This is a genomic window from Pseudarthrobacter cellobiosi (genome assembly GCF_023913755.1).
Taxonomy (GTDB): Bacteria; Actinomycetota; Actinomycetes; order Actinomycetales; family Micrococcaceae; genus Arthrobacter; species Arthrobacter cellobiosi.
In genome coordinates this window covers 1-55,710 of the sequence record NZ_JAMXBJ010000026.1, presented here as the reverse complement: position 1 = coordinate 55,710, position 55,710 = coordinate 1, and the positions used below count along the sequence as shown (strand labels likewise).

The window sequence follows — 55,710 nt, the reverse complement described above, 5'->3', positions numbered from 1 at the left end:
CAAAAGGCCGGCACCTTTCCAAGACAAGGAAACCGGCCTCGGGCCATTACGGCTCAAACCTGAGGAACCCTCAAACAATTACCGACCCACGCACCTAGCAGAGGGCCTCACGCTGTAGCCGATGTGCCCGCCCTCGTTGAGCAGGAAATCGTTCAGCTCGTGCCTGATGGCCAGCGAGCCAAGGAACGTGTCACCCTCCACAATCCATAAGTACGTGCAGGGCACGTACCCCGGCTTGCGCGGGCTCTCCGGCAGCGCATCGTTTACGAGGGCATCGACAAAGCGGCGGAACGACTGGGCATCTTTGAGTTCTTCCAAGGACCAGTCCTCCGGGCCCCCACCGTCCCGGTTGGCGCCGCCAAATTCCGTGGATCCTTCCAGCCAGGAGGAGTGATAACTGACGTCCGGAGCGATGAGAACAGGCATCCTACGAGCGTAGTCGAAGGGTCCGCCAGGGTGGACGGCAAATCCTTAGCCGTTCTTGTTTTTGCCTTTGCCCTCGCCTTTTCCCTGTTCCGGTGCAGGGGCTGGTGCCGGTACAGGTACCGGCACGACGGGCGCAGTGTTTTCCTGGGCGGCCTGCGCGGCGGCTTCCGCGTCGGTCTTGGTCTTCTCCGCTTCTGCCGCTGCGGCGGCCACTGCTCCCGCTGCTTTCGCTGCCGCTGCGGCGGCGTCTGCGGCGGCATTGAGGTCGGCCCTGACGGCGGTGATGCTGGTCATGATTTTCCGGCGCCGTTCCTCGGAAACCTGGCCGCTGCCGGCTGCAGTCGCCACGTCCGCTTCCAGGCTGTCCAGGGTCTTGAGCGCGGCCGCGTGATCGTTTGCGGCCGCTGCCTGGCTCACGCCGAGCACGAGTTCCTGGAGCTGGTGGGCAGTGTCGCGCTGCATGCCGGTATCGGCCGGGCCGCAGCCAGCGAGCGAGACTGCCACCGCCAGGGCGGCGGCAAGGCCTGCTCCCCGTGCTCCGGTGCGTTGGTTCTTGGACTGAAACGGGGTCATGGTTCCACACTCTTCTGAAGTTCCTGAAGGTGGTCACCCAGCGTGCCGCTCACCGCAGGGTAAGGCACGACGCCGGATGTGGACTCTGGCGCCTGGCCCGCTGTCAGTGCCGCGGCCCCGCCCACCAGCGCGAGAACGACCGGGATGGCCACTACCCAGAGCCGCACCTTCTGTCCCGCGCGGAATGACTTCCGTCGGCGCGCTCCCCTGGGGCGGCTGGGCTGATCGGCATCAGGCGCCAGCCGCGGCTGGGCGGCGTTGGCGGAATCCTCGCCGTTGGGGCCTTCGTTGGTTGGCCTGGCCGGCAGATTAGGGGAGGGCGACTCTGCTGTGACGGACGGCGTCCTGAACGGCTTGGCCGGCAGCACACGCGTGGTTTCCGGTGCAAGTTTGCCGGGAGTGGATGTCGGCGAGACAAGGGCCTGCCGCAGCGCCGTCTCGATGTCCGCAGCTGTCGGGCGTTCCAGCGGCTCGATTGCCGTCATCGACCGGATCAGGTCGGCCCACTCGGCAGGGAGATCCGCGGCAATTGCGGGCGCGCGGTGCAGCCTGGCCACGGCAGATTCCACAGCGCTGCCGGGGTACTCCATCGTCTGCTTGATGCATTCGAGCAGGACCAGTCCCAGCGAATAGATGTCTGTGGCAGGGGTGAGCGGGGAGCCCATAGCCTGTTCGGGGCTCAGGTACGCCGCGGTGCCCACCATTGCTCCAGTAGCGGTCAGACGTGTTGCGTCGCCGATTCGTGCTATGCCGAAGTCTGCGACCTTGGCCCGCAGTGGCTCCCCGGGCCGGGTCTGCACCAAGAGGATGTTGCCCGGCTTGATATCGCGGTGGAGGATGCCGAGGCCATGGACATAGGCCAGTGCGTCAGCGATGCCGGCTCCTATGACGGCGAGCTCGTCCAAGGGGACCTCACTGTGCCTGATCCGGCTGCGCAGATCCTGTCCCTCGACCAGTTCCATCGTCAGGAACGGCCGGGGCTCATCCGGGATGCGTAGGTCGACGCCGACATCGAACAGCGTCACGAGGCTGGGATGGTTCAGGGTCGCCAGCAGCGTGATCTCAGCTTCCTGGCGTTTCAACTGGTCTGCGTCGGGGGCCTGGGGTGCGAAGAGCTTCAAGGCCACGTCCCGACCCAGATTCTCATCGCTTGCACGGTAGACGGACGACATGCCGCCTCGGCCGATCACCTCGCCCAGCCGGTAACGTCCGCCAACCACGTCAATTCTGATGGAGCTCGGCGATTCCGCCACCATACCCGTTCCTTCCGGCGCTGCGGCAATGTATATACCAAAATCATAAGGCAACTTACTATATTGGCCGCTCCGAGTGAAGCCAGCCATCACCGGATGGCCGTGGAAATCCGGAACCGGCGATGTGGTGCACCCTCAAGGAACCGGTGAGTGGTGCCCGCATCGTTCCCATGACTCACCGGCATATACTGAGTTTCCAGAACTGCGACTCCGGTGGGAGGGAGCCCGGCGTGGCACCTGCTGCAGGAGGCTCCTCATGTCTATCCAGGCTAAGTATTCGCTTCGCGCAGGCGTCGTGGCGATCGCGCCAGTGATCCTGCTCGCCGCTCTCGGTTACCACCCGTACCTTCCGGGTCCACAGCCGAACATTGATGCGTTGGTTGCGGAGGTCACCGCCGACTCGACGCGCTGGGGGGTTGTGCATTTGGCGACGGGAGTCGCTTCAGCAGTCCTGGCCGTGGCATTCCTCGCGATCAGAAGCCACCTGCACGAGCTAGGCGAAGACCGCTGGAGCGCCGCCGCGCTGCCCTTCGTCGTCATCGGCAGCACGCTGTACGCGATGCTGCCAGGAATGGAATTCGCACCGCTCGCCGCGAGTGAAACGGGCGGAGACGTCGGGGCGGCTCAAGTTGCCCTGCTCCGATGGTTCATCCCGCTGCTGATCGCCGCGGCGGTCGCGCCGTCCACAGGGAATCCCAGCAATCGATCACCGCCGCGGACAGCGCCTCGGCCCCGCGGACATTCAGGTAGGTTTCCTGTTGCCCGGCGAAGCTGGCCTCGGCCAGGTCCTCAGCCGTCGCGGAGGAACGCACCGCAACGGCCGCATCCCCGCCGTCGCCAAGACGCTCGTAGGCGGCGCCGAGTTCTGCTGCGATGTCGGCCGGCATCGTGCCGGCCGTGAACAGGGTTTGGATCCGCTCCGAGGCGTCCGCGTAGTCCTGGGGCGCCGCCGTCGGTGACAGGGTTGCCAGTTCCTGGATGCGGGCCTCAAGGTGGTTGGCTTCCACAAAATGCGAATAGGCTGCGGTGTCCAGCACAAAGCCTGGGGGGACCGGCAGCCCGGCCTGAAGGAGGCCGCCCAGTCCCACGGCCTTGCCGCCGGCCATGGCGATGTCGCCTGCCCCCACATCGCCCAAACTGTTGACGTAGGCCATGACCGCGCATCCTTACTGCCCGGTTTTGGGCGCCTGCAGCGAACCTGATTCTCCACATACTGGCACTGCCGCAGACAAGAGGCCATAGCTCATCCGTGTCTTGGGATTCACTCCCGCCGTGGCGCACATAAGCTCGATACATGGGCAAAAACCAGCACAGCGAGTTGGAAGGGCAGACCTCCATCAACGAGCTGCTCGACAAGCCCATCGGCGACACCCATATCCAGCTGGTGCTGCCCATCCACGTCCAGCTCCGGCCAGGAGAATTCCGCCGCGTGTCCTGAAGCGGCGGAGTACGCCGGAGAAGTACGACGGCGGCGCTTGGGCGGGTGCCGACGGTCGCCTCCGCACATGAGCCAGACCCACACAAGTGCCAGTGGCGGTTATCGGGGGAGGCCTTTACCGGCGGACCTTCCTGACTTTCAGGCTGCGTCGTCTCGCCGGAGTTCCCGTGTTCTGGTCCGCGATCCTGCGGAGGCGGCGCCAGCGCATGCCGGTCCGGGGGTGAGCCTGGTCCGTCGGATGCGTTGGATGTACCGGCCTCGATGCACTCCTTCGGCGCCGAGAGCGGAGAATGACGACTAGCGTCACGCCCAGCCAGGCGAACGCTGCCCCGATGACGAGGAAAACCGCCGGGATCGTGTCCATGATTAAGTTTAGATCCCAATCCGTAAGCGCACTTACTAATTCCGCCGCTTGCGGCTACCGTCAGCTCCCGGCTGACCCTAAGCCAGCCGGACGGAAGGGCGGGGCGTTCGTGCGGGTCCTTGGGCGCGCCGGTAGATGAAGTATTCGGCCACCGCCAGGTTGAAGACCCATGACGCACCGTACTGGTAGAGCCCGGCAGCGCGTGGAATGGGGGCCGGCCCGCGTCCCGGAAAGAAGCCAGACCGTCCGCGGAATTGGCCAGAGGATGGCAAGTGCGAGCACCGGCACCAGCGAGATCCCGACGTCGGGAAATTGACGGATGATCACAAACAGGTGGGTGTCGAACCGGGCCGGGGCGTAGCTGAGGCACAGCCACAAGGCGAAACCGTCGAGCGCGAGAGCAGCAACTCCCCACGCCAGAGGCACCCAGCGCTTCGGAGGCGCGGCACGCCGCCGGAGCAGTAACCGCAGCACCAGCCAGAGAAACAGCAGTTCCGCCAGCAGCAGTGCCAGCGACACCGCCCAGCTGTAGCGCTGCAGCCAGTCCTCCTGAATCACGGCGGGCACGGGAGACTGCCCGTGGAGGATCCGCAGGACGTTGGTGTCGATGGACTTGAGCCGCGACGGGGCAGCGGTGTCGTTGCCGTTGATGACCAGGGCGACGCCGAGGCCGGAATTCGGAACCAGGGCCAGGTAGGTGTGGCTGTTGCCCCATTCGCCCTGATGCTCCCGGAGCGTCGGCAACGCCTCCTCAGGGACGGGCTGGGCTGCGGGATCGGCGGATTCCACGAGCGGCCGGGTGAACCAGCCCATGGCGTACCCCTTGGAGCCGTCCACCTGCACCCCCGGTTCGAACATCGCCGCCACGCTCCCGGGCCGAAGGATCCGGGCATCACCGTACCTCCCGCCGTCGAGCAGTGCGATCAGCTGATGGCCCAGGTCTTCAGCCGACGCGTACAGGGTGGACGACGGCATACCGGTGGTGGGTGCAGGCACGTTGGTCTGGCGCCAGAACGCGCCGAACCACAGCGCGTAGCCGGCGGCCGCATTGTCCGCGCGGGCGGCAGCCTGCGTCGGATGGCTGTGGGCCATCTCCAGCGGCCCGAAGACGTGCTGCTCCAGGTAGTCACCGAACGGCTGGCCGGAGACTGTCTGCACCAGGAGGCCCAGGATGTTGAAGTTGGCGCTCGCGTAGCGGAAGGCCTCGCCCGGTTTACCGGCCAGCGCGGAGCCCGACAGGGCGCGGACCCCTTCTTCGAGAGCCTCCGGGCCCTGCGCGTCGGAGGCTTCAAAGGCCGTGTCCTTGGATGACATGCCGCTGGCCTGGTGGAGCAAGTGGCGGACCGTGATGGCTTGCGAGCGGCTGTCGTTCAGCCTGAACCAGGGCAGGTACGTCTGCACCGGCTCATCCAGCTGCAGCCGACCGGCCTCCACCTGCTGCATCACGGCGATGGCGGTGAGGGACTTGCTGGTGGAGGCCAGCAGCACCGGCGTCTGGACGGTCATCGGCCGCCCGGATTCGTCGGCGCGGCCGAATGCGGCGGAGTGCACCTGGACGCCGTCCCAGACGACGGCGATGGCGGCGCCCGGAATCCCGAGGGTGTCTAGTTGCTCCCGGAGGAAGGTGTCCAGCGCGTCGTAGGTCTGCTCGGGGCTCTCGGATCCTGTGGCCGGCGGGCCGGAAGGGGCCGGTGCCGGTGTGGTGGCGCCGCCAAGGATCCCCACGGTCAGCAAGCACAACAGGAGACAGCGCGCTGACCAGGAAATAGCTCGCATGCCCGCACCTGCACTTCGGCTGACCGTCCCTTCACGGTATGGCCTGGCCGGGTGGAAAACAATGCATCCAGGCCCCGGCGTGGGGGAGTACGACGGCGTCGCCCGAGTTGGGTGCCGACGAAGAAGGGTGATGATCGTGAACGGCCTTGCCGAGCTCATCAACGCGAGCCGTCACACCATCGTCCGCCTGGAACAGGGCGAGAACGTTTCTTTGGAGACGGCTATCGCGGCGGTGCGGGCCTCGAGCGGAACATTGCCCTTATTCCGCGGTTCTCACGTTTGGACGTCAAGAGGTGACGCGGAACGAGCGGCTGGCGGTCTGGCTGCATGGCCGGCGGATTGCATGGCTCACGGGAACATCGTTGCGTCCGCGGCTTGAATACCTCCCGGACCTTGTGGCCGAGTACGGTGCCGGCGCGGCCCTGCTCTCGCTGTCCTTGCCGTTGCAGTCCAAAGCCATCAACGGTCCGGCAGGGAGGCTGGCAGCTGGGGGATGGACGTCGAGGAAGCCCGCTCCGGCGTGACGGGCCTGCTCGTTGCGGCGGCGGAGGCCCCGACATCGGTTCCCGAGCACCTCGCGCACCTGCCCGCCCTGTTGGCTGCTCGCGCCGAAGACCTCATTGCTGGCGGCACGGCACGCAGGCAGCTGTGACAGCACCAGGCCCGCCGCTTGGGTGCCGCAGCCGCGTGGGGAAGCGGAGCCTCTACGAACTGTCCGCTCAACGCTGGTTCGGTACCACTCGGCGCATGAACCGTACGTTTGCTTAGTATCTGCACGATGATTGCCGGAGGCATTGACCTGAGGGGAGGTCTGGCCTCCAGATCGCTGGACACAGGCGTCTTCGACAAACAATGGAGCAAATATGGGCTGGCTGGACCGTGAACACACTATTGCCCCGCCGGGGTTTAACCGCTGGTTGGTACCGCCAGCGGCGCTCGCAGTGCACCTCTGCATCGGCCAGGCCTACGCCACCAGCGTCTACAAGACGGCACTCGTCAAGCATTTTGATGCCAGCCTGACCGAAATCGGCCTGATCTTCTCCATCGCCATCGTGATGCTGGGCCTCTCCGCCGCGATCATGGGCACGTGGGTGGACACGAACGGCCCGCGCAAGGCGATGTTCACCTCGGCCATGTTCTGGGCGGGCGGCTTCCTGATCGGCTCGCTCGGCATCTTCACGAACCAGCTGTGGCTCGTCTACCTCGGTTACGGCGTCGTGGGCGGCATCGGTCTGGGCATCGGGTACATCTCGCCTGTGTCCACCCTGATTAAGTGGTTCCCGGACCGGCCCGGCCTCGCCACCGGCATGGCCATCATGGGCTTCGGCGGCGGCGCGCTGATCGCAAGCCCGGTCTCCACTGCCCTGCTCAAGGCGTACGACCCCAACTCCGGCGCCAAGGACTGGGTGGCCAGCGGCGATGCCGTGGGCAAGCTCTTCCTGACCCTCGCCGTCGTCTACCTCGCCTACATGCTTTTCGGCGCCCTCACCATCAAGGTCCCGGCCGCAGGCTGGCAGCCGGCAGGGTTCGACCCCGCCAAGGTCAAAGCCGCCAAGCTGGTCACCACGGAAAACGTCTCGGCCAGGAACGCCGTCAAGACGCGCCAGTTCTGGCTGCTGTGGATCGTGCTGTTCTGCAACGTCACCGCGGGCATCGGCATCCTGGAACAGGCCGCGCCAATGATCCAGGACTTCTTCCGCCAGTCCGACGGCGTGTCCCTGGTGAGTGCCGCCGTCGCCGCAGGCTTCGTGGGGCTGCTCTCCATCGGCAACATGGCGGGGCGCTTCGTATGGTCCTCCACCTCCGACGTCACCGGCCGCAAGCGCATCTACATGGTGTACCTCGGCGTCGGCGCCGTCCTGTACACGGTGCTGGCGCTGGCCGGATCCAGCACCACGTTCCTCTATGTGGCGCTCGCGTTCGTCATCATTTCCTTCTACGGCGGCGGCTTCGCCACTGTCCCGGCTTACCTGCGCGATCTCTTCGGGACCTACCAGGTGGGGGCCATCCACGGCCGGCTGCTGACCGCCTGGTCCGCCGCCGGGGTGGCCGGGCCGTTGATCGTCAACGCGTTCCTGGATGCCCAGGGCAAGCCCGGCCAGCTGGATGCCGCGTCCTACCAGCCGGCACTGCTGACCATGGTGGCGCTGCTGGTGGTCGGCTTCCTGGCCAACCTGCTGGTCAAGCCGGTGGACGCACGATTCCACGAACCCCGCCCCGACCGCGGACGGGCACACGAACCTGCCATGGAGGCCTGAGATGAGCACTGCATACACCCCTGGCGCGGAGGCGCCCGCCAAAGTATCCATCGGTAAACTCGCCATCGCCTGGGCGCTGGTGGGCGTGCCGCTGGCATACGGCATCTATCAGACCCTGACCCGCGTGGCGGCGCTCTTCGGCTGAAGCCGGAGAACCCAGCCACATGCAGAAGGCGGCCGCCCGGTACACCCGGTCGGCCGCCTTCCACGTTTTAATCGGACCAGGTCTACTCCGTCACAGCCACGGGAGCCGGCTCGCCAGCGCTTACAGCAGGTGTGCTGCGGCGGCGCCAGTAGGCGCCCAGGACCGCGCCGGATACGTTGTGCCAGACCGAGAAGGTAGCGGCGGGCAGGGCGGACTCGGGAGTCAAATACTCCGGGACAGCGCTGCTGCGAGGCCCGAGTTCTGCATGCCGACCTCGATTGCGGTGGTGCGCCGCGCGGGGATGGGCAGCCGGAACAGGCGGGCCGCACCGTAGCCGAGGGCGTATCCCAGGCCGTTGTGCAGGATAACGGCCGCGAGAACCAGCAGTCCGGCTGCGAAAATGGCTTTTGCGCTTCCGGCAACGACCGCGACCACCACAAGGGTGATGGCGAGGACGGAAATCCAGGGAAGGGCGGGCAGCGCCTTGGTGACGAGCCGCGGCAGGAAGGTCCGGAGCACGAGTCCCAGCAGTACAGGGATCAGCACAACCTGGACGATGGACCACGCCATCGAGCCGGCGTCCACCGGGATGACGCCCGCGGCCAGCGCCGGCGGCAGGCCGAGCGCCGCGGCGATCAGCCAGCCCAGGAGCGGCATGATGGCATATTGCGCCACAACCCCGATCACCACGGGGACCGGGCGTGTGGCGATGACGGCGAAGTCCGGGGGCGTCAGCGTCAGGCCCATGCCGAACATGATGACTCCGAGCAGGGGAGTGATCCTGGGGGCTAGCCCAGTGAAGGCTGTTGGCGCGGCAAGCGCTATTGCTCCTCCGGCAAAAGGATAAGTAGGGGAAAGAGAGTGACGGCGACGCGGGCGCTGCGTTCTTCGGCGTCGGACGCCGTCGTGGATGATTCGGATTTGGAAGACAATGCGTACCGGATTATCACAGTGAGCGGTCCGTTTCAGAATCGGGCCGGCGAACGCGTCGGTTGGAACCTCCTGACTCTCGGATTTTTAGTGCCTCTTGACAGTCATGTGATCTAGGACGCACCATTGTTGAATAGTAATTACGAGGCTGAATAAAAATGTTCAGAATAAAGCTGACGCCGATGAGGCATGGAGACGATGATGACTTCCCACAAAATAATCCGATTGGGCTGTGCCGTTCTGACCGCAGCCGTCACGGCGTTCTCGCTTGCTGCATGCGGGGGCGGCAGCGCCCCCGTCGCCGCGGGCCAGAAGAAGGTGATTGGCGTCTCGGTGGCCGACCAGAAGTCGCTTTTCTACGTGGCCGAGGTCGCGGGCATCAAGGACGAGGCTAAGAAGCTCGGCTACGAAGTCAACATCACGTCGGCCAACAACGATTCGTCGGCGCAGGTCAAGCAGGTCAACGACCTCCTGACGAAGGAGATCGGCGCGTTGATTTTCACGTCTCAGGATTCGACGGCCGCGGCGGCGGGCGTGCGGGCGGCCAATAAGGCCAACGTCCCTGTCGTCGCCGTCGACCAGCGCCCGGAGTCCGGTCAGGGCGATCTCGCGACCTACATCGCTACTGACAGCGTCAAAGCCGCGTACGAGCTCTGCACGTGGATGTTCGAGCAGATCGGCGGGAAGGGTGACATCGCCATCCTGCACGGCGTGCTCGGATCCACCGCCGAGATCCAGCGCACGGAGGGATGCCAGAAGGCACTTAAGGAGACGCCCGACATCAAGGTCGTCGCCGAGGAGACTGCGAACTGGGACGAAACCGAGGCATATAAGGCCACCCAGAACATCCTCACGGCGAACCCCAACCTCAAGGCGGTGTTCGGCGAGAGCGACGCTATGTCCCTCGGCGCCTCGAAGGCGGCCAAGGCCTCCGGTAAGACGATCTTCTCGGTCGGCATCGACGGATTTCCGACAATGTTTGACGGGGTGGCAAGCGGTCTGACCCAGGCGACGATGGCTCAGCAGCCGTACATGATGGGCCAGCTGGCGGTGCGCAACGCGGTTGCCCTCATGGAGGGCAAGGGCCAGGACATTCCGAAGGAGCAGTACCAGGACACGGTGTTGATCAACAAGGACACGGTAACCAAGCACAAGGTCGAAGACTTCTACGGCCCGGACGCCCAGTCCTTCAAGTGAACACGACGATGACGACACATCCAGCTTCTGTCGGCCTGGAGGGTACGGGTCTGATGAAGGCCTACTCCGGGGTGACGGTTCTGAAGTCGGTCGACTTCCGGGTCGCGCCGGGCAACGTCGTCGGGCTCGTGGGGGAGAACGGCGCGGGAAAGTCGACCCTCAGCTCGATCATCACCGGCGTGGTGAAGCCGGATGGTGGCAGCATGCGGCTGGACGGCGCGGACTACGCCCCGTCCAGCCCCGCCGAGGCCCTCCGGCAGGGCGTGGCGCTCATCCACCAGGAGACGCGCCTCATCCAGGACCTCTCGGTCGCCGAGAACATCTTCCTCGGCCGGCTGCCGCGCCGGCTCGGGCGCGTGGACTGGGATCACGTCCGTAGCGAGTCGCGGGCCGTCCTCGACTCGCTCGGCGTTGACCTCGACGTCCGCCGACCGGTCCGCGGCCTCTCGATGGCCATGCAGCAGGAGATCGAGATCGCCAAGGCCCTCAGCCGGCAGCCCCGGTACGTCGTCTTCGACGAGCCGTCGGCGTCGCTCGGGGAGTCGGAGACCGAGCACGTCCTCGAGCGGATCCGCGCGCTGCGGGCGGCCGGTGCCGGCGTCGTCTACATCTCCCACCGCCTCGACGAGGTCCAGGAGGTAGCAGACGAGATCGTGTGCCTGCGCGACGGCTCGCGCGTCCAGTCCTGGAACTCGGGCGACGTGGACAAGGAGAAGATCATCAATGCGATGGTCGGGCGCGAGTTCACGTACGAGCACGTCCCGCCCCAGCCGAGCCGGGACACGACCGTGCTTGAGGTCCGGGGCCTCGGCCGGCGCGGCGCTTTCGCGGACATCAACTTCGAGCTGGCGGCGGGGGAGGTCCTCGGGATCGCCGGCCTCGTCGGGGCCGGGCGGACCGAGGTGGTCAGAGCCATTGCCGGTGTGGACCGCCCCGACTCGGGCGAGGTGATCCTCGAAGGCCGCAGGCTCCCGTGCACCGATCCCCACTCGGCCATCCGGGCCGGGATCGTCATGGTTCCGGAGGACCGCAAGGGCCAGGGCCTCAACCTGGACCGCACCGCCGAGGAGAACGTGACGCTCCCCTGGGAGCGTGAGCTCGCCCGCAAGGGCCTGCTCACCCGCAAGGCGATCCGGGAGGTCGCGGCAGTCCAGGCCCGCCGGCTCGACGTCCGCGGCAACATGGCGCTCCCGGTCAAGTCGATGTCCGGCGGAAACCAGCAGAAGGTTCTCATCGGCAAATGGCTCGTCAAGGACCCGAAGGTCCTGATCATCGACGAGCCGACCCGCGGCGTAGACGTGGGCGCCAAGATGGCCATCTACGAGATCATCCGCTCCCTCGCAGCCGAGGGGGTGGCGGTCGTCGTCGTTTCATCCGAGCTCGATGAGGTCCTCGGCCTCTCGCACAGGGTCCTCGTGATGTCACGGGGCCGGCAGCGCGGGATCCTCAGCCGCGGAGAAGCCAACCCGAAGAGCGTCATGTCGCTGGCCGTGCACTCGGCCTCCCAGGCGCCGTCCACCCTCATTCCCAGCAGTAGAAAGAGCAGTAGCCATGCGAACAACGGATCGTGACTTAAGCCAGAGGTCCTCGGGGCACGGGGACCGGACCTCGGACAAAGGTGGCGCGGACAAGGGTGGCGCGGGCAAGGGTGGCGGCGGCAGGGCGCTGCGCGAGGCCGCCGCCAAGATGTTCCGGGCGGTGCCGGGACCGCTGCTCGGCCTTCTCGCCGTCATGATCGTGCTGTCCCTGATGTCTCCGTACTTCCTGACGTGGCGCAACCTGTCAAACGTCGTCACCCAGAACTCCGACATCGGCATCATGGCCGTGGGCGCGGCCCTGGTGATCCTCATCGGCGGGATCGACCTGTCCGTGGGATCCACGCTGGCACTCTCGATCATGACCAGTGCCTGGCTGTACCGCTCGGCTGGGCAGCCGTTCGAGCTGTGCGTCGTCGCCGGGCTCGCAGTCGGCGCGGCGGTCGGCTTAGTCAATGGGGTGCTCTCGACGTACGGGCGCATCCAGCCGTTCGTCGCGACCCTCGCCACGATGTCGGCCGGCGCCGGCCTGGCCCTGTATCTGACCAACGGCAACCCGATCGGCGGGTTCCCCGACTGGTACCTGGCCATTACGAGCAACGACATCCTCGGGATCCCGCTCGAGGGGCTCATCATGGTGGCCACGTTCCTCATCGCGGCCTATTGGCTCCGGTTCCGCCCCTCCGGCCGTGCTCTCTACGCGATCGGCGGCAACGCCGAGGTGGCCCGGCTCTCGGGCTTGAACGTCACGCGGATCAAGATCGGCGTCTACGTGATCGCTGGGCTCCTCTCCGCACTCGCCGGCATCATCGTGGCATCCCGGCTCGACTCTGCACAGCCCACGGCGGGCGCAGCCGACCTCCTGAACGTCATCGCTGTCGTCGTGATTGGCGGCGCGAGCCTGTCCGGCGGTTCCGGCGGCATGCTCAACACGTTCATCGGACTGCTCATCATCGGTGTGCTGAACAACGGAATGTCACTCCTGAACGTCTCGCCCAACCTCCAACCGGTCGTGATCGGCATCGCGATCATCGTCGCCGTGCTGACCGACCGGGTCAGCCGCTCCCGCCAAGGCGCCTGACGGCGCACCCCCGTTCCGAGAGGACACCATGACCACCGACACCTACGTCGTAGAGCCCATCGAGGAGCTGCTCGCCGAGGCCGATCCCGACCAAACGCTCGCTCCCTGCGGGCTCCGGCAGCTCATCATCGGCCCCGGCGCCGTTGGGGCAGTGGCCGACGCCGTCACCCGGCTCCTGCCGGCCGCGCAGACTGGCAGCGCGGCCACGCCGCCGCGGGTCTCGCTTCTGGTGGACCGTACCCGGATCGCGCGTTCCGGGGAGGACGTCAAAGACCTCATTCAGGCCCAGCTCGCCGCCAGGTTCACTGTGGTCCGCACAGTGCTCGACGACGGGCACGCTGAACTCCACGTCGTCGACAGCGTCCTCGATGCGGCCGCTGGAGTCGTCCTTGGCGCCGATGCCGTCGTAGCTGTCGGCGGCGGCACCATCAGCGACATCGCAAAGGTCGCAGTCCAGCGCGCAGGTGCCGCAGGCAGAACCCTGGTCCTGGTTTCGGTTCAGACAGCCGCCTCCGTCGACGGGTACACCGACGACGTTTCCGTGGTTCTGCGGGACGGGGTGAAACGCACCATACCCTCCTGCTGGCCGGACGCAGTCATCTCCGACACGGACGTTATCGCCGAGGCGCCGGAAGCCATGAACCGTGCCGGCTTCGGCGAGATGACGTCCATGCTGGTTGCTCCGGCGGACTGGCGGCTGGCTTCGCTGGTCGGCACCGACCCGACGTACAAGCCCAGCGCCGTGCGCCTGCTCGGCATGGTCGGCAAGGACCTGGAGAGCTGGAGCGCAGGGGTACGGGAGGCCCAGCCAGAATCGGTGGGGGCCCTGGCACGCGCCCTTGCACTGCGCGGGATCGTCACCGGTGTCGCCGGGACGACGGCCGTCCTGTCCGGCGTCGAGCACCTGATCAGCCACATGCTGGACCAGTACCACGGCGCCCATGACGAACCCATCGGCTTCCACGGTGCTCAGGTGGGAGCTGGTTCCGTGATTGCCGCCAGCGCCTGGGACATGCTGTTTGAGCGGCTGGCAGCAGCACCCGGCACCCGGCCGCGCTTGGCAGCCCTTGACCACGGACCGGCCAGGAAAAGAGTCCTTGCCGCCTTCGAACGGGTCGATCCGAGCCTGCGCGTGGCCGAGGAATGCTGGCGTGACTATTCCACGAAGCTCGATACCGTGGGGCGCGAGCTGGCCCGGGTCGGTGCGTTGCTGGAGGGCTGGACAGGCGTCCGCGGGGAACTTAGGGACCTCGTCCGGCCCGCGGAGTCGATCGCGTCGGCGCTCGCGGGCGCCGGCGCCGCTGTCACTCTGGCCGAGCTTGAGCCTTCGGTGGATGCCGAACTGGGGCGGTGGGCGGTCGAGAACTGCGCCCTCATGCGCAACCGTTTCACCGTCGTGGACCTGCTCACGCTCCTCGGCTGGTGGGAGGCCGCGGACGTGGCCGAGGTGCTGGAGCGCGCGGCCCAGGCGGCGGCAGCTGCGGGCGCGGAAAGGAAGTGAACCCATGCTGCGCGACTATGTGATCGGCGTCGACTGCTCCACCACGGCCGCCAAGGCCGTCGTCTGGAACGCCCGCGGCGAGGCACTCTCGCAGGCGCGCTGCGCCTTCGGCCTCAGCCAGCCCCGTCCGGGGTGGGGGGAACAGAACGCCGAGGACTGGTGGACCGCCTCCGCTGAAGCGATCCGGCGGGCAGCCCAGACCGTGGACACCTCCCGGATCGGCGCCATCTGTATTACCCATCAGCGGGAGAGCTTCGTTTGCCTCGACGACGAGGGCATCCCGCTCCGGCCGGCCATGCTGTGGCTCGACACCCGTGCCACCGGGGAGGTATCCACCTTCGGCACGGAAGACGTCCACCGCCTCACCGGCAAGCCCGCCAACCCGACCCCGGCCTGGTACAAGCTCCACTGGCTCCAGGCCCATGAACCGGACACGGTCTCACGCATCGGCAAGGTGGTGGACGTTCACGGGTTCCTGGTCCACCGCCTCACCGGTGCCTGGCTCACTTCCTGGGCCTCGGCGGATCCGCTCGGGCTGGTGGACATGTCCACCTTCGAGTACGACGACGGTCTGGTCGCCGCGGTGGGCCTTGACCGCGGGCAGCTCAGCGAACTCCGGCCACCCGGCAGCGTCCTGGGCAATCTCACGGACGACGCCGCCGCGCGCCTGGGCCTTCCGTCGGGAGTCGCCGTCGTGGCTGGCGCGGGGGACGGGCAATGCGCGCAGCTGGGTGCCGGGGCAACCTCGGGCGGCCGGGCCTACCTTAACCTTGGCAGCGGAATCGTGTCGGGGACGTTCGCGGAGCAATATTCCTATGCACGGGAGTACAGGACGCTGTCGGCCGCCGTTCCCGGGGCCTATACCTTGGAGACCTTCATCGGCGGCGGCACCATCAACCTGGTCTGGTTCATCGAGAAATTCTCTGGAATCGACGCCCAGGGCCTCGGCCTGGGGCTGAGCCCCGAGCAGGTCCTTGAGACCGCTGCGGCTGCTCTTCCCCCCGGTTCAGAGGGCCTGCTGGCCCTGCCGTATTGGACCGGGGCGCTTACGCCCTACTGGGACCACAATGCGCGCGGTGCCCTGCTCGGCCTCACCGGCGTTCATGGCAAGGCGCACGTGTATCGGGCCCTCCTTGAGGGCCTCGCTTTCGAACAGCGGCTCCTGACCACCGGGGCGGAGAAGGCCCTGGCAGAGCCCGTGGCCGAAGTGGTCGCCCTGGGCGGCGGCTCCCGCAGCCCGGTCTGGTGCCAGATTATCGCCGACGTCATGCAGCGCAGCGTCTCCGTGGTGCGCGATCCGGAGAGCACCTGCCTTGGTGCGGGGATGCTGGCCGCGGCCGCTGTGGGCATCCACGATTCCGTGGCCTCCGCCGCCAAGGCCATGAGCGGAACAGGGCTGTCCTACGAGCCCCGACCCGCCGCGGCCGCAGCGTACGAGCGGCTATACGACGTCTACCGCGATATTTATCCGGCCAACCGGGCTGTTTTCGCCAAGCTCGCGGAGGCAACGCGATGAATGCTTCAACGACCCTGACGTCCAGGCCGGTGAGAGCTTATGCCGGCTATCTCTTCGACCTCGACGGCACGATCTATCTGGGCGATGAGTTGCTCCCGGGGGCTGCGGAGCTGGTGCACGGGCTCCGGGAGGCGGGACGCGAGACACTGTTCCTCTCCAATAACCCCACCAAGAATCCGCAGATGTACGCGGACAAGCTGACCCGGCTGGGCCTGCCGACCCCCGTCAACCGGATCGTGAACCCGCTGGTCACCATCGTCGCGTGGCTGCGCAAGGAAGCTCCGGGGGCGGGAGTCTTCGTCATCGGTGAAGAGCCGCTCCAACAGGCCATCCGCTCGGCCGGTTTCCGGCTGACCGAGGATCCCCGGGACATTGACGTCGTGGTCGCGAGCTATGACCGCGGCTTCGACTACCGCAAGCTCCAGATCGCCTTTGACGCACTCTGGCAGCACCGGCGGGCGCGCCTGGTGGCCACAAACCCCGATGCCTACTGTCCCATGCCGATGGGCCGCGGGGAGCCTGACGCCGCGGCAGTGATCGCCGCGATCGAGGCGTGCACCGGAGTGCGGTGCGAGGCCAACGTGGGAAAGCCGGCCGGAGTCATGCTGCAAACGGCGCTGGACGTCCTGGGGCTCTCCGGATCGGACTGCGTCATGGTGGGGGACCGGCTGCAGACAGACATCGCCATGGCGGTGGACGCCTGCATGGATTCTGCCCTCGTCCTCACGGGCGAGGCCACTATGGAGATGGCGGGGCTGCTGCCCCCTGAGCGGCAGCCGACTATGGTGCTGCCGCGCATCGATGCACTCCTGGAGCCGTTCCGGGCGTCTTGAACGGGCGCAGTCAAGGCTGTACCGCGCGATCGGCCGAAGCTATTGCCAAGTTCGGCTACCCGCGAATAGAATTAGAATTCACACAATGAATATTTACTCAGAAAGGAGCCGTGATGGATCTTTCATCGCAGAATTTGCTGGAGATGCAGCGGCGCATGCTGCGGATCCGCCGTTTTGACGAGCGGGCATCCCGGATGGTCAAGCGGGGCCAAATCCCGGGCACCGTGCACACCAGCATCGGGCAGGAGGCCCAGGTTGTCGGGGCCTGTATGGCGCTCGGGGACCTCGACTACATGTCGGGCAATCACCGCAGCCACGGCCACCCGATCGGGAAAGGCTCGCCGCTGGGTCCGCTCATGGCTGAGCTCGTGGGCAAGGCCACGGGGGTGTGCGGTGGCAAGGGAGGGTCTCTGCACCTGGCCGACTTCGCGGTGGGCAGCCTCGGCGAGTCCGGCATCGTGGGCTCCTCGATCCCCATCGCCACCGGGGCCGCGCTTTCGAGCAAGGTTCTCGGCAATGGCAAAGTGTCCCTGGCGTTTTTCGGCGACGGCGCGGCGAACCAAGGGTGCTTGTACGAGGCAATGAACCTCTCCGGGGTGTGGAACCTGCCGGTGGTTTTCCTGTGCGAGAACAACCAGTACGCGCTCTCGACCCCGGCGCACACAGTGACCTCGGGCGTAATCGCGGACCGGGCCGCCGGCTTCGGGATGCCGGGCGTGCGGGTCGAGGACGGCCAGGATGTGCTGGCGGTCTTCGAAGCAGTCACGGCTGCGGTGGAGCGAGCCCGCCGGGGCGAGGGCCCCTCGCTCGTTGAGGTGATCACGTATCGGTTCAACGAGCACTCTGAGGGGCTTCGCCTGGGCACGGACTACCGTGACGCAGCGGAGAAGGCCGCCTGGGTCGAGCGCGACCCAATCGTCCTGTTCCGCCAGCATCTCGAACGCGAGGGGATCGCCACGGCCGGAGAGCTCGATGCGCTTGAAGCCGAAGTCCTGGCCGAGGTCGATGAGGCCGTGCGCTTCACCGACGCGAGCCCCTACCCTGACCCCAGTGTCGCCTTCAAAGACCTGTACACCGAGCCGATCGGAGCGATCGCATGACTGTCATGAGCTACCTTGGCGCCATCGGCGCCGCCCAGCGTGAGGCGATGGACGCCGACGAGCGGGTGGTCATCATCGGCGAGGACGTCGAGGCCAACGTATACGGCACCACCGGTGCCGGCAAGTCGCGCAAGGACAAGGGCGACTTCCTGGAGATGTATGGGGCCAACCGTATCCGCAACACCCCCATCTCCGAGGAAGTCATCGTCGGAGCCGCGATCGGTGCCGCGATGACCGGCCTGCGGCCCATCGTCGACCTCTCGTATTCGAGCTTCCTGTACATGGCAATGGACCAGTTCGTGAACCAGGCCGCCAAGAACCGGTATATGTTCGGCGGGCAGGCGTCCATCCCGGTCGTGTTCCGCTCGGCCATGTTCTACGGGCTCAACACCGGCGCTCACCACTCCGACCGCCCGTACCCGATGTTCATGAACGTCCCGGGGTTGAAGATCATTGTCCCGTCCACCCCGTACGACGCCAAGGGTCTGCTCAGGACCGCGGTGGACACCGACGACCCGGTCCTGACCTTCGAGGCGTGCACGCTCTGGGGCAGCAAGGGTGAGGTCCCGGAGGAGGAGTATCGTATCCCGTTCGGCCAGGCCAATGTCGCCAGGACCGGCGACGACGTAACCGTCGTCGCGATCGCCAGCGCCGTTCCGGAGGCCCTCGCGGCCGCGGAGTCGCTCGCCTTGGAGGGCGTCTCGGTAGAGGTCATCGACCCGCGCACCCTCGTCCCGTTCGACACCGAGGCCGTGATCCGCTCGGTACAGCGCACCGGGCGGCTGGTCATCGCTGATCCGGCCCACCGCACCTGCTCGGCCGCGGCCGAGATTTCGGCCATCGTCGCCGAGGAGGCGTTCGAGTCCCTCAGGGCCCCGATCGTCCGCGTCACCACCCCGGATACCCAGATCCCGTTCAGCCCCGCCCTCGAGAAGCAGCTCTATCCGAACCGGACAAAGATCGAGGACGCGATCCGCCGGATCACGGGCTTGATGGCGAACACCCTGAACACCGAACTCACATCGCCCGCACCGCGCATGTGACACCCCGTACAGAACACCAAAGCAAGGAGAAAGAAAATGGCAAGAGTTGAGGTCCTGCTGCCCCAGTGGGGAATGGGCATGAGCGAAGGCACCATCGCCACATGGCTCAAGAACGTCGGCGACACCGTCACCGAGGACGAGCCGCTGGCCGAGGTCGAGGCCGAGAAGGTTGAGGAGACCCTGGAATCCCCCGCATCCGGCGTCCTCGCCGAGATTGTCGTCCCCGAAGGCGAGACCGTGGATGTCCGATCGATCCTCGCTTACATCGAGACGGCCTGACGGGCCAGAGCTAGGAAGGGGAACAGATATGCCACAGGTCGATCCACGTCAGATCGTCAAAGACGCAGCCGACGGCAGATACGCCGTCGGAGCATTCAACATGCACAACGAGGAGACCACGGAGGCGCTGGTCAGGGCCGCAGAGCGTGCCAAGTCTCCGGTTTTCCTCCAGGTGGGCCGGGCGATCGTGCCCCACATGGGGCTCAAGAAGGCCTATGAGATGACGCGCCGCATCGCCGAGGAGTCCGAGGCCGAGTATGTGATCCATTTGGACCACGGACCGTGGGAGGAAGTGTTCGAGGCCATTAAGCTCGGGTTCACCTCCATCATGTACGACGGCGCGCACCTTCCGTTCGAGGAGAACATCCGCACCACGCGGAAGGTCGTGGAGGTGGCGCACTCCTTCGGCATCCCCGTGGAGGCCGAGCTGGGGAAGATCCCCGACGCCGACCAGCAGGTCGACTGGCAGTCCTACTACACCAATGTTGCCGAAGCGGAGCGTTTCGTTGCGGAAACGGGAGTTGACTTCCTCGCTATTTCCGTGGGAATCGTGCACGGTGTTCCGCTGGCGACAGCGCAGCCTCTGGACATCCAGAGGGTCAAGGAGATCGAGTCCGCCGTGGGCATTCCGCTGGTCCTCCATGGCGCGTCCGGCGTCCCGGATGACGAGATCCGCGCTGCAATGGCCGCCGGGGTGCACAAGTTCAACGCCGACACGGACCTGCGGCTCGCGTTCCGTTCAGGCATCGAGGCCGTGTGGTCAAACGGCGACCGCCAGCTCGAGGATGCGATGGCGGAAGGCCGGGAGCGGATGATCAACGCAACCATCGAGAAGATGGAGCTCTACGGGTGCGCGGGCAAGACACGGGGCCTGGCGCAGGTGCAGCGGTGACCGCTGTCGAGGAGGAGGGCAGGACTGTCGTCCCGCTCAAGGGAATCCGGCGCACTGCTGCGCGGCGCATGGTCGCCGCGTGGGAGGCGCCGGCTTTCCATCTCGCCGTCGAGGCGGACATGGGGGCTGCGCTCCGCGTGAAGGAGCGCAGCCCTAGCGCCACCGTCACGGATGCGATCCTGGCCGCCTGTGCGGCCGCGCTGCGGGACCACCCGGCCCTCAATGCTCACTACGCAGAGGAAACGGTCACCCGGTTCGACCGTGTCAACGTCGGCATGGCCGTCGATACGCCGGCCGGGCTGGTGGTTCCTGTCATCAAGGACGTGACGTCCCTGGGTCTGGCGGGTATCGCGGCTGCGCGCAGGGACGTCGTCCAGCGCGCCCGCGAGGGCAAGCTCACCATGGAGGACGTGACGGACGGTACCTTCACCGTCTCCAACCTCGGCATGATGGGCATCGACGCCTTCGATGCGATCCTCAACGTCCCGCAGGTGGCCATCCTCGCGGTCGGAGCAACACGCCAGCAGTTCGTGCCGACCGACGACGGGAACGGCACCTGGAGGCCCCGCGCGAGACTTACCCTCACATGCGACCACCGGGCCATTGACGGCGCCACCGGCGCCCGGTTCCTGGCCGCAGTAAGGGACAACCTCGAATCAAGCTGACGGGGGAGCGCCCGCAGCCAAAGGAGGCCCGGACAACCGCAAGGTTGTCCGGGCCTCCTTATTTCTGTGTCCGCGGCAGTGCCATGCCGCGTCCCGTTGGTACTGAAGAAATCACCGGATGGCCCAGCAGGCTGACGCGACGAACAGAGGACGAAGCCGGGCGGGGGCTGCGTTGGTGCCGACCCCGGGGGCGGGGTCCCGCGGCGCCGGGACGGGGGTGCCGCCTCCGGGGACGGGCCGGCCCCGGACGGACATGCCAGAGCCCTGCACGCACAGGAACCCCCCGGCCTTCACGGCCGGGGGGTTCCTTGGCTTCAGGGAGCGTGTGCCCGCTCACTTCAGGCGGGAGACGACTTCCTTCACCAGGGGCCAGACACGGGTCACCGACGTGTGGTTGACGGTTTCCTTGGGGGAGTGGAGATCATGCAGTTCGGTGCCGATGGAGATGATGTCCAGCCCGGGGATCTTCTGGCTAAACATGCCCAGTTCAAGGCTGCACTGGGAGACGTGGACATCGGCGTCGTAACCCATCACGTCGCGGAACGCCTTACGTGCCGTGTCCAGTAGCGGCGAGTCCGGCCGGTACGGGAACTCGGGCGCATCGAGCCCGTACTCCTCGACCCTGGCGCCTCCTCCTGCGAGTGCGGCAAGCGCGCGTACACGGTCGAGGATCTCGTGCTTACGGGAGGTCACAGCGGCGGTGATCGTGGACATGAGCCGGGCGCCGTCGGGCGTGGTGCGCACGGTGCCCAGGTTGTTCGAGCTCTCGACGATCCCCTGAACGGTGAGGCTCCAACTAAGGACGCCGTTCGGGACGAGTGCCGTCAGACGGGCGAAGCGCGCCGCGGCCGCCGCGGAGAAGACCCGGTCCGGGGCCTCGGCCGGCGCCAGTTCGAGGCGTAGGCCGGGGTCAGCCTGGCGGTACTCGTTCTGCAGTGCACCCTCGAGTTCCGAGATGACCCCGCGCACACCGTCCGCGTCTTCGGGCCGCAGGAGCAGCACGCTCTGGGCGTCGGCGGGGATGGCGTTGTTCTGGGCACCGCCATGGGGGTCCGAGATCTTCACGTCATACCGCGAAAGTACGGCGTTGAGTGCCCGTGCGAGGACCAGCACAGCGTTGGCGCGCTCAAGGTGGATGTCGAACTCGCAATGCCCGCCGGACAGGCCGCGGACCTTGAGCAGCAGCGCTTCAGAATGAGTTAGGGGAGCCGACTCCCACTCGGCGGGGATGTCCACGGTGAAGGTCACGTCGCCGCTGCAGCCGGCGAGGATCTCGGTGTCGGTGATCCAGTTGAAGTCGATCATGCGCTTGCCCGACAGCTTTGAAGTGTCGAACCCGGCGGCCCCCACCTTGCCCTTCTCCTCCATCGCGGTCAGGACCGCTTCAAGGGGAGGATGCGGGATGTCCGTCGAGTCCAGGAGGGCGAGGATGTAGGAGACGCCGATGCCGTTGTCTGCGCCCAGGGAGGTTCCGTTCGCCGTGACGAAGTCGCCCTCGACGAGGAGCTCGATCGGGTCGCGTTCGAAGTCGTGGACCACTCCGTCCTCCTTCTCACACACCATGTCGAGGTGGCCGTGGAGGATGAGGGGCGGTGCGTCCTCGAGGCCGAGCTGGCCCGGCTTGCGGACCAGGACGCAGTGCCGGTCGTCTTGGATGGCCTCCAGCCCGCGGTCCCGGGCGAAGCTGACCACCCAGTCGGCGACTTCCTTCTCGTTGCCGGAGCCGCGGGGGATGCCGGCAAGGGTCTCGAAGAAGGAGAACACCTCTTGCGGCTGGAGTGATTTGAGCGTTGACATGGGTGCCTTTCAAAGGGAAGGGAGTCCTCGCAGCGGTGCGGAGGACCGGTGGGCGTGAGGTGTTCGGCGGTTTGCCGGCTACTTGACCACTTCAGTGTGGCCCCGCCCCATGGTGAGCGCCACGGCGGCAATGATGACCAGACCGTAGACCAGGCTTTGCGCCTGCGGCGGGATTCCCACGGCAGCCGCGCCGATCGGGATGAGCGCGACCGTAAGGGCGCCGAAGATGATGTTGGCCGGGTTGGTGGCACCCCCGGTAATTGCCGTCCCGCCAACGATGGCAGCGGCGATGCCCGGCAGCAGCAGGTCGCTTCCCAGGCCGAAGGACGAAGCCGCCCCGGCCTGCGCGATGACGAGCATTCCGGCGAAACCGGCGAGCAGGCCGGAGAGGGCGAATGCAACGACCTTGAGCCATCGCGTCTGCAGGCCTGAGAACAGCGCGCCGGTCTCGTTGAGTCCCACCGCGGTCATGCCCTCGCCGGCGCTGGTGAACCTGAGGAAGGCCCACAGGCCTACCGCCAGGACCACGCCGACCCAGAAGGCCAGCGGCAGTCCGCCAATCGCGGTACCGAACAGGGGAGCAAGGAGCTGGGTGTTGGCCGTGGCATACACGGTGGTCGCGTCGCTGACCAGCAGCGACGCCGCCTGCATGATGCCGAGCGTGCCGAGCGTGAGCGCGAAGGACGGGATCTGGCCGAACGCGACCAGGAAGCCGTTGGCCGCGCCGATGAGAGTTACGATTCCGATGGCCACGATGGGCGCCGCGGGGCCGAGCGGCCCCAGGTTCTGGGCGAGGATGATGGCCGCGAAGATCACGATCGCCGCGTTGGACAGGTCGATCGAACCCACATGGAGCACCATGGCCTGGCCCAGGGCGACCAGGAGGATCGTCGAGGCCTGCACGGCGAGGATCGCGAGGCCGCCACCGGTCAGGAATGCCGGCCGCAGGACGGCCACGAGGGCGAACAGGATAAGGAATACCGTGAAGGGGCCGGCGGTGAACCATAGGTTCCGTGGCGGCCGACGAGCGGACTGGGTCTTCGAGTCCGCGGCAGCAGCCGGCGAGGTGGCCGACGGCTCGAGGAGGGCCTTCTTTGACATGGGATTCACACCATCTTTTCGAGCAGGTCGAGGGAGGTCGGGGTATCGGCAGAGAGGTCGAAGCGGGCTGTGATTTCGCCGTCGCGCATGACGAGGATCTCGTCTGCCATCTCGAGGGCCTCCTCGAGTGTGTCCGGCAGCAGGATCACGGCCGCGCCGTTCTCCTGGGCCGCCCGGATCTGGTCGTTCACCGTCTGGGATGCTCCCGGGTCGAGGCCGCGGAGGGGGTGGTCGAGGATCAGGACGTTGAGCTCCTTGGCCCGCAGCCATTTGGCCATGACGACCTTCTGCTGGTTGCCGCCGGAGAACCGCCCGAGGGGCAGGCGCGGGTCCCGGGGGCGCACGTCGAGGCGCTCGAACCATTCCTCGGCAGCCTTCAGCCGTGCCTTGCGCCGGAGGAACGGGCCCCTGGCCGCCTCACGGGGGTGTACAAGGGTGAGGTTCTCGGCAGCGCTCAGTCCGCCGACCATGCCCTCCACTTTCCGTTCGGAGGGGATGTATGCGATGCCCTTCCGGACGGCACGGCGCATCGACCAGGCCTGGACGGGACGCCCGGCGACTTCAACGGTGCCGGAGGTGAAAGGCTCGGCTCCGAAGAGGGCGCGGCACACGGATTCGCGTCCGGAGCCCATAGCGCCCACGATCGCGAGGGAACGGCCGGACGAGACCGCGAACGAGACGTCCTTGAAGTGCCCCTTGCGCCCCAGGCCCCGGGCCTCCACAGCGGGAGTGGCACCCGCCGCGTTGCCCCCGCGGCGGATCCGCGCCCGTGACTCCTGGCCGATCATGAGCCGGAAGAGCTCTTCTTCGTTGACCTCCTCGCGCCGCACGTCGGCGACGACTTCGCCGTGCCGCATGACGATCACGCGGTCGCAGATCCGGAGTACTTCATCAAGCCGGTGGGAGACGAAAAGCACCGAGCCGATTTCCCGGAGCGCGCGGATCTCGCGCTCAAGGATCTCCGTCTCGTTGCGCTCCAGCACTGAGGTCGGCTCGTCGAGGATCACGAGCGGAGCTGCGTGGATGGCCTCGTCGACGCGGAGCGCGCGGGCGATTTCGACCATCTGGCGGTCGACGAACGAGAGGTCGCTCACCTTGGTGCGCGGATCGATCGTGGATCCGACCCGGGCGAGGATCGAGGCTGCCTCGGCATTGAGGCGCTTCCAGCGGTAGAACCCAAACCGGGTGGCGGCGTCCTTGGAGGAGAGAGCGTTCATTGCGATGTTCTCGGCGACCGAGAGGTTGGACAGCAGGGACTGCTCCTGGTGTACGACGCCGATGCCCGCCGCCACCGCGTCCTGCGGCTTCCGGAACTTTACGGGACGGCCGTCTGTTTCGATGACCCCCGAGTCGGGCTGGTAGAGACCCGTCAGGATCTTCAGCAGGGTCGACTTACCGGCGCCGTTCTCGCCGATGAGGCCGACCACTTCGTGCCGCGGGACCTCGAGGGAGACGTTTTTGACGGCGTGCGTGAAGCCGAAGGACTTCGAGACGTTGGTCAGCTTCAGTGCTGGGGTTTCGACGCCGGTGCGCGGCGCGAGCGAAGCGTTGTTCATTTCACGATCCTCAGTCTGCTGCGGTGTGGCCAGGTAGCCACGAGGACAGCCGCGATCAGGACGGTTCCGGAGACCGCGGACTGGATGTTCGGGCTGACCCCGCTAAGGATGAGCCCGTTGTTCAGGACGGTCAGCATGAGTACGCCGATAGCGGTGCGGAGGATGCCGCCCAATCCGCCGCCCAGGGAGGTGCCGCCGATCACTACGGCAGCAATCGTCACGAAGAGCGTGCCGACTCCGATGGTGGCCGACCCCGCGCCGAGCTTGAGGCTTGCCAGCACGCCTGCGGCCGCACTGCAGGCGCCGGCGACGACGAATACGTAGAGCTTGTACCGGAGCACCGGGATGCCGTTGCCCTTGGAGATTTCCTCGCTGTCACCGATCGCGTAGGCGAAGCGTCCGAGCCTTGTGAAGCGCGCAACGAACATTCCAGCCAGGACGAACAGGGCGGCGAGGAGGAAGGAGTTGGGCAGCCCGAAGGTGAGGGTCGAGGGCCAGGCCTTGATGCCGCCGTCGGGCAGGAAGGGGATGGCCTGGTCGCCGAAGAGTACGGTGGCGATCCCGAGGCCCACGAACCAGACGCCGAGCGTGACGATGAAGGAGGGCACCTTGAGGCGCGTGTGGACGAGGCCGCTCATCAGCCCCAGGCCCACGCCGACCGCGAGCGCCGCCACGACGGCCCACGGGCCCAGGTCAGCACTCCCGCGGCTGTTGGCCGTCATGAGGACGAAGGTCATGCCTGCCGCGCCCATCACGCCCTCGATGGAGAGGTCAATTGAACCGGTCAGGATGACCAGGGTGGCGCCGACGCCGAGGATCAGCGGAAGGGACGCGTGGTCCAGGATGGTCCGCAGGTTGTCCGGCGTCAGGAACGTCGCGGGGTTCAGTGCCGTGAAGACGGCGATCAGTCCGAGCAGGGCAAGCACTTCGCCGAGGTTCTTGACCTGGAACCGGCGGCCTGTCCGGAGGGGTGGCTGTGATGGGGCGGGCGCCGCCTCGAGGAGGCCGGTCCCGGTGTCCTTGTCTATCATTACTCTCACCTGTCGTGGTTACTGTGGATGGGGCGGCTCCGAGCCCGCCTGCGCGGTGCCCGGAGCCGCCCTGCGGTTGCGATCCGTCAGGGCAGTTTCTCCGGGCCGCCCGAGACCAGCGGGACGGGCTCGGTGTCCCAGGGGCCCTTCTCGATGAGCGTGTCCATCCACCCGTCGATGTCGCCGTCGAACTTCGTAAATTCGGAGAGCTTGTCCGGGGTGACGCAGCTCAGCTTGAACAGGCTGTTGCGCTTCTCCTTGGGCAGCTCAGAGGGTTTGATCTCGCCAGTGGCGGCGAGGTACGAGGTGTAGAGGCCGATCGCGGCGGCCATGAATCCACGGTGGAATGTCTCGCCGGCGATCGCGCCGCCGCCCATGTTCTGCTTCATCATGTCGATAACCGGCGGGTAGAGGCCGTCCGAGGCGAACTTGACGTCGTTGATCCGGCCCGCATCCTTCACCGCCTGGACGGCGCCGATGATCATGCCGTCGTCGGCGGCCCAGATGCCGTCGATCTTGTCTCCGTGTTTGGCGAGGAGGTTCTGGGTCTCCTTGAGGCCGAGCTGCGGGTCCCAGTTGGCCGGGCGCGTGTCGAGCAGGTTCACGTCCGGGTAGGCCTTGAGCGCGTCCTTCAGGCCGGCCACGCGGGTCTGGCTCGTGGTGCTGTCGAGCACGCCTGCGAGGGCCACGATGTTGCCCTTGCCGCCGATGCTGTCGGCGAGCGCCTTGGCCGTGCACTGGCCGCTCTCGACCCCGGAGTGCTTCTGGAAGGCGACGAAGTTGTCGCCCTGGTCCCACGGCTCGAAGTTGTCCGGCTTGTTCCACCAGACCGTCGCGTAGCCGCCCGCGGCCTTTACGGCGTTGATGATGGGCGGGGCATCGGAGCTCGCGACCGTGTTGACCATGAGCGCGACCTTCTTGCCCTGGGCCAGGATGGCCTGGATCTTCGAGAGCTCGGTCTGCGAGCTTCCCTCGGAGTCGACGATCTCGAGTGGCACGTCGAGCTTCTTGGACAGCGCCTTCGCACCCTCGATCATCGAGGCCATGTAGGGGTTTGTGGTGTTGATTACGGATGCGACGAGGACGATGTCCTTCTTGTCGATCGGCTGCTGGGACCCGGGAGTGGTCGACGAGCAGGCGGTCGTGGCCATGAGGCCGGCCACGAGCCCGATCGCCGCTACGCGGCGCCGGAAGGGTTTCCTGGGGTGCATCAAAGACTCCTTTGTGAGAGACGACCATAGGCAAGTACAGTGTCCGAAATATATTTATTCAGCCACTGCATTAGCATTCTTAGAGTGTGCTTCATCTCACAGCAGCCTGTCAAGAGGCTCGCGGAATGAGGCTTAAAACGGAATGAGGCTTAAAAGACTGTGGGGAGCCTGCTCGGCAGGCTCCCCACAGCCGGGTCAGGGCGGAGGTCAGCGGAAGGTGCGGAAGAACGTCCTCACATCGTCCACATACGTGTCCGGCACCTCGAGCGGGGCGAAGTGGCCGCCCTCGTCATGCACGCGGTACTGCTGGAGGTTGAAGTATTTTTCCGTCCAGGTCCGCGGCGGCTTGTAGATTTCACCGGGATAGATGCCCACCGCAGTGGGCGCGCCGACGACGGGGAACCTGTCGTGCGAGGGCTTCCAAGGATTCCCCCGGCATTCCCAGTAGTAGCGCGAGGACGTGCCCCCGGTGTTGGTGAGGAAGTACACGGCAGCAGTCGTGACGAGGTCTTCCCTCGGCCACACCCGTTCAAAGGCCTCGGTCCCCGTGCCCCGTTCCTCGAGGCCCCAGAAGTACCGCTTCTCGGTGATCCAGGCCAGCTGTGCTGCGGGGGAGTCCGCGACGAGTGCGGCCAGGGTCTGGGGCTTTGTCAGCTGGATCTCGCCGTAGCCGCTCTCCTTCTGGACGAAGAGCTTGCCGCGTTCGAACCAGCCCTTCTCTTCGGCCTCGTTGTACTCGCTCTCGTCGGGGAGCCCGAGGAAGGGGTCGTACTTCACGCCCGGAGGGGCGTCGGGGTGCTCGGCGAGGTAGTGGCTCATCTGGGCCGGGAAGTGCGTGTAGACGCCGTAAACGTCCTGCTCGTACTTGTGGCCGTGCTGCTGCGCGATGAGGGCACCCCAGTCACCTCCGGCAGTCGCGTACTTCTCATAGCCGAGGACGTCCTTCATGAGGGCGTTCTCCAGATCCGCCGTCCGCCACCAGTTCCAGCCCGGCTCGGTCAGCGGCGAGGAGAAGCCGTACCCCGGGAGGGAGATGAGGACGACGTCGAAGGAGTCTGCCGGATCTCCTCCGTAGCTCGCCGGGTCGGACAGCGGGCCGATCACCTTGCGCAGGTCCCAGAAGGTCCAGGGCCAGCCGTGATGGATGAGCAGGGGTATGGGGTTCGGCCCCTTGCCCTTAACGTGGATGAAGTGGAGCGGGACCCCCATGAGCTCCGTCTTGAAGTGCGGCAGCTCGTTCATGCGCCGCTCGACGTCCCGCCAGTCGTACTCGTCGATCCAGTACTCGATGAGCTGCTTGTGGTACGTGGTGTTGTACCCGTAGCGCCAGTCGTCGTTGGCGAAGTCCACCGGATACCTCGTGCGGCGGAGCCGCTCGTTCATATCCTTCAGGTCCTCGTCGGGGATCGAGATGGTGAAGGGTGTGATTTCGCCTTCGTTGTGCGCAGCCATTGCGCCTCCTCGTGAAAAATAGATGGTTGGTTTTGACGTGCTCAGGTGATGTTGTACAGAGCCCGCGCTTCTTCATGGGTTGCGATGGGCCGGCCTACCTCCCGCGCGATCTCCTGGGCCTGCTGCAGGAGTTCGAGGTTGGTGGGATTGCGGGCGGGATCATAGAAGAGCTCAAGGCCGGTCTTGATGTGGCCGCCGAGCTCGATGGCCCGGCGGAGGATGGCGGTGTCGTCGAGGGCGCCCTGCCCCCAGATCGAGATGTACCAGGGGTGCTTGACCTTTGCTTCCTCGATCATGGAGAGGTAGTAGTAGAGGCTTTCAAGGCTGGGTTTCATGCCGTTTGTGCCGATCGGGTCCATGGCAGTGAGCCCGTAGTCGCCGATGAGGTAAAAGTCCCACATGGAGCCCTGCGTCGAGAGGCCCCGGTTGACGTAGTGCATGGCGTGGCGCAGGTGGCCTGGCTCGTATATGCCGAACACCATGGCCAGGTCCCTTTCGCGGAACATTTTGACCTGGCTTGCCACGCGCTGGTAGTTGAACCCGAACTCCGGTCCGGAGAGGTAGCCTTCCGCGTCCTCCTCGACGGCGAAAAGCGTCAGGCCGGTATCGACGCAGCCGATGCGCACATTGCCGCCCTCGTACAGGTGCGGCACGTGCTCGAGCCCGTTTTCATGAGGCAGCAGCCGGAGGTTGTTGCAGGTGGTGGGGTACCACGTGATGTCCGGGTGCTTCTCGAGGACCCGGTCCCACGTGCGCATGTAGTCCTTGTAGGCGTTCTCCCCGAGGAGGTCGAAGCTTGTGTTGTGCGCGTGGATTGCACCTGCGCCCGCTTCCCAGCACCTGATCGCGTCCTCCGCGATCTCCTCGTAGGTGATGGGCGTGTTCGGGTTCATCTCCTTCGTTCGGATCCCGTTGATGTGGGACTCGATCACCACCGGATAGTCCCATGTGGTCTTCATGTCGGCGTATTTGTCAAGGGCGGTGGGCACGGTACCTCCTGGCAGATGGAGTGGCGCCGATCCACTGGCAGTCATCCGCCGGGGGTGTGAATCGTTATGCGCACTTCTAATGAATATGCCATCGATCATGGGACGTACATCACACCATTGTCAATAGGTGCCTGACGCTGACCCCGGGTCAGCCCTTCGCTGCGGGCGTACGACGGCGGCTGGGACGCCTTACCGGGGCGGGGTCCCCTTGTGGCCGGGGTGAGGACGGGGCGGAATCGACCAGGAACTGGGCCGTCCTGACGTCGGTGACCAGCGTGTCCACCCACCCGCCGGCTGCCGCTGCCCTGACGGCCCGGTGCTTGCGGGCGCCGCCGGCAACGGCCCACCGGTGCCGGGCATTGAGCAGCTGCTCCCGGGTGATGCCTACCACCAGGTCCTCGAGCTCCGAGTCGATTGGGTTCCCGTCAGCGTCCAGGAAGTGCAGGCACACTTCACCTACTGCCCCAAGTTCACGCACGCGGGCGAACTGCTCGTCCGTGAAAAAGTTATCGCCCGGTCGCAGTTCCGGATCGATCTCGTCGGCGCCGATACCCACCAGTGCCAGGTCCACCGAGTCGAGCATCTGCAGCGCCTCCCGCGCATGCGGATCGCCGCTCAGCAGGAGTTCCTTCATCTCCGGGCTTGCTGCAACGCCGGGCGTCCGGAGGAAAACGGGCTGGGCTCCGGTGAGGGCGGCGAATTGCTGGGTGGACCGGGCCGTGGCGTGCTGGAGCGAGGGCGGGCCGAGGTCGCCCAGTGTTTCGATGACGTGCTTGCACCGGGTGCGCATGGGCAGCATGGTGTCGATCATCATCCGCATCGTCTTGCTCCAGGAGGTCAACGCGATCGTGCGCACCTCGAAGGCCACGTCCTGCAGGAGCGAGGCCATCGTGTGCGCCAGGTCCTTGCCCAGCTCTTCCTCGTTATCGCTGACGGCGTCGATGATGTGGACCTCACTGAGTCCGTACAGTGCCTCCACGCGTTCTTCAAGCTCCGCGTGGACGTGCGGCGGCACCGCCACTACGGTCCGTACAATTGAGGCCTCCTCGGCCTGGGCCAGCAGCCTCGAGACGCGGGACTGTGAAATCTGCAGCCGCTTGGCGATGTCGGTCTGGCGCATCTCGTGGGTATGGTAAAGGCGCGCTACCTTGATCATCAGTCGCTGCGCGTCGACGTCGTTCATTGGACTCCTTCTTTTTCTTCGCCCATCTTAGGGCCCCCTTGACACGTGACTCGGGGGACATAACACTTGTAAATGGAAATGCAGTCCATAAATATATATTCTATTGCTTGTGGGTCCGGAAGGGAAGCGCTATGGAGGAGTTCAGCACTCCGTTCGACATTGTTGTCGTTGGGGCAGGCATCAACGGCTTGGGGATCGCACGTGACGCCGCTGTCAGGGGCCTGCGGGTGGTCCTGCTGGAGCAGGACGACATCTGCAGCGGAGTCTCTGCGTGGTCCGGACGGCTTGTCCACGGCGGGCTCCGCTACCTCGAGCACCGCGACTTCGCGCTTGTGCGCGAATCGCTGCGGGAGCGGGAGCTCCTCTTCCGCCTCGCGCCCCACCTCGTCAAGCCGCTGCGGCTCATCATGCCGCTGAGCTCGCACAGCCGCCGGCCTGCCTGGCTTATCAGGATCGGCATGTTCCTCTATGACGTGCTGTCCTTCGACAAGAAGACCCAGGGCCACGAAGTCCTGAACCGCACCGCGATCCTCCGCCGATTCCCGGGCATATCCCCTGAAGGTCTTCGCGGGGCGGTGGTCTTCACGGACGGCCAGGTCGAATACGCGGAGCGCCTCTGCACCGAAGTCGCCGTCGCGGCTGCGGGCGCCGGGGCAGTGATCCGGACGAAGTCGCGGGTCGAAGAGCCCATCCTCGAGGGAGGTCGGGTCGTCGGGGTGCGCTACCGGGACACCCTGACCGATGAGATGCATGAGGTCCGTGCGCCGATCGTCCTTAATGTCGCAGGCCCGTGGATCGACCGGATCTTCCGGCGGGGTGCGCCGGACCAGCCCCGCCTCAACGGGGGCACGAAGGGCAGCCATCTGGTCGTGGATTCCTTCCCCGGCGCCCCGGACGACGTCGTCTACTACGAGTCCAAGACCGATGGCCGCCTTGTCCTGGTGATTCCGTGGATGGGCCGGTACCTCATCGGAACCACGGACCTCCGTTTCGACGCCGATCCCGGCGAGGCGCGCTGCGACGCCGACGAGATGGACTACCTGCTCGGCGAGGTGAACGAACTCATTCCCAGCGCGAACCTCACGTCAAACGACGTCCTCTTCACCTACTCGGGCGTCCGCCCGCTGCCGTACGCGCCGGATGTCGAAGAGTGGGAGATCCCCCGGAGCCATGTCCTCCACGACCATGCCCCGGACCTCCCCGGCCTCATCACCGTGGTGGGCGGGAAGCTCACCACCTACCGGCAGCTTGCTGAGGACGCGGTGGACGATGCCTTCAAGCGGCTCGGGCGCAGAAGCCCGAAGTGTGTCACGGCGAGCCTTCCCCTCCCCGGCGCCGCCGGGGACTTCGAGGGGGCGCGCATCGCGCTCCGCGCCGAAGGCCTCGCCGACGTGACGGTCGAGCGGCTTCTGGCCCTCTATGGGACCCGGGCACTCGACGTCGTAGCCGAGTCGGGCCGGGCTGGCGGCGGCCTTTCCGTCCTCGATCCCGCGACGGGTGCACTCGAAGCCGAGATCCTCCTCGCGGTACGGCATGAGTTCGCAAAGACGCTCACGGACGTCCTCGCCCGCCGCATGCTCCTGGCGTTCGAGCCCGGGCATGGCCTCGACGTGGCCGAGCGGGCTGCGGCCGTCATGGGCGCCGAAGTGGGCTGGGACGCGGCCCGCCAGGCAGCGGAAGTCCGTGGCTACCGCGAGTGGCTCGAACGGCTCGCGGTTCCCTCCCGTGCCGCGCAGGAACGGCCCGCAGTCGAGGGCTCCACGCCGTGAGCCCGCGGTACGTCCTGGCACTCGACGAAGGATCGACCAGTGCCCGTGCGGTCCTCGTCTCCCTCGAGGGAAAGATTGAGGCGGAGGCCCGCCATCCCGTGACCCCGCTCTTCCCGAAGCCGCGGTGGGTGGAGCTCGATCCCATGGCGCTGTGGGAGGCTCAGCGGCAGAGCATGCAGGCCGTCATGGCCAAGGTTGGCGCGACCACCGACGACCTCGCCGCGGTTGGCATCACAACGCACCGGGAGTCCTGCCTGCTCTGGGACCGGCGGACCGGCGAGCCCGTCCACAACGCGATCATGTGGATGTCCAAGCAGACGGATACGATCGTGCAGCGCTGGAGCACGGACGGTCGCGACGACGAGTTCCGGCAGCGGACCGGACTGTTCAACGACTCCTTCTTCAGCGCCTCCAAGCTCGCGTGGGTACTTGAGAACGTCCCCGGCGTCCGGGAACGCGCCGAGCGGGGGGAACTCGCTGCCGGCACGGTGGACACCTGGCTGCTGTGGCAGCTGACCGGCGGCCGCTCGCACTTCACGGACCACAGCGAGGCGTCCCGGACAGCGCTCTTCTCCCTCGAGACCCGAGACTGGGACGAGAAGCTCATCGAGGCCTGCGGAATCCCCGCACGCCTGCTGCCCCCGGCGCTGCCGTCCGATTCGCACTTCGGCGATATGCGCCCCGCCGACGTCGGACTGCCAGGGGCGTCCAGCGTGCCCGTCATGGCGATCATGGGCGACCAACAGGCCGGCATGTTCGGCCAGGCGTGTTTCGCCACCGGATCGGTGAAGAACACCTACGGTACCGCGGGTGTGCTCACCGCCAACAGCGGCCCGACGCCCGCCATCCTGGACGGGCTCACCGCCAGCGTGGGCTGGACGGCGGGAGGGACGACCGCCTATGAGATAGAGGGTGTCGTGTTCCACTGCGGCCAGACGCTGCAGTGGATGCGGGAGCGCCTGGGCATCATCACCGCCGAGACCGACCTCGAGGAACTCGGGCGCCGGGTGCCGGACACCAGGGGTGTCTATATCGTGCCCGCCTTCGCCGGCCTGTGCGCGCCGCACTGGTCGCGGGACAGCACGGCCAGCATTGTCGGACTCACGCTGGAGACCGGCGCCGAGCACATCGTGCGCGCCGGGATCGAGGCCATGGCTTACCAGACGCGGGACAACATTGACGTGCTCGTCGCCGGCGGGAACCCGGTTCCCGAGCTCAAGGTGGACGGCGGCGCGGCGCGCAGCGACCTCCTGTGCCAGTTCCAAGCGGACATCCTGGGCATCCCGGTGCTCCGCCCCACCGAGCTTGAGCGGACGGCGCTGGGCGTCGCGCACCTCGCGGGCATGGGGGTCGGTCTCTGGAGCCGGGACGCCCTCGAGACCGGGTGGCAGCTCGACCGGGTGTTCGAACCCGCGATGGCGGGCGACCGGCGCGAGGAGCTTTACGCCGGATGGTGCGGCGCCGTGCGGAGCGTGACGGGGCGCAATCCCGGCTCCGGAACACCGTGACGGGCGCGCACCCGCCCTTCGGCGCCGGCGTCGTGCGCGTTGTCCGTGACCGGCGGCCGCGCCCCGGCGGCGAGGACATGGAATTCATCGCGGACCACCTTGCCGCGCTTCCCGGCGCGGCCGGCGGAGAGCTGAACCTCTCCCGGCCGCTTGCCACGGCAGCCTTCAGCCGCCGTGATTCCCTCCGCCCCGGCTACCAGGAGGCCCTCGCGGTCCTGGCCGGACGCGGCTATGCGCCGATCATCAGGCCCGTCGGAGGACACCTCGCGGTGTACGGCCCCGGTGACCTGGTGGTCCACCTCTGGGCACCGCACCCCGACGCCCGGTCCTCGATCCGTGAGCGCTTCGAGGCCTTCGGCGAAGGGGCCGCCCTGGCCCTGCAGGGGCTCGGCGTCGACGCGCGCGTCGGTGCCGTGCCCGGCGAATACTGCACCGGCGAATTCAGCGTCAACGATTCCGGCCGCGCCAAGCTGGTGGGGACAGGGCAGCGCCTCACCAGGCACGGGTACCTGTTCAGCGCCGTCGTCATGGTCGAGGAGACCGCGCAGGCGCGGGCGGCCCTGGCCGAGGCGTACGCGCTCATGGGCCTCGACTTCCGCCCGGAATCCGTGGGCTGCGTCGCGGACGCTGCACCGGGCGCCACCGTCGAAGACGTCTCCGAAGCCCTGGTGGACACACTCCTGCCGTTGCTGCATTCCAGTGCCACGCCCTTCCAACTCCCATCCCCGGCGCGCAGCGCGGCGCGCGCCAACCACCACTCGTCCAACACCCTGTCAGGAGCCTCCCGTGTCTAACCAGTCCGCCCGGTCCACTATCCAAGCCCTCAAGGACCATCCCCGGGCGCGCGTCCTCATCGTGGGGGGCGGCATCAACGGCGTGGGCACCTTCCGTGACCTTGCGCTCCAGGGCGTCGAGGTAGCGCTCGTGGAGAGGGGCGATTTCTGCCAGGGTGCCTCCGGAGCCTCATCCCACATGATCCACGGCGGAATCCGGTACCTCGAGAACGGGGAATTCCGACTCGTGCACGAGTCGGTCGTCGAGAGGAACCGGCTGCTGCGCATTGCACCGCACTACGTCAAGCCGCTGCAGACCACCATCCCGGTGTTCTCGACGTTCTCAGGGCTGTTAAACGCCCCGCTGCGCTTCATCACCCACCGGTCGGGCAAGCCCCAGGAACGTGGGGCGCTCCTGGTGAAGGTGGGCTTGAGCCTGTATGATGCGTTCTCCCGCCGCGGCGGGACGGTGCCGAGGCACCGGTTCCTCGGACGCAAGCGGTCCTTGGCAGAGTTGCCGGCCCTGCGGGCGGACGTAAAGTACACGGCCACGTACTTTGACGCTTCGGTGCATGATCCCGAGCGGCTCACCCTGGACGCGCTCCGGGACGGGCTTGAGGCGGGGTCCCATGCGCGCGCTGCCAACTACGTGTCCCTCGTAGGGACGGACGACGGCGGCGCCCGGTTCCGTGACGAGCTCACCGGTGAGGAATTCACCTTCGAGGCCGACGTCGTGGTGAACATGACCGGCGCCTGGGTGGACAACACGAACGGCGCCCTGGGATCGCCGTCGCGGTTCATGGGCGGGACCAAAGGCTCGCACATCGTCCTGGACCACCCCGGGCTTCTGGCCGCCACCGCCGGCAGGGAGATCTTCTTCGAGCACAGCGACGGACGGATTGTCCTCATCTACCCCATGGGCGACCGCGTGCTGGTGGGCACGACGGATGTAGACGCGGGGGAGGACCTCGAGCCCGTGTGCACGGACGCTGAAATCCAGTATTTCTTCGATCTCATCCACCACGTGTTCCCCACCGTCGCGGTGGCCCGGAAGGACATCGTGTACACGTTCTCCGGTGTCCGGCCCCTGCCGCGCCATGATGAGACGGCCCCGGGTTTCGTGTCCCGGGACTACCGCATCGAACGCTCAGTGGTCCCGGGCACCGACCGGCCGGTGCTGAGCGTGGTCGGCGGGAAGTGGACCACCTTCCGGGCATTGTCCGAGCATGTGGCCAACGAGGTCCTGGGCTTGCTGGGGCGCGGCCGCGCCGTGATTACCGCGGACCTTCCGATCGGGGGAGGACGGGGCTACCCCGTTGATGAGGCGGGCGTCCAGGCCTGGATCACGGGCCGCACTGGGCCGGGGGCGGAGCGCCAGCGGGTCCGGACCCTGCTCGCCCGCTATGGCACCCGTGCGGAGGATGTCCTGGCGTACCTGGCCCAAGGAGAAGACGCCCCGCTGCGGAGTACTGCCGGGCTGAGCGTGCGTGAGCTGGCCTGGATGGCTGAGCACGAGCACGTGGCCCACGTCGCCGATGTCCTGATCCGCCGGACCAACCTGGCGTTCCGTGGCCTGGTCACCTCCGAAGTCGCCCACGAGGTCGCCTCGCAGCTGGCGCCCCACCTCGGCTGGGACGCCCACCAGGCGCAGCATGAGGCGCAGGCAGCGTTGTCGCTGCTCGCCGAACGCCACCGCCTCGACACGGCAAACGCGGGGGTCCTGCTGTGACGCTCGCACCCGAAGGACGCCGCCTGCTGCGCGTTGAGGCCCGCAACGCCGAGGTCCCCGTGGAGCGCAAGCCGGAGTGGATGAAGGCGAAGGTCCAGATGGGTCCGGAGTATGTCCAGCTTAAGAACCTGGTTAAGAAGGAAGGCCTGCACACGGTGTGTGAGGAGGCCGGCTGCCCGAACATTTTTGAGTGCTGGGAAGACAAGGAAGCGACGTTCCTGATCGGCGGGTCCGAGTGTACCCGGCGCTGTGATTTCTGCCAGATCGACACGGGCAAGCCGTCCCCGGTGGACATGTTTGAGCCCACGAAGGTGGCCCGCTCGGTCCTGGCCATGCAGCTGCGCTACGCCACGGTCACGGGGGTGGCCCGGGATGACCTGGCCGATGAGGGTGTGTGGCTGTACGCCGAGACGGTGAGGAAGATTCACGAGCTGAACCCGGGCACCGGCGTCGAACTTTTGATCCCTGACTTCTCCGGCAAGCCCGAGCACATTGAGGCGATCTGCGATTCCAAGCCTGAGGTCTTCGCGCACAACGTCGAGACCGTACCCAGGATCTTCAAGCGGATCCGCCCCGCGTTCCGCTACGACCGTTCCCTGGATGTCATCACCCAGGGCCGGAACCTGGGGNGGGATGGTGACCAAGTCCAACCTGATCCTGGGCATGGGCGAGACCCGCGAGGAGATCTCCGAGGCGCTGCGGGACCTGCACGAGGCTGGCTGTGACCTGATCACCATTACCCAGTACCTGCGCCCGTCCGAGCGGCACCTGCCGGTGGACCGGTGGGTCAAGCCGCAGGAGTTCGTGGACCTGCAGAATGAGGCGGACGAGATCGGCTTCCTCGGCGTCTTGAGTGGCCCGCTGGTCCGCTCCTCCTACCGGGCCGGCCGGCTGTGGGCCACCGCCCTCGCCAAGAAGGAGCTGCCGACGCGATGAGGGAAGGAACGGGCATCATGCTGGCAGATATCAATGAGGCGGTGGAAGCACTGCGCAGGGGAAGTGCGGTCATCGTCGTTGATGACGAGGACCGGGAAAACGAGGGGGACATTGTCCTGGCGGCCGAACATGCCACGGCGGAGTGGCTGACCTGGATCATCCAGGTCTCGAGCGGTTTCGTTTGTGCCCCGATGCCGAATGACATCGCAGACACGCTCCAGCTGCCGCTCATGACGCAGGACAACAAGGATTCCCTGCGTACCGCTTACACCATCAGCGTGGACGCCGCAGACGACGTGACGACAGGGATCAGTGCCAAAGACAGGGCCCGGACCCTGCGCGTCCTCGCCGACCCGTCCTCGGGTCCCGCCGATCTGATCCGGCCGGGACATATCCTTCCCCTCCGGGCGGTAGCCGGTGGTGTGCGGCAGCGGCCCGGCCACACCGAGGCTGCCGTGGATCTGCTAACCATGGCCGGCATCCGGCCTGTCGGCGTGATTGCTGAAGTCGTTGCCGACGACGGGGAAATGATGCGGCTGCCTGGACTGATCGCGCTGGGCCGGCAGAAGGGACTCCCGGTCGTCAGCATCGCCCAACTGGTCGAGCGGCTCGAAGCGCAGGAGTCCCGCCTTGCCCGTCGGGGCACATCGAACGCAGAACTGAAAGAGGAAGTGTGACCGACCACGCCACCCAGCCTTCGGGGTTGGCCGCAGACGTGCTGGTCCAGCTCGCACAATGGCCCGGCGCTCCATCCCTCGCCGTCGTGGGAGCCGAGGGGGTGCTCGGCTCCCACGACGAAGGACGTGTTTATCGGCTGGCTTCGGTGACCAAACTCCTCACTGCCCTCACCATCCTCGCCGCCGCAGAGCAGGGGGACGTCTCGCTCGACTCTCCGATCGGCCCTCCGGGTTCCACCCTTCGCCACCTTCTTGCCCACGCCTCCGGCCTCGGATTCGAGGAGGATAGGGTCCGGGCTGTCCCCGGGGCCAGGAGGATCTACTCGAACCGGGGCATGGACATGGCCGCGGCGTACTTCAGCGCCCAAACCGGCAGGCCCTTCGAAAGGGAGTTGAACGAACGGGTCCTGAAGCCATTGGGGATGCACCGGACATCGCTGGCTGGCCTGCCGTCCAAGGGAGGCATGGCGCCCATCGGGGACCTCGCCCGGCTCGCCCATGAGCTCTTGCGGCCCCGTACGCTCGCCAACTCCGTGGTGGCAGCGCTGTCCGAAGTCGCCTTCCCGGGGCTGGCCGGGATCCTGCCCGGATTCGGCCGCCAAGCCGACAACTCATGGGGCCTCGGCGCCGAAGTGCGGGGCACCAAGGAACCCCACTGGACAAGCCCGCACAATTCTTCCACCACTTTCGGGCACTTCGGCATGGCGGGCAGCTTCCTCTGGGTTGACCGCGAGGCGGGTCTCGCCTGCGCTGCGCTGTCCACCGTCGATTTCGGGCCCTGGGCCACAGATATTTGGCCGGCGGTATCTTCCGCCGTCCTCAGGTGTTACCGGGACTTGCCTTCTCACACGCCGGCGAGGCCGTAGCCGTTGAGTCCGGCGCCAGTGCGATGCGGTGACGCCGAGCCGCAACTGAACCAGGCCATCAAAGGAACGGGCATAAAAGAACGGCCGGCAGATCCAAGCGGATCCCGCCGGCCCTCGCTGCCTCGGTGCCGCAGGCCTGCCTCACCCAGCAGCGGCATTACCTTTTCGTTGAAGTGCTAGCTAGGCACGTCCGGAAACAGTGCAGTCCCGCCGCGCGATCGGCCAGCGCATCGGTGCCGGCAGCGTCCGCATCTTCACCGCGATCGACCAGCTGGCCGCATTCCAGACCGGTGACGTCCTGGTTGCCGACATGACCGACCCCGACTGGGAACCGGTCATCCAACGACATGACCCAGCTGGCGCTGGGCCTGGACCGGGACTCGGCAATCGTGTCCGCAGGCTTCGATGAACGCGATACTGCCGTCAAGAAGCTCCTCAGCACGGCCATCAGGGCCTGCCGGTGCCCTGAGGCGAACGGGCAGACGGTCCTATAGCGCCGATTAGATCGGCTAATCAACGCTGTCCAGAGCTCACGATCGTAGTTAAGAACCTCAAAAATATCAGGGGTCCGCACTCATGACAGGTGTTGATAAACGCCCTTCGATGAGAGGGGTCAGGGGTTCGAATCCCTTAGCTCCACTGTTTAAGACCTCGACCCCAAACTCTGGCTGGGGTTTCGTCCTTGCCCGGGCCGGGCGGCGGGTGGCGGGTGGCGACCATGGCACACCTGTATCCTGACAATGAAGGTTGAATGGCTCCAGCGGCTATCGACCAAGCGCGGTTCGCGGCCGGATGACGGTCCGGAATCCTGCGCTGTAGCCTCGGACGTCGTGGAATCGCGCCGCAATCGCCAGTCTCCGATCCGCCCCCGGACTCTTGGAATGGATCTTTTATCAGTACCGACACACCAGCTCCCGTGGGAATTCCGACGTCGCCCCTCAAGCCCTCGCGCAGAGCTGCGGTGGATGAGCGTGCCCTCGTGACCTGGGCCGAGGCTGGTGACAGCACGACCGCGCGATGGCGTTCGGCGAACGGCAGGCCGGCGCCGGCGCGCGTCGAAGTGGTCACCGACTCCCTCACGGCCGATGAGGCCAACCGGATGGCGTCACAGGGGATCGCGATGCTCTGGCACGGTGACTTCCACAACGCGCGGCAGATCCTCAACGCCATGGACCGGCGGGTCAGCGCCGGCAAGAAAAAGTTCGCAGGATCTCCGGCCGATGGGTTCTATCGGCATCGCCAGTCCCGCTCGCATCGTGCACGCATTCTCGGCCTGCTGCTGATTCCTCTCGATCCGGGCCCTGTGGTGCCGCTGCGCCGCGCACCGGATATCCGGGAGGCCGCCGCTGAAGCGTACGGCGATATCGGCGAATCTTCCGTTGTGTCCCTGCATGAGCTTGTCGGGGCGATTGGCGCCCACGAGTGGCGACGGAATGGCGTCTACGTCGATGCCCTGCAGGGCCGCATCCACCCGCACTATGGCACGTTCTTCCCCACACGGAGTGAGTATGTGGATCTCGTGGCCGCCGCGGCGCTGCCCTCTGACACGCTGGCGTTCGACGTCGGAACCGGCACCGGGGTGCTCGCTGCCGTCCTCGCGCGCCGTGGCGTCCACCGCGTGGTAGCGACGGACAATGAACCGCGTGCCATCGCCTGCGCCGGTGAGAATTTCCGGAACCTCGGTGTCCAAGACCGTGCTGAGGCCGTCCTGACCGACATGTTCCCGCCCGGACGGGCACCGCTCGTTGTGTGCAACCCGCCCTGGATTCCGGCCACGCCGCATTCCACCCTGGACAGTGCCGTCTACGACCCCGGCAGCAGGATGCTGTTCCGCTTCCTGAACGAACTCTCCGACCATCTGGAGCCCGGCGGTGAGGGCTGGCTTGTCCTCTCCGACCTGGCCGAGCACCTTGGCCTGCGGTCGCGTGACGATCTGCTGGCCGCCATCAACGCGGCTGGGCTGAAAGTGATGGAACGGCTCGACACCAAGCCAACGCATCCGAAGGCATCGGACCGCGACGATCCTCTGTTCGAGGCGCGCACCGCCGAGGTCACGTCCCTGTGGCGGCTTGTTCCCCGGTAGTCACAAGCTTCGCCGCACGCGCGCCAGCCACCGGACAGGAGCAGGCTCCTTCGCCGTCCCGCTGGTGCTGGCGCTCACCGCGCTGATGGGCATTCCGTTGAGCGTGGTGAGCATCGCCTCGAGCCAGGGCATGTACGTGTCCACCCAGCCACATGAGCGCGGAGTGTCCGCCGGCAAATTCCAGACCTACCGCTACCTTGGCGCCATCACAGCCACGGTGATGATCGGCATCTTCTACGGAACCGGCGTGACCCAGGCCAATTGGGGACTCATGGTGATCACCATGCTGGTGCTCGGCGCCGTCGCGTTCGGCGTGACGCTGCTGTGGCGGGAGCGGAAGTAGGTTTTCCGGCTGACCCGGATCGCGCTCTGCGAGGCTGGTTTAGCTGGCCTATGACATGGCCGGCACTTCGCCGGCATCCAAGGAGCCGCCGTCTGCCTCCGGCAGTGTCAGGGTGACGGTGGTCCCCCGTCCGGGGCTGCTGGCCAGGGCGATCGTCCCGCCATGGTTTTCGATGATGGTTTTGGTGATCGGCAATCCCAGGCCCGCACCAGGAATGGCGGATGCGTGTGCGCGTGCGGCGCGGAAGAATCGGGTGAAGGCCTGGGCCTGTTCTTCCTGGGTCATCCCGATCCCGGTATCGGCGACCTCGCATCTGATGTTGTCCCCGTCCCGGCGGGCTCGGACCGTAACGGCCCCGCCGTCGGGGCTGTATTTGATCGCGTTGGAGAGCAGGTTATCGATAACCTGGCCGATGCGGGCCGGATCGAACCGGCCGGTCACGGGTCCGGACGGTTCAAGGTGCAGGCTGATGCCCGCGGCACTGGCACGCGGAGTGGCGGATTCGATGCTGTGGCGGATCACTTTGGTCAGGTCTGCTGGCCGGGGGTTGATGACCAGGGTATCCGAGGCGACTGAGAGCAGGTCGGTCACCAGATGCAGCAGCCGTTCGGCGTTGCGTTTGGCCACCACCAGGTACTGGGCCAGGTCGGCGGGAAGGTCGGGGTGTTCGTCCAGGGCCAGGCCGAGGTAGCCCAGGATCGAGGTCAGGGGGGTCCTCAGCTCATGCGAGACACTGGCGACGAACTGATCCTTGGCTGCAAGGGCTGTGACCAGTGCCGTCACGTCGGTAAAAGCCAGCACGGCGCCGGAACTCCGGCCGGTGCCGTCCTTGATCAGCCGAGACGTTGCGGAGAAGGCGCGTTGACCGGTGCCGGTGCCGATCCAGATCAATTCGTCGGTGAACGCCTCGCCCCTGGCGGCTCGGCGCAGTGGGTGCCGGGCCGGCGGCAGCGGGCTGCTCCGGTCAACGCCGAACACCGGCACCTCCTCACTCCCGGGCGCCCGCGGGTTTTCGCTGAGGGTACCGGTGAGGTGGTGGCTTTGCTGCTTGTTCATGAGAATTTTCCGGCCCTGTTCATCGACCGCGCACACGCCGACACTGACGGTATCCATGATGGTGCCCAGCAACCGCTCGCGCTGTTCGCTGGCCGCGAGCAGGTCCTGCAGTTCCTTGTCCTGGTTTTCCAGCTGCAGCCGCTGACGCAGGACAGCGTTGGAGACCACATGCGCGGTGAGGGAGATCACCCCGAGGATGACCGGGAGCATTACGATCCGGATGAACGACGGCCCTGTGAAGCCCGTTCCAAGGATCAGCGGCGGAAGGACCGCACTGAGAATCGTGGCCGATACGGCCATCACAACCCCGCTACGGTGGCGGCCGAGGGATAGCCAGACGACGGGAAAAACCAGCAGGAAACCCAGCACAGTGAGGTATTGATCCGCCGCTTCGCGGGAGAACCCGATGGCCAGGCAGTCCAGGACCGGAATGACTACCCAGGCGCGGGTCGGCAGCCGCCCCCACGGCACCATTGCGCACGCGGCCAGAAGGACCAGATGGGCGCCCAGACCGTACAGGAACGGACCGGGCTGCAGGAGCCCGGGGCGAAATGCCTCCGCCAGGACGGTGACCAGCACCATCGTCACCGACAGCGGCAACTGGAATATCACCATCCGACCCCTAAGGTCCAGGCCCCGGAAGTAATTATCGAGCGAAAGGAGCGGCATCGCGTTACCCATTCGTGCTTCCTTTCAAATCTGTCCTGCCGTTTGTTTCCGCCGCCTGCAGTGCCGGGAGATTTCTGAATCCTACTGCCACCATAGGCCCGCTGGCATGATCCGTATTAGCGGTGAGTTCTTCTGAACCCGACGAGAGCACCCCTGGTTTATCAACCACAAGGGACCCCTTCCTCGCCCTGTTTCCTCGGCGTATTGACACGCAGATTTCGCAGGAATACTGTCTGCCTTAACGGGGCTTTCCGCCCCGTTCCTGAGTATATTCGGCGCTGGAGTCTGGGCCGCTTCTGCTAGGCGAGGGCGCCAGCAAGGAGTTCCAATGTCTTGGGAAATGACCGGAAAGTATGTCGCCAACTGCAATTGCCAGCTGATTTGTCCGTGCCCGGTGGATGGTACGCCCACGGGATCGGATGGCGAGTGCCGCGGCGTGGCTGTGTTCCAAATCGCGAGTGGCAAACTCGATGACACCGATCTGTCGGGCATCGCGTTCGCCTTCTGCAACTGGTTCCCGTCGAACCTCTCGGCCGGCGGCTGGAAGGTGGGAGTCGTCCTCGACGACGGCGCATCGGCTGCGCAAGCCACTGCCTTGGAAAGCATCCTTCATGGTGAGGCCGGCGGCCCGTTCGCGGATTTTGCGGCGTTGTACGGAGAATGGCTGGGAGTGGAGCGCGCCAGCGTCACATTCTCGGACGGCGACACCCCGTCCGCCTCGGTTGCCGGGCGGGTGAGCTACACGTTCGAGGCCCTGCCGGGACCCGACGGTGGTGTCACCACCGTCAAGAACGCGATGTTCGGGTTCGCCCCGGAATTCCGGATCGGCAAAGCGCAGGTGCACTCGGACCTCTTTGGCCTTGACTTCGACGGCGTCTACGGTGAGACCGCGGACTTCACCTTCGCCAGCGCGATGGCCGAAAACGCCCCCAAGGGCCGGGCATGAGCGCCGACAGCTGATGCTGCGCAGGAAGCAGTCCACCAGAGGCGGCGTGCGCCCGTCTGCGCGCGCCGCCGTTTCGCCTGCCACAGCGGCCGGTTCTACGGCAGCCGCGTCCCGGGTCGACCCGCGGGAGGCCGGCCTGATCGCGGTCCTGCTGATACTCGCCGCAGCGAGCTGGGTCTTCACGTCCACCCAGCTGAGCGGGATGGACATGGGCCGGTGGACTGAGCCGGGGCCGCTGGGATTCTTCGTCGCCACGTGGGTGGTGATGCTGGCGGCCATGATGTTCCCGTCCGTGGCACCCATGGTGGTCGCATATGGCCGGATTCAGAGCCACCGACGCAAGATGGCGCGGTATGCTCCGGCAGGATCCACCGCCGTTTTCGTGGCCGGTTACCTGATCACTTGGACGGTCTTCGGCGTCGTGGCGTATTCGCTCTACATGTCAGTAGCGTCGCTGGCTCCCGGGCTCTTCGCCGCGGATCAAGGCGGCCGGTACCTGGCGGCCGGGGTGATTATGGCGGCGGCGGCCTATCAGCTCACGCCCGCCAAGAACGTCAGCCTGATGAAATGCCGGACGCCCATGGAATTCATCCTGCACCGCATGCGCCCCGGATACCGTGGCGCGCTGCGCATGGGAGTTGAGCACGGGGCGTGGTGCGTCGCATGCTGCTGGGCGCTGATGGTGGCGCTGTTTGCGCTCGGTGTGATGAGCATCGGCTGGATGGCGCTGATTGGGGCCTTCATTGCAGGAGAGAAGATGCTCCCGTGGAAGCGGCTCGCCAACCGCTCGGTTGCGGTGGCACTGGCCGTGATTGCGCTCGGAGTTGCCCTCACGCCAGCGGCGTTGGTCGGGATGGGGATGTAAAACGGGGGGTTCTTGAATGGTCTCATGTACTAGAGGAGTCGGAAATGTCTGACGGGAATGGACTGATCCAGCGGTTTTACAAGGAGATAATCGAGGGCGGAAATCTGTCCCTCATTGACGAGTTGGCGACGGATGACTATGTCGATCACGAAGAGGCTCTTCCAGGGCAACCGCCCGGCAAGGACGGCGTCCGGTACTTCGCGAACGCGTTCCGGACGGCGTTCCCCGATATTAAAGTCAAGACGATGGAAGCGTCATTGGCTGAAGGAAACATGGAGGCGTGCCACGTAATTCTCACGGGCACTCATCGTGGCGAGATGGCCGGCATGGCAGCCACCGGCAAAAGCGTCGAATTCGGTACCACCGACATTATTCGCGTCGAGGACGGCAAGGTGGCCGAGCATTGGGGAACCACGGACAACCTGAGCCTCATGCAGCAGCTCGGTGCCATCCCTGCTTAGGGCTCATCTGACGGGCGTCCGCAATCGGGCCAACACTGGAAGGACCTTCCGCCGTCGTCTTAGCCGACGGCGGGAGGCCCCCTTGTGCGGCAGTGTCCGCATCGTCGACACCCGCTGGGACCCGCCGGTCACTCTCGGGGTGCGGCTGGTCAGCACTACTGCCGATTGCCTCCAGCACGTGGGGCAGGCCGCGTACGCCAAGGGCCTGAACCCCTGACTGATACTGCCGAGCTGCTGGTGTGAGATCCGCCGTTTGTGGGCCAGACGGACGGCGCACCGGGGAGATGGACGCATGGTGAAGATGTTGAACATTCCCCAATAACTGCAGGTCCGCGTAGTTGCAGCCCGGCCGAAGCTACGCGTCAGGATCAGGTGTCGGCCGTCCTTTACAGCCACAACGACCACGGAGGCTTCGTCACGATCGGCCCTGATGTGTTCACTGCGTGAAACGATGTGCTTATGGAGATTCCAGGGACGTTGGACGCGCATCGCCTTGGCGACGAACATCCTTCCGAAGCGGACATCGATCTGTACCGCGTGCTCAGCGCTGACATCTCAGCCGGCGTCGCCGTGGTTTCTACATTGCTGCACAAGCGCGACTACGCAGCAACAGTGACTGCTTTTCTCTCCGTCTCCTATGACCCGCCTACGATGCTTGTCAGTCTCTACGCGGGCTCACGCATTGGCGAGGCAATTGCCACCAGGGGTACGTGGGCGTTGAGTCTGCTGCGCAGCAAGCACCAAGGCGCGGCGGATTGGCTGGCCAGTCAAGGGACCCCCGTTGAGGGCCTGCTGGCCCAGGTTCCCTACCGCCGCGGCCCGGCCACCGGATCGGTGATCCTCGACGGATCGATCGCGTACTTCGAGCTGCGAACGGTTGCCATCCATCCGGCGGCAACGCATCTGCTCATCGTCGGAGAGGTACTTGCGATGGGTAGTGACGCTCCAGCGGCGGAAGTACCGGACCCCCTCATACATTTTGCTTCTGCCTACCACCGGCTGGCGCCCTAGAAGTTACCCACAAAGGCGGCGAAGACCGCTGATCTCCCGGGTTACCACCTGCCCGCACACGGCACCCCGACCTGAATCAAAAGCCACCATTGCCGGAGGCACAGCGGCACCTCAAGTGCCGGATGGGTCCAGTTGAGGGCAAGGGCCACCACGTCAAAGCCGGCCTGAAGCAGGCCGGCGAAAAAGTCAAAGGCGCCTTCAGGAAGCACGGACCGTAGCAGCACCCCGGCTGGATCCTCAGGGCGTCATGGAATCCTTCGCCTGCAGGGCAGCGGGGTGAGGCACACCGGACTTCAGCCCGCCTCGACGGTGGTCAGACGTCGTTTTGCTGGTTAGCTCGCGGCCGGCAGTGCGTCCGGGATCCGGGGTTTCGTGTTTCCTGCGAAGGTGAACTGCGCGTCGTCGCCCTCGCCGTTAACATCCACCACAACGATGTCGCCCGGGTGGATCTCTCCGAAGAGGATCTTCTCGGACAGCTGGTCCTCGATTTCGCGCTGGATGGTGCGGCGCAGCGGTCGGGCACCCATGGCCGGGTCGTACCCGCGGGTCGCCAGGAGCACCTTGGCCGCGGTGGTGAGCTCGATGCCCATGTCCTTGTCCGCCAGGCGCTTCTCCAAGCGCCCAACGAACATGTCCACGATCTGGATGATCTCGTCCTGGGTCAGCTGAGGGAAGACAATGACGTCGTCAACACGGTTCAGGAACTCCGGACGGAAGTGCTGCTTGAGCTCTTCCGTCACACGGGCGCGCATCCGGTTGTAGCCGGTCTGCGTGTCCGTGCCGGACTGGAAACCGGTCGCGACGCTCTTGGAGATGTCCCGGGTGCCCAGGTTGGTGGTCATGATGATCACGGTGTTCTTGAAGTCCACCACGCGGCCATGGGAGTCGGTCAGGCGGCCGTCTTCGAGGATCTGCAGGAGTGAGTTGAAGAGGTCCGCATGGGCTTTTTCCACTTCGTCGAACAGGACCACGGAGAACGGACGGCGGCGGACCTTTTCGGTCAGCTGCCCGCCCTCGTCGTACCCGACGTAGCCAGGAGGGGCACCGAAGAGACGCGAAACCGTGTGCTTCTCCGAGTACTCGGACATGTCCAGCGTGATGAGGGCGTCTTCCTCACCGAACAGGAACTCAGCCAGGGCCTTGGCGAGCTCGGTCTTGCCGACGCCCGTGGGGCCGGCGAAGATGAACGAGCCGCCGGGACGCTTCGGATCCTTCAGGCCTGCACGGGTACGGCGGATAGCCCGCGAAACCGACCTAATCGCCTCCTCCTGGCCCACCACACGCTGGTGCAGCTCGTCTTCCATCCTTAGCAGACGGCTGGATTCCTCCTCGGTCAGCTTGAAGACCGGGATGCCGGTGGAGTTCGCCAGCACCTCGGCGATCAGTTCCTCATCCACTTCGGAGATGTCGTCCATGCCGCCGGTCTTCCAGTGGCGCTCCTTCTCTCTGCGCACCTGGACGAGCTTCTGCTCCTGGTCGCGGAGCGAAGCGGCACCCTCGTAGTCCTCCGCATCCAACGCGGACTCCTTCTCCAGCTTCATGGCGGCGATGCGCTCGTCCATCGTCTTCAGCTCCGGCGGGGCGGTCATCCGGCGGATGCGCAGCCGGGCACCGGCCTCATCGATCAGGTCGATGGCCTTGTCCGGCAGGAAGCGGTCCGAGATGTAACGCTCCGAGAGATTCGCCGCTGCGACCAGCGCGCCGTCGGTGATGGTGACCCGGTGGTGCGCCTCGTACCGGTCGCGGAGGCCCTTGAGGATCTCGATCGCGTCGGCCACGGAGGGTTCCTTGACCTGGATCGGCTGGAAGCGGCGCTCGAGTGCGGCATCCTTCTCGATGTGCTTTCGGTACTCATCCAGCGTGGTCGCGCCGATGGTCTGCAGCTCGCCCCGGGCCAGCAACGGCTTCAGGATCGAAGCCGCATCGATCGCACCCTCGGCCGCACCGGCACCGACAAGGGTGTGGATCTCGTCAATGAACAAGAGAATGTCGCCGCGGGTGCGGATCTCCTTCAGGACCTTCTTCAGCCGCTCCTCGAAGTCACCGCGGTACCGGGATCCTGCCACGACGGAGCCCAAGTCCAGGGTATAGATCTGCTTGTCCTTGAGAGTCTCCGGCACATCTCCGCGGACAATCGCCTGGGCGAGGCCTTCGACGACGGCGGTCTTGCCGACGCCGGGCTCACCGATCAGGACCGGGTTGTTCTTGGTGCGGCGCGAAAGGACCTGCATAACGCGTTCCATCTCGGACTCGCGTCCGATCACCGGGTCCAGCTTGTTCTCGCGCGCAGCCTGGGTCAGGTTCCGGCCGAACTGGTCCAGGACCACGGAACCGGCAGGAGTACCTTCCGCCTGGCCGGGGCCCTCGCCTGCGCCCGTGGTCTCCTTGCCCTGGTAGCCGGAGAGGAGCTGGATGACCTGCTGGCGGACACGGTCCGGGTCCGCGCCGAGCTTGACCAGCACCTGAGCGGCCACACCCTCACCCTCACGGACGAGGCCCAGCAGGATATGCTCGGTGCCGATGTAGTTGTGCCCCAGCTGCAGGGCCTCGCGCAGAGCCAGCTCCAGCACCTTCTTGGCCCGTGGGGTGAAGGGGATGTGGCCGGACGGGGCCTGCTGGCCTTGGCCGATGATCTCCTGTACCTGCTCGCGCACGCCGTCGAGCGAAATGCCCAAGGACTCAAGAGTTTTGGCGGCAACACCCTCACCCTCATGGATCAGACCCAAGAGAATATGTTCAGTACCGATGTAACCGTGGTTCAGCATGCGTGCCTCTTCCTGGGCAAGCACAACAACGCGACGGGCACGGTCCGTAAATCGCTCAAACATTTCACCACACTCCTGGCTGCCGCCTACCTTGATGCTACGTCGCCGCGGGCCCTCATGGGGGTATTCGCCGAGAGGCAAGGTATTTGTGAGTTTTCAGCGGTAAGTGTCCTGTTTTTCGCAGCATTACTTGTCCTGGCGCATCAACTGGTGACTTGATGAATTCGCGACCTTCCTATTTGGTGTCAAGTTCCCGTGGCCGTCGGTGTCTGTGGTGCAGCGCGTAGCTGTCAAACACCTCCGACGACGTCGTCCCTGGATGGCCGAACTTGCCGCGGAGTACCTCTGCGAGATCGTCCAGCGCTGCATGAAGCATCCGTCCGGCAAACCGGAGTTCCGGGTTTTCACTGAGTTTGGCCTCAGACGCCAACTGGTGGGCATAGGCAACGGTGGCCGGCAGGGAACCCCTCTGCTCGACTTCGCGGAAGTAGTAAGTTTCATGGAACGACAGCAAATCTATGCTGACGGAAGCCACGTTTTGGGCCAGCGATTCGAGTAGCCCGGCGGCATGCCGTGGTTCCAGCGAAGTTAAGCCCTCGGGACCTGCCGCTTCCCTGAACAGGTTCAGGTGGTGGGCAACAGCCCGGCGCCGGCTAAGGGCCGGGTATGTTTGCAGGATCCAAGTGACCGTGGCCGTCAGCAACCCGAACCCTGTGACGGCCTGGAAGGCCGCGACGAGTCTGAGCAGCGGATGCGCTGCGACAATTTCGCCGAACCCCACGGTGGAAAGAGTGACCATCGAGATGTAGAGCGCTTCGGCGAAGTCGCCCCGCTGTGGCACCCCGTCTTCGTAAACGAAACCTTGGGGCAGATGTGGCAGGTACAGCAGGGCCCAGCCTATGGCCGCCAGGCCGGCCCAGGCGCCGATAACGGCAGCCATCGCCAGGGGGGCCGCGATGGTGGAGCCCCGGCCCCTTAACCTTCTCGACAGAAGCCAGAATCCGCGCATTATCGTCCGGCCCACAGGACCGGACCCGTGCGGATAAAGGAGCGTGTGAAAGACGTCTGCGGCCATCAGCAGAATCAGCCCGGCGCCCATCACCGTCCAAAGCGCGTCCTCGAAGTCCATGCCTCATCTTAGAGGCGGAGAATTCTCTTGCGGTCTTCATGGCACCGGTGAATCCAAGCTTGTTCTTTGTCGAAGGGCTCTCCATCCGACACCCCCTCGGCAGCGCAGGCAAACGTGGGTGCGGTGGGCTCATGCAGAAAATGTATTAACACGATGCAAGCCTCCCGGATGGGGAAGTACGACGGCGGCGCCCGGGGTTGGGTACCGCCAGTCGCTTTTAGGTGTACATGAGGGAGCCCGGGGTGGTGAGCTTTTCGCCGGTTTCCAGTCAGGTCTTCGGCCCAGCGCCGGCCGGGCAGTCAGGTCTTGGAGTAGCCCGCTACTGCGCAGCCAGGGCATCCATCGGCGTCTCCCGGATCGAACGTCTTCGGCAGCACTACCTTGACCTTCCTTGCCGATGTTCAGGGGCAGGGTTGGGTATGTGATGCCATGTCCGTTGTCGCGCTTCTTATCAAAGCGGTCGAGGCCGGCGATCAGTTGGCCGCCGGAGTTGCCAGGCTGTTCCCTCAAACGAGGCTACTAGGTGCGTGAGGGGTGAAGATCGTGAACATATCAGAAATAGCTACGGATGTTCACTATCTTCACCATCTGTTTCTCATGCCTGTTATGGTGAATATATGGAACATCCGGCTGAAACTCCGTTCTTCCGCGCCATGGATTCGAAATCCTTTGGCGCTTCGGTCCGTAGCGCCCGTCAGGAGCGGAAGCTGACGCAGAGCGGCTTGGCCGAGCTCATCAACGCGAGCCGTCACACCATCGTCCGCCTGGAACAGGGCGAGAATGTTTCTTTGGAGACGGCTATCGCGGCGGTGCGGGCCCTTGAGCGGGACATTGCCCTTATTCCGCGGTTTTCACGTTTAGACGTCAAGCAGTGAGGCGGAATGAGCGGCTGGCCGTCTGGCTGCATGGCCGGCGGATTGCCTGGCTCACGGGAACGTCGTTGCGTCCGCGGCTTGAATACCTCCCGGACCTTGTAGCTGAGTACGGTGCCGGCGCTGCCCTGCTCTCGTTGTCCTTGCCGTTGCAGTCCAAAGCCATCAACGGTCCGGCAGTGCTGAACTTCTTCGATGGACTCCTCCCGGAAGGTCAGGTTCGTGCGCACTTGGCCGACCTGCATGGCGTTGCTTCCACGGACATCATAGCGTTGCTCGCGGCGGTGGGCGCTGACTGTGCCGGCGCGGTGCAGGTCCTTCCCGACGGCGTGGATCCCGAGGAGGGGGGAGAACTGCTGCCGATGACCGAGCAGGAAGTCGTGGCCGCCGTCGAGTCCCTCCCCGCTTGGGACCTCCCTGCGGACTTCGCCATCACCACGTCCCTTGGCGGTGTCCAGTCCAAGGTCCTGTTGTCCAGCAGCTTGTCGCCAGGCGACAGTGGCTGGTATTGGCCGGCCCGGGGCGCCGCCTCCACGCACATCATCAAACCCGACCCGCTTGATTCACCCATTCCGGACTTGCTGGCGGCCGAACATTGGGCGCTCGAGTTGGCCAGTGCGGCAGGCCTTCGTGCGGCACGGACACGGATGGAGATGTTCGGCACCCGTGATGCCTTGGTAGTGGAACGCTATGACCGAACCGAGGACCACAAGCGGATTCATCAGGAAGACTTCACCCAGGTTCTGGGGATTGCGTCTGCGGCAAAGTACGATCAGTCGACCGCGACACCGTCACGCCTCGCCCGAGTGGCTACGATCGCATCGACGCACAGCCGAAATGCTGCCGCCTTCAAGATTGAGTTGTTGAAGGCCGTGGCTTTCAATATCCTCATCGGTAACGGTGACGCCCATTCCAAGAATTACTCGGTACTGATCCGGGAAACGGGCGAGGTGCAGTTGGCGCCCCTGTATGACGCCGCGCCAACGCTGCTGCTCTACGCGCGCAGCTCCAATGCAGGGCACTCAGTGGCCGGTCAGGCCCGCCTGAACTACATCACCCTGGACCATCTTGTGAGGGAGGCCGGCAACTGGGGGATGGACGTCGATGAAGCCCGCTCCTGCGTGACGGGCCTCTTCATTGCGGCCGCGGAAGCTCGTACATCGGTTCCCGAGCACCTCGCGCACCTGCCCGTACTGGTGGCAGCTCGCGCAGAAGATCTCATTGCTGGTCACACGGCCCGCAGGCAGCTGTAACCGGACCAGATGGCGCTGGCCGGAGCCGCCTCAGGTGTACATGAGGGAGCCCGGGGTGGTGAGCTTTTCGCCGGTTTCCAGCCAGGTCTTGAGGCCGGAGAGGATCATCGGCCAGCCGCCGTAGAGCTGGTCGTTGGCGCCTTCGCGGAGCTGGTCGTGGGTGACTGTGAGGTGGCAGGAATCGCCCACCGGTTCGATTTCCCAGGTGACGCGGGAGGTGCCTTCTTCCTTGACGTCCTCGCTCCAGAGCGCGCGCATGGTCTGGACCAGGCGGCGCGGGGGATCGACTTCGATGTTTTCGCCTTCGCCCAGGAGCGCGCCGTCGGCCTTCGGGTTGCCCATTTCGAAGCGTCCGCCCGGCTTCCACTCGGCGGTGAAGGTGTTCCCGAACTGGTAGTTGCCGCGGATTTCGCTGGTGGTGATGGCTTCCCAGAGCCGCTCCGGGGTGGTCTTGATGTAGATTTCGAAGATCTTTTCCATGGGACTTTCCAATCTGGTTTTGAGGTCGCTGAGGGCAGCGGCCCATGGTTGTGCATATTTGCTGACCCAGCGGTCGTGGACCAGGCGGATGGGCACCGGATTCAGGAAATGGAGTTTCTCCCGGCCCCGGCGGCGGGTGACCACCAGGCCGGCTTCCTCCAGCAGCTTGAGGTGCTTCATGACCCCGTAACGGGTCATCTCGAAGCGGGCCTCGAGCGCGTGCAGGGTCTGCCCGTCTTCCCGGAAGAGCTCATCGAGCAGGTCCCGGCGGGTGGGGTCGGCGAGGGCCTTGAATACGGCGTCCACGGTTCAAAGATAGGTGACCATTTGGTCACATGTCAACGGGCTTTAGATGCCGTTCCCACGAAGGCCTGACCCGGGAAATGCGTGTCAGTGGGCGCGCGCAGGTGGGACGATGAATCCGTGGATCCCTTCTTCGATTTTGTCGGCTACTACTGGTGGCTGGTCTTTCCCCTGAGCGCAGTGATGGGAGGGTGGGCCAGGCAGTGGTCCAGGGCCAGCGAACGCCGCCACCGCCGCCGGGTGGAGCTGTACAAACTCAAGAACCAGGCGGTGCAGGCCGAACAGGCCAGCCAGGCTGCGGTCCTCTCGCTGGTGGACGCGCACGACGCCGTGAACCGGCGGTGGCTACGTCGCGGAGCGGGAAGCCAAGCGGATCAAGGACACCAATTTCACGGGGCCCGAACGCCAGCGGCTGGCAACGGCCAGGAAGCTGCTCAACATTGCCTCGGACAGTGCCGCCACGCCGGCGGAGCGGCAGACGGCGTACAGGCGCGCCCGGCGCGAGCTGGATGGGCTCATCGTCCTGCCCGAAGCGACGCTGGCCGCCCTGGAGGAGAAGATTGCCGGCGAGCTCGACTAGCCGCGCGCCCCGGAGTAGGTTCGTGACCCAGGGCAACGATGCACCAGACTTAGGGGCGTGACGAACAGACCCCGTCCCGGCCTCGCGATCGCTGCGCTCAGCCTCGGCACCTCCCTGAACCCGCTGAACTCGTCCATGATCGCCGTCGCGCTGGTGGTTCTGCGGGAGGATTTCGCGCTCGACGTCGCCACCGTCACCTGGGTGATCACCTCGTTCTACCTCGCGTCCGCGGCCGGGCAGCCGCTCATGGGCAGGCTCGCGGACCGCTTCGGGCCGCGCCGCCTGTTCACGTTCGGGATGGCCCTGGTGGCGGTGACCTGTGCGCTGGCTCCGTTTGCGCCCAACTTCGCGCTGGTCTGTGTAGCCCGCGCGCTCATGGCCGTGGGGACCGCGACGGCGTACCCGTCCGCCGTCGTGATGGTCACCGAACTGAGCCGGCTGGCGAAGCTGCCGTCCACCCGCCCGCTGGGCCGGATCCAGATGGCGAACACGTCAGCGGCCGCGGTGGGACCCGTGGTCGGCGGTTTGTTGGTGAGCCTGCTGGGCTGGCAGGCGCTGTTCGCCGTCAACGTGCCGCTCGCGCTGCTGGCGCTGATTGTGGTGCACCGGGCGGCGCCGGCCGATGCCGGACGCGAAACCGGGAAGCTTTCAACCCTGATCCGTGACTCCGACATCCCCGGCATCCTGGCCTTCGTCGCCTCGCTGATGCTCGCGATGATGGCGCTGCTGAACGTGATGCCGGGATACCGCTGGTGGCTCCTGGGCGCGGCGACCGTCATTGCCGCGCTGTTCGCGTGGCGGGAGCTGCGTTTCCGTCCGCCGTTCCTGGACCTGCGGCTGCTCGGCCGGAACCGGCCGCTGCTGCTGGTGTATCTGGTGTTCGTCGTCTTCAGCGGCGTCTACTACTTTGCGTTCTTCGGCCTGCCGCAGCTGCTGCAGGAGGCCGGACATTACGACGCCGGGCTGGTGGGCCTGCTGATGTTTCCCCTGGCGGCGATGTCCGTGCTGGTCACGCCGATGACGGTCCGGCTGATTGAGCGGTTCGGCGTGCGTTCGGTGATGATCGCCGGCGCGCTGATCCTGCTGGTTGCCTCGGCCGGCCTGGGGGCGTTGACGTTGTCCCTGTGGCCGCCATTGGTCTTTGTGCTGACCGCGTTGATGGGTGTGCCGTACGGAGTGGTGAGCACGGCGTCGAACCAGGGACTGTACGTGTCCGCCCGGCCGGAGGAGAGGGGAGTGGCGGCCGGTATTTTCCAGACCTGCCGCTACCTCGGCGCCATCACGGCGACGGTGCTGATCGGTGTGCTGTACGGGCCGGGCGTGAACCAGGCTAACTGGGGGCTGATGGTTCTGGTGATGCTGGGGCTGGGCGCCGTGGTGCTGGGGTTGGCGGTGGCGTGGAAGCGGAAGGGCGCTTAGCCTCGATCCACCGATCCGCCTGGGCGGATGAGCTGAATTCGGTTTCGGCTCGTTGTGCGGGCGAAGGGCGTGCTGGGGTGCCGGGCCTCGCT

General features: G+C 65.9%; 47 protein-coding genes and 6 pseudogenes. 35 read left to right on the top strand and 18 right to left on the bottom strand.

The window, feature by feature from the left end; genetic code table 11:
• Positions 1–78: 78 nt before the first annotated feature.
• The 4 genes from NG696_RS02255 to NG696_RS02240 all read right to left on the bottom strand — a co-directional run bounded on the left by NG696_RS02255 (position 79) and on the right by NG696_RS02240 (position 3,406).
• Positions 79–426 carry a GNAT family N-acetyltransferase gene (locus NG696_RS02255; protein ID WP_252573807.1) on the bottom strand — a complete coding sequence of 116 codons (348 nt, stop codon included), beginning with the start codon at positions 424–426 and terminating at the stop codon, positions 79–81.
• A 45-nt stretch (positions 427–471) separates the two neighbouring features.
• The gene (locus tag NG696_RS02250) at positions 472–999 is read right to left on the bottom strand and encodes a hypothetical protein (RefSeq protein ID WP_252573805.1); all 528 of its coding nucleotides are present in this window, start codon (positions 997–999) and stop codon (positions 472–474) included.
• Positions 996–2,255 (bottom strand): serine/threonine-protein kinase, encoded by a 1,260-nt coding sequence (locus NG696_RS02245; protein WP_252573803.1) that lies wholly within the window; start codon positions 2,253–2,255, stop codon positions 996–998. The genes NG696_RS02250 and NG696_RS02245 overlap by 4 nt, the downstream gene beginning before the upstream one ends.
• A gap of 644 nt (positions 2,256–2,899) precedes the next feature.
• Complete coding sequence (locus NG696_RS02240; protein WP_252573801.1) at positions 2,900–3,406, bottom strand: PEP/pyruvate-binding domain-containing protein; 507 nt, start codon at positions 3,404–3,406, stop codon at positions 2,900–2,902.
• Positions 3,407–3,546: 140 nt separating this feature from the next.
• Between NG696_RS02240 and NG696_RS02235 the strand changes: the two genes are divergently transcribed.
• Positions 3,547–3,690: a hypothetical protein gene (locus tag NG696_RS02235; RefSeq protein ID WP_156380336.1), complete on the top strand. Its 144-nt coding sequence runs from the start codon at positions 3,547–3,549 to the stop codon at positions 3,688–3,690.
• A 424-nt stretch (positions 3,691–4,114) separates the two neighbouring features.
• On the opposite strand, the gene NG696_RS02230 is transcribed toward NG696_RS02235, so the two are convergent.
• A complete protein-coding gene (locus NG696_RS02230; protein WP_252573799.1) occupies positions 4,115–5,830 on the bottom strand; it encodes a serine hydrolase domain-containing protein in 1,716 nt (571 codons plus the stop codon).
• Between the two features lie 293 nt (positions 5,831–6,123).
• Between NG696_RS02230 and NG696_RS02225 the strand changes: the two genes are divergently transcribed.
• The 4 genes from NG696_RS02225 (at position 6,124) to NG696_RS02210 (ending at position 8,233) form a co-directional block, all read left to right on the top strand.
• Positions 6,124–6,354 carry a hypothetical protein gene (locus NG696_RS02225; protein ID WP_252563717.1) on the top strand — a complete coding sequence of 77 codons (231 nt, stop codon included), beginning with the start codon at positions 6,124–6,126 and terminating at the stop codon, positions 6,352–6,354.
• The gene (locus tag NG696_RS02220; protein WP_252573797.1) at positions 6,324–6,482 is read left to right on the top strand and encodes a hypothetical protein; all 159 of its coding nucleotides are present in this window, start codon (positions 6,324–6,326) and stop codon (positions 6,480–6,482) included. Before NG696_RS02225 ends, NG696_RS02220 begins: the two co-directional genes overlap by 31 nt.
• A gap of 211 nt (positions 6,483–6,693) precedes the next feature.
• Positions 6,694–8,088, top strand: coding sequence for an OFA family MFS transporter (locus NG696_RS02215; protein WP_252573795.1), 1,395 nt, complete (start codon positions 6,694–6,696; stop codon positions 8,086–8,088).
• A gap of 1 nt (position 8,089) precedes the next feature.
• Positions 8,090–8,233 carry an MFS transporter small subunit gene (locus NG696_RS02210; RefSeq protein ID WP_252563712.1) on the top strand — a complete coding sequence of 48 codons (144 nt, stop codon included), beginning with the start codon at positions 8,090–8,092 and terminating at the stop codon, positions 8,231–8,233.
• Between the two features lie 82 nt (positions 8,234–8,315).
• Here the strand turns inward: NG696_RS02210 and NG696_RS02205 are convergent.
• Positions 8,316–9,165: pseudogene (locus NG696_RS02205) on the bottom strand (bile acid:sodium symporter family protein).
• Between the two features lie 199 nt (positions 9,166–9,364).
• Here NG696_RS02205 and NG696_RS02200 point away from each other — a divergent pair.
• The 11 genes from NG696_RS02200 to NG696_RS02150 all read left to right on the top strand — a co-directional run bounded on the left by NG696_RS02200 (position 9,365) and on the right by NG696_RS02150 (position 20,805).
• A complete protein-coding gene (locus NG696_RS02200) occupies positions 9,365–10,360 on the top strand; it encodes a substrate-binding domain-containing protein (protein WP_252573793.1) in 996 nt (331 codons plus the stop codon).
• Positions 10,361–10,368: 8 nt separating this feature from the next.
• Positions 10,369–11,931 (top strand): sugar ABC transporter ATP-binding protein, encoded by a 1,563-nt coding sequence (locus tag NG696_RS02195; RefSeq protein ID WP_252573791.1) that lies wholly within the window; start codon positions 10,369–10,371, stop codon positions 11,929–11,931.
• Complete coding sequence (locus NG696_RS02190; protein WP_252573789.1) at positions 11,912–12,976, top strand: ABC transporter permease; 1,065 nt, start codon at positions 11,912–11,914, stop codon at positions 12,974–12,976. The genes NG696_RS02195 and NG696_RS02190 overlap by 20 nt, the downstream gene beginning before the upstream one ends.
• Before the next feature lie 28 nt (positions 12,977–13,004).
• Positions 13,005–14,477, top strand: coding sequence for an iron-containing alcohol dehydrogenase (locus NG696_RS02185; protein ID WP_252573787.1), 1,473 nt, complete (start codon positions 13,005–13,007; stop codon positions 14,475–14,477).
• Between the two features lie 4 nt (positions 14,478–14,481).
• Positions 14,482–15,993: a xylulokinase gene (locus NG696_RS02180; protein ID WP_252573785.1), complete on the top strand. Its 1,512-nt coding sequence runs from the start codon at positions 14,482–14,484 to the stop codon at positions 15,991–15,993.
• Entirely contained in the window at positions 15,990–16,826 is an 837-nt protein-coding gene (locus NG696_RS02175; RefSeq protein WP_252573783.1) for an HAD-IIA family hydrolase, read from the top strand. The genes NG696_RS02180 and NG696_RS02175 overlap by 4 nt, the downstream gene beginning before the upstream one ends.
• 113 nt (positions 16,827–16,939) lie before the next feature.
• On the top strand, positions 16,940–17,926 hold the full coding sequence (locus NG696_RS02170; protein ID WP_252573781.1) for a thiamine pyrophosphate-dependent dehydrogenase E1 component subunit alpha: 987 nt from the start codon (positions 16,940–16,942) through the stop codon (positions 17,924–17,926).
• Entirely contained in the window at positions 17,923–18,969 is a 1,047-nt protein-coding gene (locus NG696_RS02165; RefSeq protein ID WP_252573779.1) for an alpha-ketoacid dehydrogenase subunit beta, read from the top strand. Before NG696_RS02170 ends, NG696_RS02165 begins: the two co-directional genes overlap by 4 nt.
• A gap of 36 nt (positions 18,970–19,005) precedes the next feature.
• A complete protein-coding gene (locus NG696_RS02160; RefSeq protein ID WP_252573777.1) occupies positions 19,006–19,248 on the top strand; it encodes a lipoyl domain-containing protein in 243 nt (80 codons plus the stop codon).
• A 28-nt stretch (positions 19,249–19,276) separates the two neighbouring features.
• Complete coding sequence (locus NG696_RS02155; RefSeq protein WP_252573775.1) at positions 19,277–20,140, top strand: class II fructose-bisphosphate aldolase; 864 nt, start codon at positions 19,277–19,279, stop codon at positions 20,138–20,140.
• The gene (locus tag NG696_RS02150; protein WP_252573773.1) at positions 20,137–20,805 is read left to right on the top strand and encodes a 2-oxo acid dehydrogenase subunit E2; all 669 of its coding nucleotides are present in this window, start codon (positions 20,137–20,139) and stop codon (positions 20,803–20,805) included. The genes NG696_RS02155 and NG696_RS02150 overlap by 4 nt, the downstream gene beginning before the upstream one ends.
• 333 nt (positions 20,806–21,138) lie before the next feature.
• Here NG696_RS02150 and pepD read toward each other — a convergent pair whose 3' ends face one another.
• The 8 genes from pepD to NG696_RS02110 form a co-directional block, all read right to left on the bottom strand.
• The gene (gene pepD / locus NG696_RS02145) at positions 21,139–22,602 is read right to left on the bottom strand and encodes a beta-Ala-His dipeptidase (RefSeq protein ID WP_252573771.1); all 1,464 of its coding nucleotides are present in this window, start codon (positions 22,600–22,602) and stop codon (positions 21,139–21,141) included.
• Positions 22,603–22,680: 78 nt separating this feature from the next.
• Positions 22,681–23,703 (bottom strand): ABC transporter permease, encoded by a 1,023-nt coding sequence (locus NG696_RS02140; protein ID WP_252573769.1) that lies wholly within the window; start codon positions 23,701–23,703, stop codon positions 22,681–22,683.
• Between the two features lie 5 nt (positions 23,704–23,708).
• Positions 23,709–25,259, bottom strand: coding sequence for a sugar ABC transporter ATP-binding protein (locus tag NG696_RS02135; RefSeq protein WP_252573767.1), 1,551 nt, complete (start codon positions 25,257–25,259; stop codon positions 23,709–23,711).
• On the bottom strand, positions 25,256–26,290 hold the full coding sequence (locus tag NG696_RS02130) for an ABC transporter permease (protein ID WP_252573765.1): 1,035 nt from the start codon (positions 26,288–26,290) through the stop codon (positions 25,256–25,258). Before NG696_RS02130 ends, NG696_RS02135 begins: the two co-directional genes overlap by 4 nt.
• Positions 26,291–26,376: 86 nt before the next feature.
• Complete coding sequence (locus NG696_RS02125; RefSeq protein WP_252573763.1) at positions 26,377–27,501, bottom strand: sugar ABC transporter substrate-binding protein; 1,125 nt, start codon at positions 27,499–27,501, stop codon at positions 26,377–26,379.
• A 207-nt stretch (positions 27,502–27,708) separates the two neighbouring features.
• The gene (locus tag NG696_RS02120; protein ID WP_252573761.1) at positions 27,709–28,953 is read right to left on the bottom strand and encodes an epoxide hydrolase family protein; all 1,245 of its coding nucleotides are present in this window, start codon (positions 28,951–28,953) and stop codon (positions 27,709–27,711) included.
• A gap of 41 nt (positions 28,954–28,994) precedes the next feature.
• Positions 28,995–29,942, bottom strand: coding sequence for a beta-keto acid cleavage family enzyme (locus tag NG696_RS02115; protein WP_252573759.1), 948 nt, complete (start codon positions 29,940–29,942; stop codon positions 28,995–28,997).
• Between the two features lie 148 nt (positions 29,943–30,090).
• A complete protein-coding gene (locus NG696_RS02110; RefSeq protein ID WP_252573757.1) occupies positions 30,091–31,125 on the bottom strand; it encodes a sugar-binding transcriptional regulator in 1,035 nt (344 codons plus the stop codon).
• A 131-nt stretch (positions 31,126–31,256) separates the two neighbouring features.
• Here NG696_RS02110 and glpD point away from each other — a divergent pair, with 131 nt between their 5' ends.
• The 10 genes and pseudogenes from glpD to NG696_RS02060 all read left to right on the top strand — a co-directional run.
• Positions 31,257–32,894 carry a glycerol-3-phosphate dehydrogenase gene (glpD, locus tag NG696_RS02105; protein WP_252573755.1) on the top strand — a complete coding sequence of 546 codons (1,638 nt, stop codon included), beginning with the start codon at positions 31,257–31,259 and terminating at the stop codon, positions 32,892–32,894.
• Entirely contained in the window at positions 32,891–34,402 is a 1,512-nt protein-coding gene (locus tag NG696_RS02100; RefSeq protein ID WP_252573753.1) for an FGGY family carbohydrate kinase, read from the top strand. The genes glpD and NG696_RS02100 overlap by 4 nt, the downstream gene beginning before the upstream one ends.
• Positions 34,399–35,196, top strand: coding sequence for a lipoyl protein ligase domain-containing protein (locus tag NG696_RS02095; RefSeq protein WP_252573751.1), 798 nt, complete (start codon positions 34,399–34,401; stop codon positions 35,194–35,196). The genes NG696_RS02100 and NG696_RS02095 overlap by 4 nt, the downstream gene beginning before the upstream one ends.
• Positions 35,189–36,904: a glycerol-3-phosphate dehydrogenase/oxidase gene (locus NG696_RS02090; RefSeq protein ID WP_252573749.1), complete on the top strand. Its 1,716-nt coding sequence runs from the start codon at positions 35,189–35,191 to the stop codon at positions 36,902–36,904. Before NG696_RS02095 ends, NG696_RS02090 begins: the two co-directional genes overlap by 8 nt.
• Positions 36,901–37,831, top strand: a pseudogene (lipA, locus tag NG696_RS02085) (lipoyl synthase); the annotation flags it as partial. The gene NG696_RS02090 and the pseudogene lipA, both read left to right, overlap by 4 nt.
• 23 nt (positions 37,832–37,854) lie before the next feature.
• A pseudogene (gene ribB, locus NG696_RS02080) lies at positions 37,855–38,454 on the top strand (3,4-dihydroxy-2-butanone-4-phosphate synthase); the annotation flags it as partial.
• Positions 38,455–38,513: 59 nt separating this feature from the next.
• Positions 38,514–39,383: a serine hydrolase domain-containing protein gene (locus NG696_RS02075; protein ID WP_252573747.1), complete on the top strand. Its 870-nt coding sequence runs from the start codon at positions 38,514–38,516 to the stop codon at positions 39,381–39,383.
• A gap of 347 nt (positions 39,384–39,730) precedes the next feature.
• Positions 39,731–39,877, top strand: coding sequence for a hypothetical protein (locus NG696_RS02070; RefSeq protein WP_252573809.1), 147 nt, complete (start codon positions 39,731–39,733; stop codon positions 39,875–39,877).
• Between the two features lie 485 nt (positions 39,878–40,362).
• On the top strand, positions 40,363–41,466 hold the full coding sequence (locus tag NG696_RS02065) for a methyltransferase (RefSeq protein ID WP_445260425.1): 1,104 nt from the start codon (positions 40,363–40,365) through the stop codon (positions 41,464–41,466).
• 46 nt (positions 41,467–41,512) lie between these two features.
• Positions 41,513–41,809, top strand: a pseudogene (locus tag NG696_RS02060) (MFS transporter); the annotation flags it as partial.
• A gap of 48 nt (positions 41,810–41,857) precedes the next feature.
• Here NG696_RS02060 and NG696_RS02055 read toward each other — a convergent pair.
• Complete coding sequence (locus NG696_RS02055; RefSeq protein ID WP_252563706.1) at positions 41,858–43,546, bottom strand: PAS domain-containing sensor histidine kinase; 1,689 nt, start codon at positions 43,544–43,546, stop codon at positions 41,858–41,860.
• Positions 43,547–43,862: 316 nt separating this feature from the next.
• On the opposite strand from NG696_RS02055, the gene NG696_RS02050 reads away from it, so the two are divergent.
• The 5 genes and pseudogenes from NG696_RS02050 (at position 43,863) to NG696_RS02035 (ending at position 46,817) form a co-directional block, all read left to right on the top strand.
• Entirely contained in the window at positions 43,863–44,480 is a 618-nt protein-coding gene (locus NG696_RS02050) for a DUF1326 domain-containing protein (RefSeq protein WP_252563703.1), read from the top strand.
• Between the two features lie 46 nt (positions 44,481–44,526).
• A complete protein-coding gene (locus NG696_RS02045; protein WP_252573743.1) occupies positions 44,527–45,345 on the top strand; it encodes a DUF2182 domain-containing protein in 819 nt (272 codons plus the stop codon).
• 44 nt (positions 45,346–45,389) lie between these two features.
• On the top strand, positions 45,390–45,806 hold the full coding sequence (locus NG696_RS02040) for an ester cyclase (RefSeq protein ID WP_252573741.1): 417 nt from the start codon (positions 45,390–45,392) through the stop codon (positions 45,804–45,806).
• Between the two features lie 97 nt (positions 45,807–45,903).
• Positions 45,904–46,023: pseudogene (locus NG696_RS20720) on the top strand (mycothiol transferase); the annotation flags it as partial.
• A gap of 242 nt (positions 46,024–46,265) precedes the next feature.
• Complete coding sequence (locus tag NG696_RS02035) at positions 46,266–46,817, top strand: flavin reductase family protein (protein ID WP_252573739.1); 552 nt, start codon at positions 46,266–46,268, stop codon at positions 46,815–46,817.
• Between the two features lie 332 nt (positions 46,818–47,149).
• Here the strand turns inward: NG696_RS02035 and NG696_RS02030 are convergent, their stop codons facing one another.
• Both NG696_RS02030 and NG696_RS02025 read right to left on the bottom strand, forming a co-directional pair.
• On the bottom strand, positions 47,150–49,645 hold the full coding sequence (locus tag NG696_RS02030; RefSeq protein WP_252573737.1) for an ATP-dependent Clp protease ATP-binding subunit: 2,496 nt from the start codon (positions 49,643–49,645) through the stop codon (positions 47,150–47,152).
• 172 nt (positions 49,646–49,817) lie between these two features.
• Positions 49,818–50,711, bottom strand: coding sequence for a potassium channel family protein (locus NG696_RS02025; RefSeq protein WP_252573735.1), 894 nt, complete (start codon positions 50,709–50,711; stop codon positions 49,818–49,820).
• Between the two features lie 617 nt (positions 50,712–51,328).
• Between NG696_RS02025 and NG696_RS02020 the strand changes: the two genes are divergently transcribed.
• Positions 51,329–51,586 (top strand): helix-turn-helix transcriptional regulator, encoded by a 258-nt coding sequence (locus NG696_RS02020; protein WP_252573733.1) that lies wholly within the window; start codon positions 51,329–51,331, stop codon positions 51,584–51,586.
• Positions 51,583–52,836, top strand: a complete 1,254-nt coding sequence (locus NG696_RS02015) for a type II toxin-antitoxin system HipA family toxin (protein ID WP_252573731.1) — start codon at positions 51,583–51,585, stop codon at positions 52,834–52,836. The genes NG696_RS02020 and NG696_RS02015 overlap by 4 nt, the downstream gene beginning before the upstream one ends.
• A 30-nt stretch (positions 52,837–52,866) precedes the next feature.
• Here the strand turns inward: NG696_RS02015 and NG696_RS02010 are convergent, their stop codons facing one another.
• Positions 52,867–53,622: an ArsR/SmtB family transcription factor gene (locus NG696_RS02010; RefSeq protein ID WP_252573729.1), complete on the bottom strand. Its 756-nt coding sequence runs from the start codon at positions 53,620–53,622 to the stop codon at positions 52,867–52,869.
• 117 nt (positions 53,623–53,739) lie between these two features.
• On the opposite strand from NG696_RS02010, the pseudogene NG696_RS02005 reads away from it, so the two are divergent.
• Both NG696_RS02005 and NG696_RS02000 read left to right on the top strand, forming a co-directional pair.
• Positions 53,740–54,199: pseudogene (locus NG696_RS02005) on the top strand (hypothetical protein).
• Positions 54,200–54,256: 57 nt separating this feature from the next.
• On the top strand, positions 54,257–55,618 hold the full coding sequence (locus NG696_RS02000; RefSeq protein WP_252573727.1) for an MFS transporter: 1,362 nt from the start codon (positions 54,257–54,259) through the stop codon (positions 55,616–55,618).
• Positions 55,619–55,710 lie beyond the last annotated feature (92 nt).

Bases quoted from the DNA above. Each gene is read 5' to 3' on its own strand.
- NG696_RS02255 (WP_252573807.1), bottom strand. From the start codon at position 426: ATGCCTGTTCTCATCGCTCCGGACGTCAGTTATCACTCCTCCTGGCTG.
- NG696_RS02250 (WP_252573805.1), bottom strand. From the start codon at position 999: ATGACCCCGTTTCAGTCCAAGAACCAACGCACCGGAGCACGGGGAGCA.
- NG696_RS02245 (WP_252573803.1), bottom strand. From the start codon at position 2,255: ATGGTGGCGGAATCGCCGAGCTCCATCAGAATTGACGTGGTTGGCGGA.
- NG696_RS02240 (WP_252573801.1), bottom strand. From the start codon at position 3,406: ATGGCCTACGTCAACAGTTTGGGCGATGTGGGGGCAGGCGACATCGCC.
- NG696_RS02235 (WP_156380336.1), top strand. From the start codon at position 3,547: ATGGGCAAAAACCAGCACAGCGAGTTGGAAGGGCAGACCTCCATCAAC.
- NG696_RS02230 (WP_252573799.1), bottom strand. From the start codon at position 5,830: ATGCGAGCTATTTCCTGGTCAGCGCGCTGTCTCCTGTTGTGCTTGCTG.
- NG696_RS02220 (WP_252573797.1), top strand. From the start codon at position 6,324: ATGGACGTCGAGGAAGCCCGCTCCGGCGTGACGGGCCTGCTCGTTGCG.
- NG696_RS02215 (WP_252573795.1), top strand. From the start codon at position 6,694: ATGGGCTGGCTGGACCGTGAACACACTATTGCCCCGCCGGGGTTTAAC.
- NG696_RS02210 (WP_252563712.1), top strand. From the start codon at position 8,090: ATGAGCACTGCATACACCCCTGGCGCGGAGGCGCCCGCCAAAGTATCC.
- NG696_RS02200 (WP_252573793.1), top strand. From the start codon at position 9,365: ATGACTTCCCACAAAATAATCCGATTGGGCTGTGCCGTTCTGACCGCA.
- NG696_RS02195 (WP_252573791.1), top strand. From the start codon at position 10,369: ATGACGACACATCCAGCTTCTGTCGGCCTGGAGGGTACGGGTCTGATG.
- NG696_RS02190 (WP_252573789.1), top strand. From the start codon at position 11,912: ATGCGAACAACGGATCGTGACTTAAGCCAGAGGTCCTCGGGGCACGGG.
- NG696_RS02185 (WP_252573787.1), top strand. From the start codon at position 13,005: ATGACCACCGACACCTACGTCGTAGAGCCCATCGAGGAGCTGCTCGCC.
- NG696_RS02180 (WP_252573785.1), top strand. From the start codon at position 14,482: ATGCTGCGCGACTATGTGATCGGCGTCGACTGCTCCACCACGGCCGCC.
- NG696_RS02175 (WP_252573783.1), top strand. From the start codon at position 15,990: ATGAATGCTTCAACGACCCTGACGTCCAGGCCGGTGAGAGCTTATGCC.
- NG696_RS02170 (WP_252573781.1), top strand. From the start codon at position 16,940: ATGGATCTTTCATCGCAGAATTTGCTGGAGATGCAGCGGCGCATGCTG.
- NG696_RS02165 (WP_252573779.1), top strand. From the start codon at position 17,923: ATGACTGTCATGAGCTACCTTGGCGCCATCGGCGCCGCCCAGCGTGAG.
- NG696_RS02160 (WP_252573777.1), top strand. From the start codon at position 19,006: ATGGCAAGAGTTGAGGTCCTGCTGCCCCAGTGGGGAATGGGCATGAGC.
- NG696_RS02155 (WP_252573775.1), top strand. From the start codon at position 19,277: ATGCCACAGGTCGATCCACGTCAGATCGTCAAAGACGCAGCCGACGGC.
- pepD (WP_252573771.1), bottom strand. From the start codon at position 22,602: ATGTCAACGCTCAAATCACTCCAGCCGCAAGAGGTGTTCTCCTTCTTC.
- NG696_RS02140 (WP_252573769.1), bottom strand. From the start codon at position 23,703: ATGTCAAAGAAGGCCCTCCTCGAGCCGTCGGCCACCTCGCCGGCTGCT.
- NG696_RS02135 (WP_252573767.1), bottom strand. From the start codon at position 25,259: ATGAACAACGCTTCGCTCGCGCCGCGCACCGGCGTCGAAACCCCAGCA.
- NG696_RS02130 (WP_252573765.1), bottom strand. From the start codon at position 26,290: ATGATAGACAAGGACACCGGGACCGGCCTCCTCGAGGCGGCGCCCGCC.
- NG696_RS02125 (WP_252573763.1), bottom strand. From the start codon at position 27,501: ATGCACCCCAGGAAACCCTTCCGGCGCCGCGTAGCGGCGATCGGGCTC.
- NG696_RS02120 (WP_252573761.1), bottom strand. From the start codon at position 28,953: ATGGCTGCGCACAACGAAGGCGAAATCACACCCTTCACCATCTCGATC.
- NG696_RS02110 (WP_252573757.1), bottom strand. From the start codon at position 31,125: ATGAACGACGTCGACGCGCAGCGACTGATGATCAAGGTAGCGCGCCTT.
- glpD (WP_252573755.1), top strand. From the start codon at position 31,257: ATGGAGGAGTTCAGCACTCCGTTCGACATTGTTGTCGTTGGGGCAGGC.
- NG696_RS02070 (WP_252573809.1), top strand. From the start codon at position 39,731: ATGACCCAGCTGGCGCTGGGCCTGGACCGGGACTCGGCAATCGTGTCC.
- NG696_RS02055 (WP_252563706.1), bottom strand. From the start codon at position 43,546: ATGGGTAACGCGATGCCGCTCCTTTCGCTCGATAATTACTTCCGGGGC.
- NG696_RS02050 (WP_252563703.1), top strand. From the start codon at position 43,863: ATGTCTTGGGAAATGACCGGAAAGTATGTCGCCAACTGCAATTGCCAG.
- NG696_RS02040 (WP_252573741.1), top strand. From the start codon at position 45,390: ATGTCTGACGGGAATGGACTGATCCAGCGGTTTTACAAGGAGATAATC.
- NG696_RS02035 (WP_252573739.1), top strand. From the start codon at position 46,266: ATGGAGATTCCAGGGACGTTGGACGCGCATCGCCTTGGCGACGAACAT.
- NG696_RS02030 (WP_252573737.1), bottom strand. From the start codon at position 49,645: ATGTTTGAGCGATTTACGGACCGTGCCCGTCGCGTTGTTGTGCTTGCC.
- NG696_RS02025 (WP_252573735.1), bottom strand. From the start codon at position 50,711: ATGGACTTCGAGGACGCGCTTTGGACGGTGATGGGCGCCGGGCTGATT.
- NG696_RS02020 (WP_252573733.1), top strand. From the start codon at position 51,329: ATGGAACATCCGGCTGAAACTCCGTTCTTCCGCGCCATGGATTCGAAA.